Source organism: Prosthecobacter sp. (assembly GCF_034366625.1).
Classification (GTDB): Bacteria; Verrucomicrobiota; Verrucomicrobiia; order Verrucomicrobiales; family Verrucomicrobiaceae; genus Prosthecobacter.
In genome coordinates this window covers 518,399-576,069 of the sequence record NZ_JAXMIH010000008.1, presented here as the reverse complement: position 1 = coordinate 576,069, position 57,671 = coordinate 518,399, and the positions used below count along the sequence as shown (strand labels likewise).

Annotated in this window: 45 protein-coding genes (2 of these 45 running past the window's edge); 26 read left to right on the top strand and 19 right to left on the bottom strand. The window is 60.5% G+C overall.

All coding sequences use genetic code 11. From position 1 onward, the window contains the following. Positions 1–461, top strand: the end of a protein-coding gene (locus U1A53_RS10785) for a sialate O-acetylesterase (RefSeq protein WP_322280784.1). It extends 1,171 nt beyond the left edge of the window; only the last 461 of its 1,632 coding nucleotides appear in the window; its start codon lies beyond the left edge, outside the window; its stop codon occupies positions 459–461. 15 nt (positions 462–476) lie between these two features. Continuing rightward, a complete protein-coding gene (locus U1A53_RS10780) occupies positions 477–1,496 on the top strand; it encodes an SAM-dependent methyltransferase (RefSeq protein WP_322280782.1) in 1,020 nt (339 codons plus the stop codon). 78 nt (positions 1,497–1,574) lie between these two features. Here U1A53_RS10780 and U1A53_RS10775 read toward each other — a convergent pair whose 3' ends face one another. Together U1A53_RS10775 and U1A53_RS10770 are read right to left on the bottom strand one after the other, a co-directional pair. Beyond that, positions 1,575–3,548, bottom strand: coding sequence for an amidophosphoribosyltransferase (locus tag U1A53_RS10775; RefSeq protein WP_322280780.1), 1,974 nt, complete (start codon positions 3,546–3,548; stop codon positions 1,575–1,577). A 61-nt stretch (positions 3,549–3,609) separates the two neighbouring features. Continuing rightward, positions 3,610–4,197 (bottom strand): hypothetical protein, encoded by a 588-nt coding sequence (locus tag U1A53_RS10770; protein WP_322280778.1) that lies wholly within the window; start codon positions 4,195–4,197, stop codon positions 3,610–3,612. 80 nt (positions 4,198–4,277) lie between these two features. Between U1A53_RS10770 and U1A53_RS10765 the strand changes: the two genes are divergently transcribed. Next, on the top strand, positions 4,278–5,678 hold the full coding sequence (locus U1A53_RS10765) for a sulfatase (RefSeq protein WP_322280776.1): 1,401 nt from the start codon (positions 4,278–4,280) through the stop codon (positions 5,676–5,678). Here U1A53_RS10765 and U1A53_RS10760 read toward each other — a convergent pair whose 3' ends face one another. Continuing rightward, positions 5,679–7,082, bottom strand: coding sequence for a DUF1501 domain-containing protein (locus U1A53_RS10760; protein WP_322280774.1), 1,404 nt, complete (start codon positions 7,080–7,082; stop codon positions 5,679–5,681). It abuts the gene before it with no gap. A gap of 85 nt (positions 7,083–7,167) precedes the next feature. Between U1A53_RS10760 and U1A53_RS10755 the strand changes: the two genes are divergently transcribed. Together U1A53_RS10755 and U1A53_RS10750 are read left to right on the top strand one after the other, a co-directional pair. Further along, the gene (locus U1A53_RS10755; protein ID WP_322280772.1) at positions 7,168–9,768 is read left to right on the top strand and encodes a M1 family aminopeptidase; all 2,601 of its coding nucleotides are present in this window, start codon (positions 7,168–7,170) and stop codon (positions 9,766–9,768) included. Positions 9,769–9,771: 3 nt separating this feature from the next. Next, a complete protein-coding gene (locus tag U1A53_RS10750; protein ID WP_322280770.1) occupies positions 9,772–10,143 on the top strand; it encodes a metallopeptidase family protein in 372 nt (123 codons plus the stop codon). 6 nt (positions 10,144–10,149) lie between these two features. On the opposite strand, the gene U1A53_RS10745 is transcribed toward U1A53_RS10750, so the two are convergent. From U1A53_RS10745 to U1A53_RS10730, 4 genes are read right to left on the bottom strand one after another with little or no spacing between them, the layout of a single operon-like run. Then, complete coding sequence (locus U1A53_RS10745; protein ID WP_322280768.1) at positions 10,150–10,884, bottom strand: RDD family protein; 735 nt, start codon at positions 10,882–10,884, stop codon at positions 10,150–10,152. A 56-nt stretch (positions 10,885–10,940) separates the two neighbouring features. Continuing rightward, positions 10,941–11,564 carry a recombination mediator RecR gene (recR, locus tag U1A53_RS10740; RefSeq protein ID WP_322280766.1) on the bottom strand — a complete coding sequence of 208 codons (624 nt, stop codon included), beginning with the start codon at positions 11,562–11,564 and terminating at the stop codon, positions 10,941–10,943. 9 nt (positions 11,565–11,573) lie between these two features. Next, on the bottom strand, positions 11,574–12,860 hold the full coding sequence (locus tag U1A53_RS10735) for an adenylate/guanylate cyclase domain-containing protein (RefSeq protein WP_322280765.1): 1,287 nt from the start codon (positions 12,858–12,860) through the stop codon (positions 11,574–11,576). Further along, the gene (locus U1A53_RS10730) at positions 12,850–14,532 is read right to left on the bottom strand and encodes an AAA family ATPase (RefSeq protein WP_322280763.1); all 1,683 of its coding nucleotides are present in this window, start codon (positions 14,530–14,532) and stop codon (positions 12,850–12,852) included. Before U1A53_RS10730 ends, U1A53_RS10735 begins: the two co-directional genes overlap by 11 nt. Before the next feature lie 131 nt (positions 14,533–14,663). Here U1A53_RS10730 and argC point away from each other — a divergent pair, with 131 nt between their 5' ends. The 5 genes from argC to argF are packed head-to-tail and all read left to right on the top strand — an operon-like array spanning position 14,664 to position 20,084. Further along, on the top strand, positions 14,664–15,713 hold the full coding sequence (argC, locus tag U1A53_RS10725; RefSeq protein ID WP_322280761.1) for an N-acetyl-gamma-glutamyl-phosphate reductase: 1,050 nt from the start codon (positions 14,664–14,666) through the stop codon (positions 15,711–15,713). Between the two features lies 1 nt (position 15,714). Continuing rightward, a complete protein-coding gene (gene argJ / locus U1A53_RS10720) occupies positions 15,715–17,001 on the top strand; it encodes a bifunctional glutamate N-acetyltransferase/amino-acid acetyltransferase ArgJ (protein ID WP_322280759.1) in 1,287 nt (428 codons plus the stop codon). A gap of 27 nt (positions 17,002–17,028) precedes the next feature. Further along, positions 17,029–17,886 carry an acetylglutamate kinase gene (gene argB / locus U1A53_RS10715; protein ID WP_322280757.1) on the top strand — a complete coding sequence of 286 codons (858 nt, stop codon included), beginning with the start codon at positions 17,029–17,031 and terminating at the stop codon, positions 17,884–17,886. A gap of 33 nt (positions 17,887–17,919) precedes the next feature. After that, a complete protein-coding gene (locus U1A53_RS10710; protein WP_322280756.1) occupies positions 17,920–19,152 on the top strand; it encodes an acetylornithine/succinylornithine family transaminase in 1,233 nt (410 codons plus the stop codon). Between the two features lie 32 nt (positions 19,153–19,184). Continuing rightward, on the top strand, positions 19,185–20,084 hold the full coding sequence (gene argF, locus U1A53_RS10705; protein ID WP_322280754.1) for an ornithine carbamoyltransferase: 900 nt from the start codon (positions 19,185–19,187) through the stop codon (positions 20,082–20,084). 6 nt (positions 20,085–20,090) lie between these two features. Here argF and U1A53_RS10700 read toward each other — a convergent pair whose 3' ends face one another. Then, the gene (locus tag U1A53_RS10700; protein ID WP_322280752.1) at positions 20,091–20,852 is read right to left on the bottom strand and encodes a hypothetical protein; all 762 of its coding nucleotides are present in this window, start codon (positions 20,850–20,852) and stop codon (positions 20,091–20,093) included. A gap of 182 nt (positions 20,853–21,034) precedes the next feature. Between U1A53_RS10700 and U1A53_RS10695 the strand changes: the two genes are divergently transcribed. The 4 genes from U1A53_RS10695 to U1A53_RS10680 all read left to right on the top strand — a co-directional run bounded on the left by U1A53_RS10695 (position 21,035) and on the right by U1A53_RS10680 (position 24,627). Next, positions 21,035–21,850: a PEP-CTERM sorting domain-containing protein gene (locus U1A53_RS10695; protein WP_322280750.1), complete on the top strand. Its 816-nt coding sequence runs from the start codon at positions 21,035–21,037 to the stop codon at positions 21,848–21,850. Between the two features lie 59 nt (positions 21,851–21,909). After that, positions 21,910–22,653 (top strand): hypothetical protein, encoded by a 744-nt coding sequence (locus tag U1A53_RS10690; RefSeq protein WP_322280748.1) that lies wholly within the window; start codon positions 21,910–21,912, stop codon positions 22,651–22,653. Positions 22,654–22,772: 119 nt separating this feature from the next. After that, positions 22,773–23,699 carry a PEP-CTERM sorting domain-containing protein gene (locus U1A53_RS10685; protein ID WP_322280746.1) on the top strand — a complete coding sequence of 309 codons (927 nt, stop codon included), beginning with the start codon at positions 22,773–22,775 and terminating at the stop codon, positions 23,697–23,699. A gap of 61 nt (positions 23,700–23,760) precedes the next feature. Further along, a complete protein-coding gene (locus U1A53_RS10680; protein WP_322280744.1) occupies positions 23,761–24,627 on the top strand; it encodes a PEP-CTERM sorting domain-containing protein in 867 nt (288 codons plus the stop codon). A 28-nt stretch (positions 24,628–24,655) separates the two neighbouring features. Here the strand turns inward: U1A53_RS10680 and U1A53_RS10675 are convergent, their stop codons facing one another. Beyond that, positions 24,656–27,820, bottom strand: a complete 3,165-nt coding sequence (locus tag U1A53_RS10675) for a serine/threonine-protein kinase (protein WP_322280742.1) — start codon at positions 27,818–27,820, stop codon at positions 24,656–24,658. 116 nt (positions 27,821–27,936) lie between these two features. After that, entirely contained in the window at positions 27,937–29,415 is a 1,479-nt protein-coding gene (locus U1A53_RS10670) for a hypothetical protein (RefSeq protein ID WP_322280741.1), read from the bottom strand. 220 nt (positions 29,416–29,635) lie between these two features. On the opposite strand from U1A53_RS10670, the gene murI reads away from it, so the two are divergent. Together murI and U1A53_RS10660 are read left to right on the top strand one after the other, a co-directional pair. Then, entirely contained in the window at positions 29,636–30,448 is an 813-nt protein-coding gene (gene murI / locus U1A53_RS10665; RefSeq protein WP_322280739.1) for a glutamate racemase, read from the top strand. A 59-nt stretch (positions 30,449–30,507) separates the two neighbouring features. Next, positions 30,508–31,638 (top strand): LptF/LptG family permease, encoded by a 1,131-nt coding sequence (locus U1A53_RS10660; RefSeq protein WP_322280738.1) that lies wholly within the window; start codon positions 30,508–30,510, stop codon positions 31,636–31,638. Positions 31,639–31,651: 13 nt separating this feature from the next. Here the strand turns inward: U1A53_RS10660 and U1A53_RS10655 are convergent, their stop codons facing one another. Together U1A53_RS10655 and U1A53_RS10650 are read right to left on the bottom strand one after the other, a co-directional pair. Continuing rightward, positions 31,652–32,950, bottom strand: coding sequence for an amidohydrolase (locus U1A53_RS10655; RefSeq protein ID WP_322280736.1), 1,299 nt, complete (start codon positions 32,948–32,950; stop codon positions 31,652–31,654). A 45-nt stretch (positions 32,951–32,995) separates the two neighbouring features. Next, positions 32,996–33,826 (bottom strand): alpha/beta hydrolase, encoded by an 831-nt coding sequence (locus U1A53_RS10650; protein ID WP_322280735.1) that lies wholly within the window; start codon positions 33,824–33,826, stop codon positions 32,996–32,998. 60 nt (positions 33,827–33,886) lie between these two features. Between U1A53_RS10650 and U1A53_RS10645 the strand changes: the two genes are divergently transcribed. Continuing rightward, positions 33,887–35,341 (top strand): DUF1501 domain-containing protein, encoded by a 1,455-nt coding sequence (locus tag U1A53_RS10645; RefSeq protein WP_322280733.1) that lies wholly within the window; start codon positions 33,887–33,889, stop codon positions 35,339–35,341. Positions 35,342–35,391: 50 nt separating this feature from the next. Then, positions 35,392–36,336 carry a TraB/GumN family protein gene (locus tag U1A53_RS10640; RefSeq protein ID WP_322280731.1) on the top strand — a complete coding sequence of 315 codons (945 nt, stop codon included), beginning with the start codon at positions 35,392–35,394 and terminating at the stop codon, positions 36,334–36,336. 73 nt (positions 36,337–36,409) lie between these two features. On the opposite strand, the gene U1A53_RS10635 is transcribed toward U1A53_RS10640, so the two are convergent. Further along, positions 36,410–37,381, bottom strand: coding sequence for a KpsF/GutQ family sugar-phosphate isomerase (locus tag U1A53_RS10635; RefSeq protein WP_322280729.1), 972 nt, complete (start codon positions 37,379–37,381; stop codon positions 36,410–36,412). 104 nt (positions 37,382–37,485) lie between these two features. On the opposite strand from U1A53_RS10635, the gene U1A53_RS10630 reads away from it, so the two are divergent. After that, the gene (locus U1A53_RS10630; RefSeq protein ID WP_322280728.1) at positions 37,486–38,472 is read left to right on the top strand and encodes a hypothetical protein; all 987 of its coding nucleotides are present in this window, start codon (positions 37,486–37,488) and stop codon (positions 38,470–38,472) included. Positions 38,473–38,522: 50 nt separating this feature from the next. On the opposite strand, the gene U1A53_RS10625 is transcribed toward U1A53_RS10630, so the two are convergent. After that, positions 38,523–38,756, bottom strand: coding sequence for a ferredoxin (locus tag U1A53_RS10625; protein WP_322280727.1), 234 nt, complete (start codon positions 38,754–38,756; stop codon positions 38,523–38,525). A gap of 167 nt (positions 38,757–38,923) precedes the next feature. On the opposite strand from U1A53_RS10625, the gene U1A53_RS10620 reads away from it, so the two are divergent. Together U1A53_RS10620 and U1A53_RS10615 are read left to right on the top strand one after the other, a co-directional pair. Then, positions 38,924–45,508, top strand: coding sequence for a hypothetical protein (locus U1A53_RS10620; protein ID WP_322280725.1), 6,585 nt, complete (start codon positions 38,924–38,926; stop codon positions 45,506–45,508). A gap of 80 nt (positions 45,509–45,588) precedes the next feature. After that, on the top strand, positions 45,589–46,638 hold the full coding sequence (locus U1A53_RS10615; protein ID WP_322280724.1) for an MBL fold metallo-hydrolase: 1,050 nt from the start codon (positions 45,589–45,591) through the stop codon (positions 46,636–46,638). Position 46,639: 1 nt separating this feature from the next. Here the strand turns inward: U1A53_RS10615 and U1A53_RS10610 are convergent, their stop codons facing one another. The 4 genes from U1A53_RS10610 to U1A53_RS10595 form a co-directional block, all read right to left on the bottom strand. Next, positions 46,640–48,652, bottom strand: coding sequence for a S9 family peptidase (locus tag U1A53_RS10610; protein ID WP_322280722.1), 2,013 nt, complete (start codon positions 48,650–48,652; stop codon positions 46,640–46,642). Between the two features lie 36 nt (positions 48,653–48,688). Continuing rightward, on the bottom strand, positions 48,689–49,978 hold the full coding sequence (locus U1A53_RS10605; RefSeq protein ID WP_322280721.1) for a Gfo/Idh/MocA family oxidoreductase: 1,290 nt from the start codon (positions 49,976–49,978) through the stop codon (positions 48,689–48,691). Between the two features lie 70 nt (positions 49,979–50,048). Next, entirely contained in the window at positions 50,049–51,656 is a 1,608-nt protein-coding gene (locus U1A53_RS10600) for a GDSL-type esterase/lipase family protein (protein WP_322280719.1), read from the bottom strand. Positions 51,657–51,658: 2 nt separating this feature from the next. Continuing rightward, the gene (locus U1A53_RS10595; protein WP_322280718.1) at positions 51,659–52,981 is read right to left on the bottom strand and encodes a neutral/alkaline non-lysosomal ceramidase N-terminal domain-containing protein; all 1,323 of its coding nucleotides are present in this window, start codon (positions 52,979–52,981) and stop codon (positions 51,659–51,661) included. A gap of 52 nt (positions 52,982–53,033) precedes the next feature. Here U1A53_RS10595 and U1A53_RS10590 point away from each other — a divergent pair, with 52 nt between their 5' ends. The 5 genes from U1A53_RS10590 (at position 53,034) to U1A53_RS10570 (ending at position 57,514) form a co-directional block, all read left to right on the top strand. Continuing rightward, on the top strand, positions 53,034–53,984 hold the full coding sequence (locus U1A53_RS10590) for a mannonate dehydratase (protein ID WP_322280717.1): 951 nt from the start codon (positions 53,034–53,036) through the stop codon (positions 53,982–53,984). A gap of 73 nt (positions 53,985–54,057) precedes the next feature. Next, entirely contained in the window at positions 54,058–55,503 is a 1,446-nt protein-coding gene (locus U1A53_RS10585) for an Nramp family divalent metal transporter (protein WP_322280716.1), read from the top strand. Between the two features lie 8 nt (positions 55,504–55,511). After that, positions 55,512–56,738 (top strand): mandelate racemase/muconate lactonizing enzyme family protein, encoded by a 1,227-nt coding sequence (locus U1A53_RS10580; RefSeq protein WP_322280714.1) that lies wholly within the window; start codon positions 55,512–55,514, stop codon positions 56,736–56,738. Positions 56,739–56,813: 75 nt separating this feature from the next. Beyond that, positions 56,814–57,050, top strand: coding sequence for a UPF0175 family protein (locus tag U1A53_RS10575; protein ID WP_322280713.1), 237 nt, complete (start codon positions 56,814–56,816; stop codon positions 57,048–57,050). Continuing rightward, complete coding sequence (locus U1A53_RS10570) at positions 57,047–57,514, top strand: DUF3368 domain-containing protein (protein WP_322280711.1); 468 nt, start codon at positions 57,047–57,049, stop codon at positions 57,512–57,514. The genes U1A53_RS10575 and U1A53_RS10570 overlap by 4 nt, the downstream gene beginning before the upstream one ends. A gap of 4 nt (positions 57,515–57,518) precedes the next feature. Here U1A53_RS10570 and U1A53_RS10565 read toward each other — a convergent pair whose 3' ends face one another. Beyond that, a protein-coding gene (locus tag U1A53_RS10565; protein ID WP_322280710.1) for a hypothetical protein crosses the window boundary here: on the bottom strand, positions 57,519–57,671 show its 3' end. It continues 426 nt past the right edge of the window; the window shows 153 of its 579 coding nt (coding positions 427–579); its start codon lies beyond the right edge, outside the window; its stop codon occupies positions 57,519–57,521.

Here is a 57,671-nt window from a genome sequence, read left to right as displayed (position 1 = left end):
TCCACCCGAAGAACAAGCAGGAGGTCGGCCGCCGCCTCGCGCTCTGGGCTTTGGCGAAGGACTACGGCAAAAACGGCACCGAATACTGCGGCCCGCTGTATCTTTCCTCCGTCGTGCAGGACAGCAAGGTGCGCGTGCAGTTCACCCACACCGGCACCGGATTGAAAACCCGTGATGGCGGCGAACTGAAGCACTTCCAAATCGCCGGAGCCGATCAAAAGTGGGTGTGGGCCAAAGCAAAAATCGAAGGCAATGAAGTCGTCGTCTGGAGCGAATCCGTGCCCCAGCCCGTCGGCGTACGCTACGCATGGGCAAGCTGGCCTGAAGGCGCGAATCTCATCAATGCCGAAGGCCTCCCTGCCTCTTGCTTCCGCACGGATGACTTCCTGCCCTCCACGCTCGGTGTCGTGTCACCTTTTAAAGAGGCCACGCCCGCGAAACCGGCTCCTGCCAAACCGTGATCGTTCGAGCCGAGCGTGCACCTCTTCCTCACTGATCCCGACACGTCTTCGTTCCTCGCGGATGAACTGCGTCGTGCCGCCCCAGATTCGAGTTTGCGTGAGATTGAGGGGCTCGGCATCGCCGCAGATGTGAATCTCGACGGCCTGTTGCTCGCCTTCGCACGGCAAACGCTGCCCGATGCCATCGAAGTCCAGGCGGTTTCGATCAACGCGTGGGCAGATCGTATCATCGACGCCGTCGCCGGAGTGTTTCCCGACGACCAACCGTGGCGTCTCCATCTCTGGCCGCAGTATGGCGAAGGCAAAGCGGGCCGGCACCGCTGCGAATTGATCCTCGCCAGCCTCATGGAGCGTTTGAAAAAACGCCGCAGGCATCTGCTGCGTTCCTTGATCGACTCCGAGGCCGTTTTCGACGCGCAAACCTCCCTCGCGCAGTGTGTCCTCACCTCTCCCGAAACCGGCTGGCTCTCTGCAACATCCGCGCCGCGTGCTTATGCTCTGCGCAGTTTGATTTCGAGTTTCCCACGCGGCGAAGTGCCCCTCGCTGACGACAAAAGCGCTCCGTCACGTGCTTTCACCAAGCTCGTCGAGGCTGAACAGCGTCTAGGACGGCGCATCGAGCGCGGTGAAACCTGCGTTGATCTCGGTGCCTCGCCGGGAAGCTGGAGCTATGTCGCTTTGCATCGTGGCGCTCACGTCATCGCGGTGGACCGCTCCGAATTGCGCGAGGACTTGATGCGCAACCCGCGCCTGCGCTTCGAGGCCGCTGACGCCTTCAAATACCAGCCGCCTCAGACCGTGGACTGGCTTGTGTGCGATGTCATTGCCGCCCCGCAGCGCAGCATCGACCTCCTGCTCGAATGGTTGAGTGAGAAGCGCATGCGCAACTTCATCGTGACGATCAAATTCAAGGGCCATGACGAGTATTCGCTGCTCGACATGCTCAAACGTGATGCGCCGCCGTTGTGCGCCGAATTTCACCTCACGCTGCTGTGCGCGAACAAGAACGAGGTGTGTGCGTTCGGAGTGGCATAGTGGTCCGCACAGTCCCCTGTGCGGTGGAACGAGCGTTCCCTGATCCAGAACCGCACAGAGGACTGTGCGGACTACTTTTTACAACAGCGCCTCGTGCGCACGGCCATCCTTGGCCTCACAGTAGAGGATGAAGGACTGGTTCACGACGGAGTAACCGCCGGGTGTCGGGTAATCACCGCTGAAATACCAATCGCCATACTCGGAGCCCAAGGCTCGGTGCAGGTTTGGGATGTTTTGATAGATGACCTCGACGGTGCCGTGCCAAGGCGTTTCCTCGGGGCTGATCATCTGGGCTATCTTGGCGGAGATTTCATCGTCGGTGAACGGGGCGTAGATGGCCTTCACGGCGTTGCGCATTTCTTCCTTCGGCTTTTTCAGCTCGGCCTTGCAGGCAAGGTAGGTGTCGCGCACAACATGGGACATGCCGCGTGAGCGCAGCAGGCTGATGGCGGCCTGGAAGGCGATGAATTTGCCGAGTTCGGCCATGTCGATGCCGTAGCAGTCGGGATAGCGGATCTGCGGGGCGGTGGAGCAGACGATGATGCGGCGCGGATTGGTGCGCGCGAGGATGCGCAGCAGACTTTTCTTCAAGGTGGTGCCACGCACGATGGAGTCGTCGATGACAACGAGATTGTCCTGGGGCGTGACGACGCCGTAGGTGATGTCGTAGCTGCCGGAGACGAGCGCGTCACGCCCGGTCTCCTGGGCGATGAAGGTGCGCATCTTGATGTCTTTGAGCGCGATTTTTTCGGCCCGCGGCCAGTTGCGCAGCACGAGATCGTCGAGTTTGGCCTCGTCGAGTTCCCCACGTTTGAGCATGTCCATGAGCGCTTCTTTGACGACGACGCGACGGCTTTTGCGCAAACCGTCAAGGAAGCCGAAATAGGCGGTCTCAGCGGTGTTCGGAATGAAGCTGAGCACCGTGTGCTCGAAGTCGTTGTCGATGGCCTTCACGACCTGCGGCACGAGCTGCTCGCCAAGGGCCTTGCGCTGGCGGTAGATGGCGGAGTCGTTGCCACGTGAGAAATAAATGCACTCGAAGGAGCAGGGCTTGAACACGCGCGGCTCCGTGAACTTCTGGATGCTCATGCTGCCGTCGGCCTTGATCACGGCGACATGCGCGGGCGGAATTTCGCGAGTGTCGTCTTCCCCGATGCCGAACACGGACATCAGCGCGACACGTTCGGAGGCGATGGCGAAAATTTCATCGTTCTCGTAGTAGTGGCAGGGACGGATGCCGCTGGGGTCGCGCATGGCGAAGAGATCACCGTTGCCGATGACGCCGACGATGCTGTAGCCGCCATCCCAGCGCTTGGCGGATTCTTTGACGACCGCCGTCACATCAAGCTCCGCGCTGATGCGCGCGGGGATGTCCTGTCCCGGCATCCCGGAGTCACGCAGGACGTGATAGAGCTTGGTGTGCGCCTCGTCGAGCTGGAAGCCGATTTCTTCGAGCACGCTCTGCGTGTCAGTTCCAAAGACGGGATGCTGCCCGCGCTTCATCATGATCTCGTTAAGCTCGCGGGTGTTGGTGAGGTTGAAGTTCCCCATCACCATCAAAGTGCGCGTGGGCCAGGTGGTGCGGCGCATGTAGGGATGCAGCGCGCCTTTGCCAAAATCACCGCTGGTGCCATAGCGCAGGTGCCCGATGTAAATCTCCCCCGCCATCTCGAACTCGCGCTTGATGGCCTCGGGATCGTCTTCAAAAGAGATGAACTCCTTTCCCTCCTGGTCACGCTCGTCTTTGCGCTGCTTGTCGATGCGGCGGGCGATGCGCTTGTATTCTTTGCGCTCATCTTCAAAAACCTGGCCGATCCGCTCCACGCTCTCCGTGCTGCGGACGCGGAACATGTAGGGCAGGCCGGGGGGCATGCCGAGCTTGCTGCAGCCAATGCCAATGCCGTCCTGGCCACGGTTGCGTTGTTTGGTCATGAGCGCCTGCAGAGCGTCGAACCCATAGAGAGCATTGCCGTATTTTTGATAGAAGTATCCAAGCGGCTTTTTCAGCCGCACCACTGCTATGCCGCACTCGTGTCGGATTGGGTCGCTCATCAGGAAGGAGCACCCACCTTTGGCAGGTGGTGGAAGGAGTGCAACCGGTGGAAAAAGTTTCTCATTTCGGGCTGCGCTGCCACCATCCGAGCGCAAATCCTATTCCGGCTCCAAAACCCAGCCCGTGGAACAACCCCCAGCCCAGTTTGGCCACGATGGCGACCTGCGGCTTCGCCCAGCCTTCGATGCCCGAGGCCAGGATGCCATACATCCACTTCCCGCCGATGAAATAACCCGCCGTATGCAGCGCAAACAACACCAGAGCCGCGATCCAGAAGCCAGACGGCCTTTTCAGTGAGTTCCAGCACACCCAGGCAAAGAACAGCGTCCCCGCAGCCGCGCCGAGCCATTCACGCATCCGCCAGCCGGGGGGATCTTTGATGAGAAACCACGCCAGACTCCACAGCAGCGCGTAACCGAAAAAGGCCGGCAAAAACATGCGGTAAAACCGTCCCAGCCGATTTTCCCCGCTCAACAAGCCACACAGCGCCAGACCGGCCCCACCAAGGTAAACGAGAGCGATCAGCGCATACATGCCGATCTCGCTGCCCGCGATGCGTGGAACGAAAGCCCAGATCGAGTAGGCCGCCACGCTGACAGCGGCGAATCCGAAACTGCCATGCAGCGTGGAGCGGAGAAGGGACTTCATAGGTGCCCTTACAACGTCACATCTCCGCCTGATCTGCCACTCACTGCAAGACTCCAGGCCCTTCCTCGTTCAAGGCGGGCATGACTCGCTATTTCGCTCTTTTCCTGCTGCTTGGCGGCTTTGCCTTCGCTCAATCGAAGCCCGACGTTCTTTTCATCGCCGTTGATGATTTGAATGATTGGGTCAGCTACCTCGGTGGTCATCCGCAGACGAAGACGCCGAACATCGACCGCCTCGTGGCACGCGGCACGGCCTTCACAAATTCACATTGCGCCGCGCCGGCCTGCAATCCCTCGCGTGCGGCTTTGATGAGCGGCCTGCGTCCCTGGCAGACGGGTGTTTACACCAACAACGATCCAGCGCAGGGCGTGCTGAAAGACGTGAACACGATCAACCGCCATTTCCTCGCCAACGGCTACAACACACGCGGCGGCGGCAAGATTTATCATGGTTACGGCAGCGAAGGCCGCACAGATTCCTGGACCGAGTGGGCCGGGCTGTTCCCCAGCATCAAAGAACACGAGGAAAACATGAACGGCCTCAACCGCGGCCACTTCGACTGGGGTCCGGTGGAAGGTAAGCCCGCCGACATGGGTGACTACAAACTGACCGACTGGGCGATCAACCACCTCAAGACCGCGCCAACCGACAAACCACTCTTCCTCGGCGTCGGTTACGTGAAGCCGCACCTGCCCTGGTATGTGCCGCAAGAGTATTTCGACCGCTTCCCGCTGGCCGACATCAAGCTGCCCGTCACCAAGGAAAACGATCTCGATGATGTGCCTGCGGCTGGCAAAAGGATGGCTGGTGCCGAAGGCGATCACGCTTCTGTGCTCAAAGGTGACCAGTGGAAGAAGGCGGTGCAGGCCTACCTCGCCACGATCTCCTTCTTGGACGACCAAGTCGGCCGCCTGCTCGACGGCCTCGATCAAAGCCCGCGCAAGGACAAGACCATCATCGTGTGGTGGACCGATCACGGCTGGCATCTCGGTGAGAAGGAGCATTGGCGCAAATTCGCCCTCTGGGAGAAGGCCACACGCACCAGCATGGCCATCGTGGCTCCCGGCGTGTCAAAACCCGGCAGCAAGACCGATGCGCCCGTCGATTACACCAACCTCTACCCGACTCTCTGCGAACTCACCGGCCTGCCGCTGCCTGATCATGTCAAAGGAGCGAGCCTGATGCCGCTGCTCAAAGATCCCGCCGCGAAGTGGAATGACGTGGCTGTCTGCACGCATGGCAAGGGCAACCACGCCGTGCGCGACGCCCAATGGCGCTACATCCGCTACGCCGACGGCAGCGAGGAGCTCTACGATCACAGCAAAGACCCGTATGAATGGACGAACCTCGCCGGTGAAGTCGGCATGAGTGACCTCAAGGCGAAACTCGGCGCAGTCCTGCCCAAGGAAGAAGTCAAACCGACCTCCGGCGAGGCAAAAAAGAAGGAAGGCAAAGGGAAGAAGAAAAAAGCGGAGGAGTGATCACACCAGACCTCGAATCGGTTCGCCACGGGTCAACACGTTGAGCAAACTCGGTGGCAGGCCGTCCGTGATGCGGGCTTCACCGAGATCGACCAGCGTGTGCATGATGGTGGCAATCAAATCAGGAATCGTGATCGGCTCGGAGGCAGGCTCACCACCATTGCGGGCCGACTGACCGATGACCTGGCCCATTTTGAGGCCTCCGCCGTAGATCATGAGCGGAGCGAGACCACCCCAGTGATCGCGACCGCCTTTCGCGTTGAGTTTCGGCGAGCGCCCCATCTCGCCGCAGCAGACGAGCATGATCTTTTCGCTCAATCCGCGTGCTTCGATGTCCTCGATCAAGGCGGAGACGGCGTGATCGAACGGACGGCCAACATAGTCCATGCCAGTGCGGCAAGGGGCGTTGTTGTTGTCGGCGTGCATGTCCCACACAAAGCTCGTGGTGACGGTGACAAAGCCGCAGCCGTGCTCGCACAGGCGGCGGGCCATGAGCAGCAGCTTGCCGAGGGTGGCGGCGTTGTCAGCGTAGTGCTCGCGGTTGTTCCACTGCGTGCTGATGCGGTCCTTCGGCAGCAGTTTGGAAGTGTCGTAGCGCTCGATGAGGCGCGGATCTTCCTTGGAGAGATCAAACGCGTCCGATACGCCACGACGCAGCACATCGAAGGCGAGTGATTGAAACTCCGACATGCCGCCGACCGCCTCGCTGGCATCCATGCGGCGTTTCCATTGATCCAACGAGGTCAGGAGTGTGCGACGATCATCGAGCCGGCCTTGCGGCAGGCTCAACGTCATGTCCGCCTGCGCGCCGCTGCCTGCGCCGGGCACGAAGGGCTGGTAGGTGGCTCCAAACTCGCCGCTGGAGGTGAAATCGCCGAATTTCTTGATCACCGGCCCTGCGGCCGATGAAATGGCCTGCGGAAACAACGCCACGTTCGTCGGCATCGCGCTGCCTTTCCGCAGCGGCCCGGCGATGCGCGAGTAGAGCGAGCCCACATTCGCCTTCAGCGTGTCTTTGCCGACGATGGTCTTGATGTCGTGAATCGCATCGCCCGTGACGAAGGAGCGCACGATGCTGAACTTGTCCGCCAGCTTCGCCAGCCGCTCAAACGTGCCGCCAAACGTGACGCCGGGGAGCTTCGTCCTGATCTCGCCCGTCACACTGCGGATCTCCGACGGCGCATCCATCTTCGGATCAAACGTCTCGAACTGCGACGGGCCGCCGTGCATGAACAGGAAGATCACCGACTTGTCCTTGAGCAGCCGCTTCTGTGAAGCTCCAAGGGCCTTGAGAGCCATCATTTCACTCAAACCAAGCCCACCCAGCCCCAGCCCGCCAATGCGCAGAAAATCACGCCGCTGAAGGCGTGATGATCCCTGGCTGTGGTCGGAAAAAGTGAGCATGACGAGGCCAATACGAAGATGCACCGGCTCTCCTTCCGGTTTGTTCTTGCCATGCCAGCACGAGCCGGGGATGCTCGCCGCCGTCATGCGTCTCCATCACCTCTTTCTCGCCGCCGCATTGCTCGTTTCGAGCGCTTTTGCTGATTCCTTCGACTGCCGACATTGTGAGAAGCATCTGCTGCCGCAGCCGATCAAGCTCATCGCCGGTCGGAAGTATGCGCGGGATCGACGTGTCGATGTTTTGCATCTGAAGCTCGATGTGATGCCGGATTTCGCCAAACGCACCGTTTCCGGCACGGCGACGTTGCGGTTCAAGCCCATCGCGCTGCCGCTGGCGAAGCTGGAGCTCGACGCGGTGGATTTGAACATCGCCGAAGTGAAGGCCGAAGGCGCGAAGGTGGCCGAGCATGAGGTGACGAATGAAAAACTGATCGTCACTTTCGCCTCCGCCATCGCACCCGAGGCCGAAGTCACGCTGACCGTGAAGTATTCGGCGCAGCCCGAGCACGGGCTTTATTTCCGCACCCCGGAGATGGGTTACAAGGCAGGTGACACGCAAGTCTGGAGCCAGGGGGAGGCGGAGCTGCATCGCTTCTGGTTCCCGAGCTACGACTACCCGAACGAGCGCTTCACCAGCGAGGTCATCTGCCATGTGCCGAAGGGCATGCAGGTCGTTTCCAACGGCACGCTGCAAAGCGAGAAACCCGGCGGTCAGGACCTCGTCACGTTTCACTGGCTGCAAAACCAGCCGCATGTGAACTACCTCATCGCACTCGCGGCAGGTAATTTTCACAAGCTGGAGGACAAGGCGGGCAAACTGCCGCTGGCGATGCTCGTGCCGCCCTCGCATGCCGCGCAAGCAGCGAACGCATTCACCGACACGCGGAAGATCATCGAGTTTTACCAAAAGGAGATCGGCGTGCCTTTCGCGTGGGACAAATACTGGCAGGTCTATTGCCTCGATTTCCTGGCCGGTGGCATGGAGAACACGAGTTGCACCTTCGAAGCGTCCGACATGCTCTTCAACGCGGACACGGAGGAGCTGCGCACGCTGCATCGTCTCGACGCGCACGAGACCGCGCACCAGTGGTTCGGCGATCTCGTCACCTGCCGCGACTGGGCGCACCTGTGGCTGAACGAGGGCTTCGCCAGCTACTACACCATCCTTTACGAGGAGCAGAAACTCGGCGCCGACGCGATGAAATACTCGCTCTGGCTGGAGGCGCAGGAAGTTTTCGGCGCTAACGACACACGGCCCATCGTCTGGCGCGACTACGGCGACCCCATGCAGCAGTTCGACAATCGGGCGTATCCCAAGGGCGCGTGGGTGCTGCACATGCTGCGCAGCCAGCTTGGCCCCGATTTGTTCCGCAAGTGCATCAAAACCTATCTCGAACGCCATCACAGCGGCATCGTGAGCACGGATGATTTACAGGATGTCGTCGAGGAGGTCAGCGGCCTGTCATTCGACCAGTTCTTCGATCAATGGCTGCACCACGGCGGCGTGCCTGAACTGAAAATCGATCACAATTGGGATGCCGCCTCCAAACTGGCAAAAATCACCGTACGGCAGACGCAAAAACTCAGCGATCAGGTGCGCCTGTTCCGTGTGCCGCTGCCGGTGAGTTTCAAAGTGGCTGGGCAGAAAGAGCCGCTGCACTTCTTGATGGATGTCAGCAAAGAGGTCGAGGATTTCCACTTCACGCTGCCCGCGCAGCCGGAACTCGTGCGCATCGACCCGGATTTCACCGTGCTGGCAAAGATCAGCTTCACACAGCCCGGTCCGATGCTCGACAAACAGCTCGAATCCGACCTGATCGGCCGTCTTTTGGCCGTGCGGACGCTGGATCGCAAACACATCGCCAAACTCGGCAAAATCCTGCGCGAGGACAAATTTCATGCGGTGCGCAGCGAAGCCGCCAAAGTGCTCGCGAAGCTCGGTGAACCAGAAGCACGCGCTGAATTGATCACCAGCAGCGCGAATCAAAAACACGCCGCAACACGCAAAGCCGTCGTTCAAGCTCTCGCCAGCCTCCACACGCCTGAATCCCGCGAAACATTGTGGAAGATGGCCCAGAGCGAGCAAAATCCCGCCATTCTTGCCACCCTCATCGAGACCTGGAGCGCACGACCCGGCGAGCCGACGGTCAGCGAGGCTTTGAAGAAGCATCTCGCCGCCTCCAGCTATCAAAGCAGCCTCGAACTGGCTGCCATCAAAGCTCTGCGGGCGCAGGATGACGAATCATCGGTGCCTGCCATCCTCACACGACTGCAACAACCGCACGAGCTGCGCGGACGCGATGCCAGCACCGCCTTCGAAACGCTCGCCTTCCTCGCACGTCGCCCAACGAATCCGAATCGCGATGCGGTGCGCGATTTCCTCGCCGAGAAACTCAGCGACCCACGCCGCGACTGGCGCGTGGCCGCCGCAAAGGCGCTCGGCACGTTGCGTGATCCGAAAGCGCTCGGCCTGCTCGATCTCTTGCTCGCCATCAGCGGCGGTGACCGCATCGATCCCGTGCGTGAGGCCTCTGCCAAGGCCGCGCAAGACATCCGCGCCGGCCTCGAAAGTCCCGCCGACCTCAAAAACCTCTGGGACCGCGTGCAGCAGCTCCAGAAGAAGGCCGAGGATCAGCAGAAGGAGATCGAAACGCTCAAAAAGAAGCCGCAAACCGCGAAGAAGTGATCCATGCGCTACGAACGTCTCCAATCCATCGCCACCAGCGTGGTGAAGTCCGTCCTGCTCTCATTGCCTGAGCAGATTCGCACTGAAGCAGCCGACTGCCGTATCGAGTTCTGCGAGATGGATGCGCTGATCGACATCGACGAAGATCTCGATCCCGATCTGCTCGGTCTCTTTGAAGGCAATGCCCGCTGCGATCCCCTGCCCGCCGCGCCGGATGAAATGCCGCGCATCCGACTCTTCCTGGACAACCTGTGGGACGACTGCAATGGCGATCTGGCCACCTATCGCAGCGAAGTGCGCATCACTTTTCTCCACGAACTCGGACACTACCTCGGCCTGGATGAGGATGAGGTCGCGGCACTGGGACTGGCGTGAACAAACTCAAGCCTTGGGCGGATTGCCCTCGATGACCTGCGTGCCGGCGATCAAATCATGGATGCAGCGACGGTCGTCGCGAAACACAAAACACCCATCCACGATGGAATAGATGCCTCCGAGGCATGGCACCGCACCGATGAGACCGTTGACGAAAGCACGCAGCAACACCGCCCTCACAAAGCCCGGCAACTGGGCGTCCGGGTGGCTGACGATGCGGATGCCGAGCCACATCTTGCCAAGAGACTGCCCCCGGGTGGTGAGCAGCATAAGGTTGATGACCAGCAGCCCAAGACCTCCCAGCAGCAAACACACCAACGAGCCAATGGCTGTGGGAGTAAACTCGGGCTCCTGCCCACTTTTCCCTCCAGCACCCAGCTCCATCATGAGGATAAAATAAGGAACACCGATCACCACCATGCCCACCAAGGCATCCAGCAAAAATGCGCCGAGGCGTTTGCCCAGGGACGCAAGCTGGACATTCGCGGCGGCGGCGGGCAGCACATTCGCCTTCGGAGCAGCATAGGGGTTGTAGGCTGTAGAGTCGGTCACCGCCGGACTTTGCGGCAGTGCAACTACTGCGGCTTGGAAGCGCCCGCCCGCAGGCTCCCAGTCTGACATTCCCTCGGACCACAGCAGGTCATCGGACAGGAACTGACCGGTGGTCATGCCGGACCGGACTTCATCTTCGGAGAAAACGCCAAGCTGCTGGCCGTTGCGTGCGAGGTGGTATTGGACCATACGAGGATGGCTTATTACCCATCCGCCGTCTCTTGTCGAGATTGGATTTGACGTGTCTAACTCTTTGCTTCCCAGCCCATCTTCCGTCGCCCGTGCAAGGCCTGGTAAAGCGTGAGCTCATCCACATGATCGAGGCCGCCGCCTGCGGGCATGCCTTGGGCGAGCCTGGTGATGGCAATGCCGGCGGGTCGTAGCAGATCGGCGATGTAGCTGGCCGTGGCCTCCCCTTCGACATCGGAACCGAGGGCGATGATGACCTCCTCCGTGTGCAGATCACGAACACGATTCACGAGCGATTCCATGCGCAGGTCTTCAGGCGTGACGTTGTCGAGCGGCGAGAGCCGTCCGCCGAGCACATGATACAAACCTTGAAACGCGCCGCTGCGCTCCAACCGCAGCACGTCGGCGGCTTGCTCGACGACGCAAAGCAGCCGCTGCTGGCGACGGGGATCGTGGCAGAGCAGGCAGGCGCTGTCGTTTTCAATGAAAAAGCCGCAGTCGGAGCACGGAATGATGCGCTCCTTCGCCTCCATCAGCGTGTTTGAAAGCGAGGTGATGCGATCTTCGCGCATCTGCAGCAGCCAGAGCATCAGGCGCTCTGCGCTGCGCGGACCGAGGCCGGGCAACGACTTGAGCTGGGCGACGAGGCGCTGGATGGCAGGTGGATAGTCGATGCGCACGACGAGAAATCAGGTGGCGGCAAGTTTGCGCGCGTGCTTCGGCGTTTCTTTCTCAGGAACGGCCTTGTCCTTCAAGGCTGTCTCGACTCGCTCGATGAAGTATTTCAGCGGCGCATCCTCGCGGTCCTCAATGGTGGCGTTCTTGAAGCTTTCGAGCGACTGCTTCAGATCGCCTTTGCGATACTGCACCACGCCCTGCCAGAAGGCATCGCGGGCACGACCCTCCTGCTCGGTGAGCGTGCCTTTTTCAGCCAGCAGTTCATAAACTTCGCTCATCTGGCTGGAGCCGGAGACGCTGACCATCTCCATCGGACGCACCTCGGCATTGTCCTTCACCAGAGCGTAAGTGCGGGCGTTGAGCAGCACCTTGCTACCGTATTCGGAGTTCAAAATGCAGAGCCGGGTGGCGAAATCGATCACATCGCCCACGGCGCTGAAACTCTCAAAGTGGCTCACGCCATACAGCCCGCACACCGCCGGTCCGCTGCTGAATGCCACGCCTATTTGCGCCCGCTTGCCGAAGCGAAACTCAATCTCGCGACTCAGCGCGGCCAGATGCGTGCGCAGCACCGCGGCCACCTGCACGGCGTGCAGCGCGTGATGCTCGTCAGTGAGCGGAAAACCGAAGAACACGCGCACCTGACGGGCGTCGCAATCATCCAGATAAGCTCCACGGGCGATGAGGAACTCCGACACGCTGCGCTGGAAATGCGCGGCCATCTCCTCGAAGAACTTTGGCTCGATGCTGGTGGCGATCTCCACGTGATTGAGCAGGCGGCAGGTCAACACGGTGATCTCGCGGCGCTCCGTCATTTTTGTGGGATTGTTTTGATCCGCCAGCTCCTCGAAGAGCCGCGTGGAAAGCCTGCCGACGAAATACTCGCGCATCACATGACGGCGGTAGCCGTCCACCGAGCCGCTGACGGCGATGCCCGCGATTCCAGCAAACCACATCGCCAGCGAACCCGACACCGGCTCGAACAAAACGCCGCTCATCGCCATGATGCAGGAGAACGTGACGGTGAGAAAGGTTCCACCGAGCAGAAAGGCAAAGCGCCGCCACTGCGAGAGCATTTCGAGGCACACCCAGGCGCTGACGAACGCCATCAGCGTGTAGTAACCGTATTGCAGCCAGACGAGCTGCTTCAAACCGCCCTGCGGCAGGATGAAGCCGCGCGCATACAGCCCCGCGAACCAGTCCGCCGTGCTTTGGAAAAAGCCGAAGTGATACAGGGCCAGCAGCGGAATGCAGATGAGCACGCCGATGAACATGGCGGCGGCATGATTACGATTCATGGGCGGTGGAGTCGGGAGTGATGTCGATGATGTTGGAAGCAGGTGGCGGCTGCTGACGGCAGGCGCTGACGACGAGATCGCTGACAAACTTGTCGGGATTGGCTATCGCGTCGGCGGAGAGGGCAAAACTCGTCTCACCCGTGCTGCGGGTGACGAGCTTCAGGCCGAATGGGTAGTCTTTGAAGAGCTTCTCGCACATCACGTCAACATGCGCGCCTTCACGTTGCGCCCTGGCGGCAATCGCCGCGATCGCGGACGCGTCAAAATCGAGCGTGAAGCCGTGATCACGCTGAAAACGTTCGGCGAAGCCCTTGATCTCGTCCGCATGCGCCACGCCGAGCTCCACAGCAAAGGTGGCTGCCTGCGTGCGGCATTGGGCGAGCACTTGCTCGGGATTTTTGACCAACGCGCCATCAATGCGCAGTTCCGGAAGACCGAGGCTGGGCATTTCAAATTTGAAATCTCGCAGCACACGCTCCCAGACGGTCACGAGGCCGCGCGCGCCGGTTTTTTCATCCTCGGCGCGGCTGGCGATCTCACGCAACGCATCATCTTCAAAGACAGCCTTCACGCCGTAAGCGGCAAACTCCCGCTCATACTGGCGGATGAGGCTGCCCTCGGAGTTCTTCATGATCTGGAACATGTCATCCGCGCTGAGCGGATCACACACCACGCGCACCGGCAGGCGGCCGATGAACTCGGCCTCGAAACCGTAGTCGATGAAGTCCTTCGTGCGCGCCTCGCGGAACAGATGCTCGGCAGCGGTTGATTTTGAGTCACCAGCAGAGACGAAGCCGATGGATTTCCGGTTCGTACGCTTCTCGATGATCTTGTCGAGGCCGCTGAAAGCACCGCTGACAATGAACAGAATGTTGCGCGTGTTCACCACCTCACGGCCGGTGCGGCCTTTGCGCGTGTCGAACATCATCTGCATCTGGCTGCGGATGTCATTCGGCGCGTAGAGCGGCACCTCGGTCTCCTCCATGAGTTTCAGCAGCGTGGTTTGCACGCCGCGCCCGCTCACATCGCGGCCCAGTTTTTCCGGCCCGCTGCTCAGCTTGTCGATTTCATCCAGGTAGATGATGCCGTGCTCGGCCAGGTCGATGTCGCCGTTCGCTTTCGCCACGAGGTCACGCACCAGATCGTCCACATCCGCGCCGACGTAGCCGGTTTCGCTGAATTTTGTCGCGTCCGCCTTCACAAACGGCACGCCAATGAGATCAGCGATGTGTTTGACGAGGTAGGTCTTCCCCACGCCCGTGGGACCGATGATGATGACGTTCTGCTTGGAGAATTCGAGCCGTGGGCCGGTCGAGTCTGACTCACGGTCCTCACGCAGCATCTGCGCGTGGTGATAATGATCACAAACCGCCGTGGCTAGCACCTTCTTGGCCTCGTCCTGCCGGATTACGAAGCGGTCGAGATGCGCTTTGATGTCGGCGGGCTTGTAATGGAATTCAAAAGCTTCCTCGTTGTCTTCCTGAGGCTCCTCACCGGATTTTTCGCCGCTTTCCTGCTCACGCCGTGCGCCAGGCCCGTCCACACGCGTGAAGAGCACCTGGCCGCCCAGCGTGTTCTTGATGAAGTCCTCCAGCTTGCGCGTGATCTCCTCCGGCGTGGTGGGAGTCTTCGGCTGGTCGGCTTCGGGTGTTTCGGGCGTGGAGTCGCTCATGTGGGGGCGCAGATAGTGCGCGAGGCGAGGCCCGCTGACAAGCGGCACGATGCGTGCTGCGCAAGGCCCAGAAATGATCTTTTTCAGGGTTGCACGTATCTTGCGACCCCTCATACTCCGCCCCCCGCACTATGTCCGCACCCGTCAAAGTCGCCGTCGTTGGAGCCAGTGGTTACTCAGGAGCCGAGCTCCTGCGTCTCCTGCTGCGCCATCCGAACGCCGAGCTGGTGGCGGTGACTTCGCGGTCATTGGCCGGCAAGGCGCTGTCAAAAGAGTTTCCGCGCTTCCGTGGCGTCGGTCTGGCCGATTCACTCACTTTCACCGCGCCCGATGCGACCGCTTTGAAAGCTGCGGGAGCCGAGATCGCCTTCCTGGCGCTGCCGCATGGTGTTTCTGTCGAATATGCCAAACCGTTGCTCGAGCTCGGCCTGAAGGTGATCGACTTGAGCGCCGACTTCCGCCTTCGCAGCGCCGCGCTTTATGAGGAATTTTACGGTCATGCGCATCCCGCGCCTGAGTTGCTCGATGAGGCGGTTTATGCGCTTCCCGAGGTGCGTGCGGAGCAGATCAAGACCGCGCGGCTCATCGCGTGCCCCGGCTGCTATCCCACGAGCATCCTGCTGCCGCTCATTCCACTGCTCAAAGCCGGTCTGCTGGCCGATTCGCCGCTTTCCGTCGCCAGCATGAGCGGTGCGAGCGGCGCGGGTCGCAAAGAGAGCATCCCCCTGCTCTTCTGCGAAGTGCAAAACAGCGTGCGCAGCTACAGCGTGCCGCTGCATCGTCATTTGAGCGAAGTTGGCCAGGAACTCGCCCTCGCCGCCGGTCGCGAGGTGAAGCTCTCCTTTGTGCCGCATCTCATGCCCACGCACTCCGGCATCTGCACGACGATTTTTGCCCAGTTGCAGCCCGGTGTGACGATTGACCAAATCGGCGCGGCTTTGCATGCCGCGTATGACACGCAGCCGTTTGTGCGTTTGCTCGGCGTGAACCAATCTCCCGACACGAAGAACGTCACCGGCACGAATTTCGTGGACATCGGCTGGTCCTACGATGCCCGTGCAGGACAACTCATCTTGATGAGTGCAGAAGATAACATCGGCAAAGGCGCCTCGGGCCAGGCCGTGCAAAACATGAACCTGATCTGCGGCTTCGAGGCCACCGCAGGCCTTCTCAACATCTGATATGGCCGTCAAAGCTCATGACGAGCGCGAATGCCGCGTTCCATTCAAAATCGTCTCCGGTGGTGTCACTGCCGCCAAGGGCTTTCGTGCTGGTGCCGTGACCTGCGGCATCAAGAACCCCGATGCCACGCGTCTCGACCTCGCGCTCATCGTTTCCGACTCGCCGACCGTCACGGATGCCGTGTTCACGACGAACAAAGTCCGTGCCGCCTGCGTGCGCGTGTGCCAGCAGCACATCAAGGACAGCGACACGCGTGCCATCATCGCCAATAGCGGCAACGCGAACGCCTGCACCGGCGTGCAGGGCATTCAAGACGCCAAGGCGATGACCAAGGCCGTGGCGGAAGAACTGGGCGTGAAGATGCGCCAGGTGCTCGTCTGCTCGACGGGCATCATCGGCATGCCGATGCCGATTGAACGCATCATTCCCAAAGTGCCCGATGTGGTTGCCAAGCTAAACCCCAAAGGCTCCGAAGACGCGATGCGTGCCATCATGACGAGCGACACGCAGCCGAAGACCTTCGCCATCGAAGTGCCCTGCGGCAAAGGCAGCTTCCGCATCGGCGGCATCGCCAAAGGTGCCGGCATGATCTGTCCGAACATGGCCACGATGCTCTGCTTCATCACCACGGACGCGAAAGTCGCCAAGGATAAAATGCACCGTGCCATGCGCTACGCCGTGGAGAAGTCCTTCAACTGCATCACCATCGACGGTGACACCAGTACGAACGACACCGTCATCGTGATGAGCAATGGCGCCAGCGACGTGCCCTTGATCAAAAAGAACACGCCCGAAGGCGAGCTGTTCCGCTGCGCCCTGCACAAGGTAATGCTCGAACTTGCGAAGATGATCGTCTGCGACGGCGAGCGCGTGACCAAGTTCGTTGAAATTCGCGTGCGCAATGCCCGCACGCTCGGCGATGCCCGCAAGGCTGCTGAAGCGGTGGCCAAATCGCTGCTGGTGAAGTGCTCTTTCCATGGCTGCGACCCGAACTGGGGCCGCATCATTCACGCCGTCGGTTATTCTGGCGCGCGCATTCGTGAAGAACTCATCGACATCTACTTCGGCGGTTTGCAGGCCTGCAAAGGCGGCCTTGTGACCAAAACACCCGTCGCGGAGATGGAGAAGGTCGTCAAAGAGCCGAAGTTCACCGTCACCATCGACCTCAATCTCGGCACCAGCGGCTACACCGTCTATACAAGCGACCTCTCCGAGGAGTACGTCGATTTCAACAGCGCCGAATACTCCGCCGCCGTACATGCGAAGCGCCAGAAGGGCTTTGCTTGATCGCTGCACGCATTCATTCCCCTTTCGATGAATTCCCTCGATACCCAAATCACCAAATCCGCCGTACTTCTCGAAGCCCTGCCTTACATGCAGAGCTTTCGTGGCTGCACGTTTCTGATCAAGGTCGGCGGCAGCGCGATGGAAGACCCTGTACAAGTCGATAGCTTTCTGCGCGACGTTGTTTTCCTCGAAGCCGTGGGCATCAACCCCGTGATCGTGCACGGCGGAGGCAAGGCGATCTCCAAGGCGATGACCGAGTCCGGTCTTCAAGCCAAATTCATCAACGGCATGCGCGTAACCGACGACGAGACAATCAAGATCGTCGAGGAGACACTCGCCCGCGTGATCAACCCGGAGATCGTGAGCAAGATCAACGCTTTCGGCGGCAAGGCCGTGGGCATTCCCGGTACCGAAGTCTTCCTTGGCGAAAAAATGAAGGGTGATCTCGGCTGGGTCGGCGAGGTGAATGACTGCAAGCTCGGTTTGATCCAGGCGGCAGTCGCAGGTGAGTTCGTTCCCGTCGTTTCACCCGTGGCCCGCGAACTGGCCTCCGGCAGAACGCTCAACGTGAACGCCGATCTGGCCGCCTGTGGCCTCGCCAAACGGCTCAAGGCCACCAAGCTCATTTTCCTGAGCGATGTGCGCGGCGTGATGCGCGATCCGAAGGACGACACGACACTCATTCCGAGCCTCGACGAGGCCTCCATCGCCAAACTGAAGGCGGAGAACATCATCAGCGGCGGAATGATTCCGAAGGTCGATTCATCGCTCGACTCGCTGCGTGGTGGCGTGGGCAAGGTGCATCTCATTGATGGCCGTCTGCCGCATGCGCTGATTCTCGAAATCTTCACCGATGGCGGGATTGGCACGGAGATTCATTTGTGAAGTGGCAGAGCGATTTTAGACACGAAGAACGAGATGAGAACGAGTGATCAACTGATGCAGGAGTTTGTTTTGCCGAACTATGGCCGCTACAACGTGTGGCCGGTGCGTGGCGAGGGTGCCTATGTGTGGGATCGCGATGGGAAGAAGTATCTCGACTTCGCAGGCGGTGTGGCCGTGTGCCCGCTCGGTCATTGCCCCCCACCGGTCGTGAAAGCGCTCACGGAGCAAGCGAACACGCTCATCCATGTCTCAAATTGGTACTGCATCGACAAGCAGGGCGAGTTGGCGCGGATTTTGGTCGAAGAGTGCGTCGGCATTGCCGGAAAGTGCTTCTTCTGCAACAGCGGCGCGGAGGCGAATGAAGGCCTGCTCAAGCTCGCCCGCAAATACGGCCAGCAGACCGGCGGACGCTACGAAATCATCACCTTCACCGGTTCCTTCCATGGCCGTACGTTCGGTGCGATGAGCGCCACGGCGCAGGAGAAGATTCACGGTGGCTTTGGTCCGCTGCCACCGGGCTTTGTTTATGCACCGTTCAACGATGTGCAGGCCCTCGAAGCAGCGATCACGGACAAAACCGTCGCCATTCTGCTGGAGCCGATTCAGGGCGAAAGCGGTGTAAATGCCGTCACGCCGGAGTTTCTGCGTGCGGCTCAACGTTTGTGCCGCGAGAAGGATATTCTGCTGCTTTTGGATGAAGTGCAGTGCGGCTTTGGCCGCGCTGGCGAAATGGCCGGCTGGCGCAGCATCATCCCTGGCGATGAAATTCAACCCGACGGCATCAGTTGGGCCAAAGCCATCGGCAGCGGCTTTCCGCTCGGCTCGTTCTGGGTGAATGATCGCCGCGATTTGAGCAGGGTGCTCGGCCCGGGCACGCACGGCACGACGTATGGCGGCTCACCGCTCGCCTGCGCCGTCGGCATCGCCACGCTGCGCACGATTTTGGATGAGAAGCTCTGCGACAATGCCAAAACACGCGGCGCGGCCATCGCGACATCTGCACGCGGCTGGAATCATTCTCTCATCAAGGAAGTGCGGCAGTTGGGCCTGTTCATCGGTTTTGAACTCAACGCCGAGGCGATCTCGGCAAAATCCGGCGGCAAGCTGCCGTCCATCTTCCTTGCGCAAAAGCTGCTGGATGCCGGGATGATGGTCACGCCCGCCGGCCCGAACGTCGTCCGCTGGCTCTCACCGCTGAACATCACGGCGCAGCACGCGGCGGAAGGTCTGTCGATCTTCAAAGCCGCCCTCGATCAGTTGCTCTGACCCTACGCTCTTAGCCCTTTGCCCTTAGCTTTATGAAACACCTCCTTTCCATCGAAGAACTCAGCGGCGCGCAGATCGAGAAGCTCGTCGATCTGGCCTGCGTGCTGAAAAAAGACCGCACCGCATCGCCACAAGTGCTCAACGGGCAGCAATGGGCGCTGATCTTCACCAAGTCATCGACACGCACCCGCGTGAGCTTTGAAGTCGGCATTCGTGAACTGGGCGGCTCGGTGATGTTTCTTTCCGGCGCGGACATTCAACTTGGCCGCGGCGAACCGATCAAAGACACCGCCCGCGTCATGGGCCGCATGATTCATGGCGCGGTCATCCGCACCTTCGCGCAGCAGGACGTGGTGGATTTCGCGCAGTTCAGCGGCATTCCCACGATCAACGCTTTGACCGATGACGAGCATCCCTGCCAGATCCTGGCCGATTTGCAGACCATCCAGGAACGTTTGGGTGGCTGGAAGGACAAACGCGTTTGTTTCCTCGGCGATGGCGACTGCAACGTGGCCCGCTCGTGGATCTGGGCGTCCGCGAGACTCGGCTTTGAACTCGTCATTGGTGCGCCAAAGGCCTTCCAACCGCAGGAGACCTTCATGCAGCGCGTTCCCACTGGCACCATCCGCGTTGTCGATGATCCGGCCGAGGCTGTGAAAGGTTGCGACGTGCTCTACACCGACGTGTGGGTCAGCATGGGCAAGGAGGCCGAAAGCGCCGACCGCATCGAGATTTTGAAGCCCTGGCAGATCAACTCCGACCTCCTGAAGCACGCCAAACCGAACGCCATCGTCATGCACTGCCTGCCCGCGTATCGCGGCAAGGAAATCACGGACGAAGTCATGGAAGCCCACGCTGATGTGATCTTCGACCAGGCCGAGAACCGTCTGCACGCGCAGAAAGCGGTGATCGTGGAGATCACGCGGAAATAGAACTGCTCAGCCGCCCCGCAGCACTTTGGAGAGCCAGTCGAGCTCTTCTTCGAGTTCGGCAGGAGTTTCGACCGTCTCGGCGACCTCCTCCCGAAGCATTTTGCCGAAACGGCGGCGCAGGCGGAAGACCTGGAGGCGCATGGCGGTCTCGCTGGCATTGAACTGCCGGGCAAGGTCAAGGTAGGGCGTGGCGTCCTCATCCATGCCAAGGCAGGGATGCAGGGCCTCAAATATGTCCCCACGTCTGGTGCGTTCATAATGCACCCGGAGTTTTGCACGCACACGCTCGATCAATTCGCGCGCCCAGGCCGCCAGGTAAATCGTTTCGGGATCACGGTGCTCGATGAGTTCCCGTTCGTAGCGTTCCTCAGAGTTCTGGCATTCCAAGGGCAGCACGATGGCACGCCCACCGCGCTTCTCGGCATTCTCATGGCGCAGGTGATCGGCAAGGTGGCGGCCCAGCCCGCCCAGCAGGTAGCTGCGCAGCCGTCCGCGTGATGGATCGGCGTTTTGAATGAAGCCCCCCGTCACGATCTTCAGAAAAAAGCCCTGCGTGATGTCCTGCGCGTCCGGCCGTGAGAAGCCACGACAGCGCAGGTAGGCGTAGATCGGATACCAGTAGCGGCGGCAGATCTCGTTCACGGCCCGGCCGGCTTCGGCCCCGTCCTTTTGGGCGCTCAAGACGAGGCTCCAGCGCGTGGTGGGAAACGCCACGCCCAGCAGCGTGTCACGGCTGCGGCGATCATCGCGAAACAGGGCGGGATTCATGACGGCGGAGAGTTCTGGCAGAGTCCGGGAGATTTCTTCCCCGGCAAGCGAAACAAGACGAGGCGGATTCCGAGACGTTCTGTGCAGCCCTGTGGTGAAAGCCACCAGGGCGCGGCAGAATAATTCATCCTCATCAGAAAATAATCTTGAACAACGACGCCCAATTTCAGATCATCCGCCCCATGAAGACAAGTCGTGTGCTTCTGATGGCTGCTGCGGGCCTGTTCCTGCTGGCGCAGCCACAGATGATGCATGCCGCGAGTGTGCTGGTGGATTTTAGCGCATCCTACAATGATGTGACAGCGCCGCCGTTTCCCTTCACCGACAACACCGACCCGGCGGCCGTGACGCAGGCCACAGGGCCGTTGAATGGATCGCTCACCCACTACTCCACGTCTTCGACCGCCACGGCAAACTTTGGCAGCCTGCTGGTCAACACGGCGGCGAGCGGCGTCAGTGATGAGAACGTGAACTCTCATTCAAAGGCAGGCTGGGTGGACTCTCTCACGATTCTGGGCTCCGGCCAAGGGACTCTGAAGCTGTACTTCACACTCTCAGGCTCGCTGGCTGCTGCGGATGGAGGAGGCTCGTCCGTAGCCACAGGCACTTACGCCGTCAACGGCGATGTGAACGGGAACTTCTTCGCCCGCGTCGGAACCGAACACTCCAATATTGGCCTCATCGGTTTCGCGCTGACCGATTTCAGCGTCACCACCGGCGACTTCACCTTTGGCACGCCGTTCAGCTTCAATATCAGCCTGGAAGGCTCCGCCGGCTATGGCGGCGACACCGGCGCGACCAGCGACTCCGCCAGCGCCAGCAATGTCCAGCTCACGCTCGTCGGCATTGAGGTCTATGACTTTCCTTCCAACACGCTCGTCAGCTCGCCCAGCATCAGCAGTGCTTCCGGCGTCGTCTATGCCGTGCCGGAGCCTTCGCGGGCGGTGCTGCTCCTTCTGGGAGCGGGAGCGCTGCTTTGCCGTCGCCGTAAATCGTGAATCACGTCGCGCTCTTAAAATTTATGACCCCACCTTTCCGCCACCATCTGTTCGCCGCCATGCTGCTGTTAGCCGGCACATCTGCAACCCCAGTCTGCGCCACTGCATTCTTCACGGAAGATTTTAGCGGCAGCCTGAACGCGAACCTTCAGGATCCCCTCAGTGCTTACACAATCTCCGGTGGCACGATCCACAAAACGACCTCGTCTGGCGCGGCCGACCGGGCCTACATCAGCACGATTTCGGGTGACTACATCAATGCGGACTTCGTTTTTGAAATCACTCTCAATTCACCCAATGATTCGAGTTCCATGATGTTCGTCGGACTGGGTTCCGGACTGGGGAATTCCGGCTATGGCAACGAGCCGCAAGACTCGCTCTACCTGCGCATTCACAGCCCGGATTTCGTCGGCGGTCTTGACGACAACAGAGGACGCGTGGATGCGGCCACGCTGACTGGCAGCGGTCCCGCCACAATACTCCAGCAAAATTTCTACGCTCTGGGCACCAGCCCCGGCACACACCGCATCCGGCTGACCAAGGCCAATGATGCGCTCACTTTTGATCTCGACAGGGATTACACTGGATTATTCAGCTCGGACATGACCTACACCGTCGCCGATATTTCCACCACGGCCCCGTTCATCAATGGCACGAACAGCCATTTGTTTTTTGGTGGTGCCAAGACTACCGCGTCCTGGGATGATTTGAGCATCACCGGCAGTGTCCCAGAGCCTTCACGCACGCTGCTCGCCGCGCTGGCGTTCGCCAGCCTCATCCTGCGCCGCAGACGCTTTGCATGACATCTTTTTTGCAAAGCCTGCCAAACCTCTTTCACCACAAGCTCAAGACCTGATTCAACCACCAGTCGATTTTTCTCCGACCCGCCCGGGAGGATGAAACTAGGACCACCACTGCCAATATGAAAACAGCATCCACCACCAGGTTCGCCCTTGCGGCGGCCGCCCTGCTCACACTGTCCGCCCAGGACGGTCATGCCGCGATTGTCATCCAGGAATCCTTCGATTACGGCGGTTCCAACAGCAGCCTCGCAGGCCTGGGCACTGCGGGATCAGGCTGGGGTGGTTCTTGGGCCACTCAAGGTGTCACGTACACCGGCTCGCCCACGTTTAACGAAGCCTATCAGTCCACAGGTCTGACATTCAGTACGCTCGGCGTCAGCGGTGGCAGTGCCATGCTATCCGCCAACGGTGACGGCTTCATCAACGCTGGCCGTGCACACACTGCGGCCATCACCGGCACCCTTTACGGCAGCTACCTCTTCAAAACCTCCAGCCCCAGTTTCACCGGGCTGTATTCGGTGTTCGAGGGCACCAGCATGGGACTGGCCAGCGCCAGCGCACAATATGCCATCGAGCCGGATGGCTACGCCAGCAGCAATGGAGGCGTGATCACCGGGGGTGCCTACACTTATGCATCCGGCACCCCCATTTCTGCGAACGAAACCTACCTTGCGCTCTACAAAGTCACCAACCTTGGGGGCTCATCCGTGAGCCAGGATGCCACCATGTGGTTGCTGCGAGAAAGCCAGTATGACAGTTTCATCACGGGCGGCCTCACTGAGGCCGAATTGAACTCCGCCTCGCTCGGCTCCGGTGCCACGGATGTGCTTCAGCGCGCCACCCGGACCATCACCGGCAGCGCAGCCTTCGCCAACGGCGGGCTGATGATGATGCAGAGCTACTTCGCCACCAACGGGCAGTTCGACGAACTGCGTGTTTCGGACACCAGCTTGGACGAACTGGTGCTCGGCAGCGTGCCCGAACCCTCGCGTGCACTGCTCGCCGCTCTGGGAATTGTCGGCCTCATCCTGCGCCGCAGACGCTGATCCTCACCTGAAAACAGAACCCTTTTCTCCTGTCAGTTCATCATTCAACCCCTCACAAATCATGCAAACACTCCACCACACCCCACGCATCGGCGCAGGCGCGCTGGCGGCTGCCTTCTCACTGTTCGGCCCGCTGGCGAGCCTGCCTCTGAACGCGGCTGTCACCATCACGGATTCCTTCACCAGAAGCGGCCCGCTCAATGGCGATACGGCCGAATTCGCCAGCAGCGGCAGCTATGCCTGGACGGCGTCAGGCCCGAACGGCGGCGGCTACTATGCCAATGGCAGCACAATCCTGGCCGGCCCTGCTGGCGATGACGTCAATGCACCTACAACGCGCCTGGCCTGGGTGGATCAAACGCTCGGGGCAAGTGAGCGGGCGGTTCTCTCGCTGGATGTCAGTCTGGTCAATAATCTGACCACAGATCTGGCCTGGTCATCCATCAGCTTCTTGAACAATCCCTACTTCTTTGATTCGGCTGAGTGGAACTCGGGGCAGATGACCCTGCGGCTGATGAACACCGGCGAATGGTGGGTTCTGGGTCATCACTACGGTTTCAACTCCCAGGACATCCTGGCTCATGGAGTGGCGGGTTCCGCCCCAGGGTTTGTGGCCGGTGGCTTGAACAACCTGAAGCTGGACTACGACAACGCTACAAACCTGCTGAGTGCCTACATCAACAACACCCAGGTGATGGCAGCATTGAACCCGTTTGAAACCCCTGGCGTTTCTCCAAACAGCCCGGGTTTCGAGCCCACGATCACCGCCTCCGGTTTCCACATGTACGCCGGCGACACCCAGGGCTCCGCCGCCGACAATTTCAGCCTCGTGATCACCACCTCGGGGGTGCCGGAACCCAGCCGTCTGCTGCTGCTTGCCAGCGGTGGAATCACCCTGATTTTCCGCCGACGTCGGACAGCGGCTTGATCTTATTCCACTTCACGGCACTGTCCGCCTACTTCAACTGCCCGCGTAAAATCCCACGCAGGCGTTTCAGCTCGGCGGGCAGCTTCGCATCTTCCGCAGCGTCGGGCAGCGGCGCGTTGTTCTTCAAGCGTGCAAGTTCGGCTTCAAACGCGGGCTTGTCAGCGGGCGCGGCTGCTGACAGGCCATTCGTGATCGCCTTCGTGTAGTTTTGCAGCAGCGCGATAAGTTTGGGATCGGCTGATGGGGCGGGCGGTGGTGCCGCTGGAGGAACCACCGGGGTGGCAAGAACTGTGGCGGTGGATTCCTTGGACCCACTTGGTGGGAATGCCACAGACAGCACAGGCAGCTCGCGATATTCGATCTTCTCGACCCAAGCACTTGAGGGGATCACGACGCACTTGCCGGAGGTGAGGGTGGCGTCTTTGACCGAGCCGGTCACCTGCCCGTCCACCAGCATCGTCAGCACATCGCCCTGAGCGCGGAATTCCAGGGCGTGGCTCTCTCCGGCCTTGAAGCCCGCTGGCGGCTTCGCTCCAGGGTGTTCGGTAATCTTCTTGTCCGCAGTCACCAGAATTTTTGCCGCGCCGCTGTCCCACAGGGTAGCTCCATAGACATCGCCTGTGGTTTGACCACGCAAGTTGATGCTCAAGGCCGTGGCATCCCGCCAGGTGGTGCGCACGGCCACGTTCGCCATGGCTCTGCCGGGCCGGTTGGTGCTGATCTCAATGCTCGCGCCCTTCTCCACGCGCCAACCGGTGCCTTCGGTTTTCAATTTGCCGCTGCTCGCGTTGCCGGGATTGGCCATCCATTCGGCGATGGCATCCGACCACGGCCCGCCGCCATCTGCGGGCGCGGGGGAGCCGCTGAGTTTCGGCATGGCCTTGTATTCAAATTTTTCGATGAGGCCGCCGACGGAGCCGTCGAACGAGGGAGATCGTCCGCCGGTCAGCGTGCTGTCGCGCACGGAGCCGAGTTTCACGTCGTCGAGGATGAAGGTGAGTTCATCACCGATGGCGCGGAACTCCAGCGTGTGACGCGCGGCGTAGTCGAATCCGGCCGGGAGCTTGAAGCTCTGCAATTCCTTGCTGCCGCCTCCAGTCGGCATGTGCAAACGCAGCTCGGCCGTGCCTTTGGGGTTGATACGCGCACCGTATCCCTTGCCCTGCCCATGACTCAGCAGCGCGCCCCAATACGGCGGGTGTCCTTCATTCCCGCCCCGCGCGGTGACGCGGAGGCTCATGTCGGTGAAAAACTGCCTGCTGCCGGTGAAGCCCGTGCCGCCATTCGCCATCACCCGCGCACCACCAACCTCCTGCACGAGCCGCCCGTCCGTCGTCGTCTTCGCAAAGTACTCCGCCAAAGCGTCCGCCCAGACACCGCCATCAACGGCTTGTGAGGATGAGACCACCGCAGTCACGGCAGGCGCACTGCCGAGATCGCGGTATTCGATCTTCTCGATCAACAAGCCTAGACCGGAGATCGAGATCCCACCCGAGGCGAAAGTGGCGTCTTTGACAGAGCCTGTCGTCTGCCCGTCCAAGGTGGTCGTCAGCACATCACCCTCCGCACGGAACTCCATGACGTGACGGGGGCCGGCAACGAAACCGGCGGGAACCTGAAAGTTGCCCAATGCAGTCCGCTTCGCCCCTGGCATTTCGAGGAAGATGTCGGAGCGCCCCGAACTCCCAAACCCTGCTTGATACCCGCCTTTTGCCGAGCCTTGACCACGCAGGTGGATGGCGAAGTTTTTGTTGCTCATATCGCGGATCGTGATGCGCACCGCCACGTTCGCCAAAAAACGACCGGGCGTTTTCGGACCAAACCTGACGCTTTCCCCCTTCACGATGCGCCACGCTCCCGCCTCCTCCTTCATGATTCCACCTTGCACATTCCCCGGCACCGCCACCCATTCGGCGAGGCCGTCGGTCCAGCCTGCCGAGTTCGTTTGAGCGCCAGCGGCAGGTTTCGGCGCTGGAGTTGAGGCCGGTGGCGCAGGTTTGGGCTTCGGCGGCTCCGGGGTTTTGGGAGTTGTCGGAGCGGCAGCGGGTGCCGAGGCGGTGACAGGCTTCGGCTTGCCACCGCTGGTGAAAAAGATGACCCCGCCGATGACGATGACCGCTGCGGCGGCAATCCCGATCCAGAGGCCGGTGTTTGATTTCGCCTTTCCAATCTCTGCTTTCTGATTTGGCGGTGCCTCCTGCGGCGGCTTCGGCCCCTTCACCGCCGGTTTGGCTGCGACAGCGGAGCGTTTGCCTGGCGTCTCGGCCACGGCCTGCTGCGGCACAGCGGCGACAGATTGAGAAGCGTCCTGCTTGATGTGCGGCGTAGTGAGGATCACGTCGAGTGCGCGGCGCAGCTCGGAGGCGGTCTGATAGCGCGACTCGCGGTCGGTCTGCATCGCCTTGCTGATGATAGCGTCGAAGCGCGGGTCCGTCTCCCCCTTGGTGCGGATGTTCGGCATTTGGAACAAGCCGCGCGGGATTTCACCCGTGAGCATCTGGTACAGCATGACACCGATGGCATAGAGATCGGCACGACCATCAATGCTGCTGCCCATGATCAGCGCCTCGGGCGAGACGTAGTCCGGTGTGCCCATGGCGTAGCCGGTTTTCGTCAATCCGCTGCTCTGGGCAGGATCATCGGCCTTCGCCAGGCCAAAGTCGGCCACCTTGATCTGACCCTGCATGTTGACGAGGATGTTCGCGGGCTTGATGTCGCGGTGCACGACGCCAAACCCGTGCGCGTAGGCCAGCGCATCGCAAACATGGGCCGTGATGGCCAGCGCGTAGTCCTGCGGCAGCTTGCCGCTGCTTTGAATCATCTTTGCCACGTCCGTGCCATCCACATACTCCATCACAAAATAGAGCTGGCCCTCCGCCGTCTCGCCAAAGTCGAACACAGCCACGATGCCGGGGTGCATCAGCTTCGCCATCGTGCGCGCCTCATTTTGGAAACGCTCCACAAACTTCGCATCGCTGTTCTCCAGCCCCGGCGGCAAAATTTTGATGGCCACCACGCGATCCAGCGACTTCTGCCTTCCTTTGTACACCGCGCCCATGCCGCCGTGGCCCAGCATGGAGACGATCTCATACTGCGGCAGCAGCACCTGGAGTTGCTCCACGGTGGGAGGAGTCCACCCACCGCCGGGTTGCGAACCTGCGTGAGAGGAGGCGGGGCGGGAATCAGTGCTCATGCGCGGGTATTCCTTGTCGTGAAAATCCTAGCGCAAAACCCACGCCGCTGGCGATGGAAATCTGCGTGGGGGTGGTGTGTGTGTGCTTCATACTTCGGCAGGTTGTACAATGAGCTTCATCTGGAGGATCCGAGCCTGCGGGCGAGTTCCTGACTCTCCTCAGCCAGCTTGACGAGGGGGATCTTGAGAGACTGCCCTTCCCTGACCAGCAGCACATCCTCACCCTCCAGGCGGACGAATCGAGCCTCGATCTCCCGGCCATCGGTGCTTTTCCAACGCTGTGCTGGTGTGGGTCCAGGCGCGGAGAAGCGCAGTCCTGCGGCTCCCCATTTGTCCAGTTTCAGCACCAAGGTGCCTGTGCTGCTTTCCTGAGTGCTCTCATCAAAGACAGATGCGATCTCGCAGCCCTTGGGGAAACCCTTGATCTCAATGATGAGCGGGCTGGCGGTGTCATTCGTGAGGAAAAGGTAGCGCGCGGTGCCGTAGGCCAGCTCGGCACTGGAGAAGGCGGGGAATTTCTCCGTCAACTTGCGGCGGTCGCTGGCGGAGATGTCGGTGGCCTCCTCGCCGCGGGCCTTGCCGAGCAGAAGCTCCACGGTGGCCGGGCCGGCTGTTTGCGTGAGCGCCAGCGACTTCCTCGGTTCTCCAAAGAGGAAAACCTGGCCCAGAGCCTTCGGGCCGGTGAGTTCCTTCGCCACGCTGGCGTAGGCAGTCATCCAGGCCTCATGCGTCTTCGTCACCTCGGGCCGTTTGAAGAGCGACCAGATCGCCACGCCTTTGCAGCCGTGAATGAGGCCTGCATAGACATCATGCCGCGCCCAGACCGGAATGAGCGGCTCATCCGCAGGCTCGGGATCGGCGGCGAGTTCGGGCATGACGAGGGCGAGGCCGTTTTTGCGGCCGAGTTTTTTCAATGCGTCCATTTCCTGCTCCGCCGACCAGCGAATCCACACGCGGTCGTCCTTGAAGCCGGCGTAGTTCGTGTAGAACCCTTTTCCCATGATGTCCTGATGCCTGCCGGTGAGTGCGAGAGCCGCCGCGTCGCGGCTGTTGGGTTCATACATCCACATCGGGCGCTTCTGCGGGTCGGTGGCGAGCGCCTTTCTAGCCGCTTCGAGATACTCTATCTCAGCAGGAACCCAGTAGCGCAGTTCCTCCGGAGTCACATACCACCAGCACACCGCCGGGTCGGTCATGGCAGCAGCAGCCTGCTTTGAGATGGCCAGGCGCACATCCTCGGCCTTCATCGCCACAGGCTGTCCGCCGCCTTTGCCGAGAAAATTCATCTCCAGTCCGACTCTGAAGATAAATGGCAGCCCGGCGGCCTTCGCTTCTGCCAGTGCCTCCATTTGGCTGGCCTCATCTCCATACACGGGGCCGAAGACGGTGTAGCCATTGTCCTTCTGCCACTGCGCCTTGCCGGAGAAGCCGATGAAGGGAAAGATGCGTCCACGCGGAAAAATCTGATCCGCCGGCAGGGCTTCTGGTGGAGGTGCCGACGGCGCGAAAAAAGCCTGCGCATGCAAGAACGACGCACTGGCCAAGCAGGTCAAGATGGTGGCGAGCACCCAGGTCTGTCGTGAATTCGCACTCATGCGTTGGCTCTCCTTGGCAGCGAACTTTTACCGCATGCCCCCTGCCGGTGGCGAAGAATATTTTGGGGAAGGCTCAGCATGGAGATCATTGATGGGGCGTGCATGAGAAGGCGTGGCTGCCATTTGTTTCGCGTTCAAGACGGTTTCGTTTCACCCTGGAGTGAAAAAAGCCGCTTGGCAGCCTCGGCACACACAGGCATTCATGCCCCACTTCCAACTCATGAGCACTCCCGTCACCGCCAACAGCCCGCTGGGCGTCTTTGATTCGGGTGTGGGCGGTTTGACCGTGGTGCGCGCGTTACGGGATCTCCTGCCGAATGAGTCGATCATCTATCTCGGCGATACGGCCCGTGTGCCGTATGGGTCGAAGTCACCGGACACAATCCGCCGCTTCTCGATGGAGGACACGCAGTTCCTCGTTTCGCACGGGGTAAAAGCCGTGGTGGTGGCGTGCAACACGGCCACGGCACACGCGCTGCCGATTTTGCAGGCAACGTTTCGCGTGCCGGTGATCGGCGTTCTCGGCCCAGGGGTCGAGGCGACGCTGGCGGACGCCCACTGCGAGCGTGTGGGCATCATCGGCACCGCAGGAACAATCCGCAGCCACGCGTATCAGCATGAGATCGCCATGCGACGACCGGACATCATGATCGAGGCACGGGCGACGCCGCTGCTGGTGCCATTCGTCGAGGAGGGTTGGATCGACCACCCGGCGCTCAAATCCGTGCTGCGGGAGTATTTGAAGCCGCTGCTCGACAAGGGCATCGACACGCTCGTGCTCGGCTGCACGCACTATCCGCTGCTCATTCCGGTGCTGAAACGCATGCTGGGCCAGAAAGTGCGCCTCGTGGACTCCGCCAGCACCTGCGCGGCGCATGTGAAGGCAAAACTGGAGCAGGACGGTCTGCTGCGGACAGTGAAATCAAAGCCCACGCTCGAAATCTTCCTCACCGACCACTCCGAACAGGCGGAAAACATGGCGAAGCGCTTCCTCGGCACGGATTTCGGCAAGGTGAAGAAAGCGGTGGTTTGATTCACCCGCAGCCAATCTCGAATTGCCCGGCAGGGACATCTCGCTAGCCTCGCGCCCACATGTTTCCGCGCATTTTTGACCGCTACATCGGCCGCCAGGTGGGATCAGCCACGCTGATCGGCGTGGCGCTGCTCAGCGGCGTCATGGTGCTGGGGAATGTTTACAAGAAGCTCGACGAGTTGCTGGGGAACACGGAGCTGCCGATCTCGGTGATCCTGGAGTTCGTGGCGATGGTGATCCCGTTCTCGCTGATCTTCACCATTCCGTGGGCGTTTCTGACGGCGATCCTGCTCGTGTTTGGACGCCTCTCCGCCGACAACGAGCTGGTCTCGCTGCGCATGACAGGCATGTCGATGGCACGCATCTGCGCGCCGGTCTTTGTGCTGGCGCTGCTGCTGAGCGGGATCTGCCTGTGGGTGAATGTGAGCCTGGCCCCGGCGGCGAAGGACCGCATGAAGCGCCTGTTTTACGAGGTGGCGGTGAAGCAACCCGAAACGCTGTTTCAAGAGGGGCAGGTGCTGGAGCGCGTGCCCGGTTACCGCATCTACACGGGGAAACGCGATGAGAAGACATTGGGTGATCTGCACATCATCAAGATGGACAAAAACGCGAACGCCGGAAGCTACATCCGCGCGAAAAACGGGCAGATCCAGACCGTGGCAGGCAAGCTGGACTTCACCATGCTGCTCAAGGACGTGAGCATCGAGCATCTTCAGGCCACCACCGGGCAGCCCGCCGTGCCAAAACCGCTCGGACTGACCGAGTTCCCCCTCGAGTTTCCACTTTCCGACATGCAGAAGGATGCTGTGCGTGTGAACGCAAGCATGAAGACGACGGACGCGCTGGCAGAGGAGGTGCGGACATGGAAGGACACGTTCACGGGCGAAGAACTCACAGATGTGACGCGCTCACTCTCACGCACCGAGCTCAACAAGCGCTACAGCTTCTCGCTGGCCTGCTTCACGTTTGCCTTGGTGGGTATTCCGTTGGGTGTCACGGCACAACGACGTGAAACGTCGTCGGGATTCGCGCTGAGTCTGATCACGGCCACGGTTTACATCGTGTTCATCATTCTGGCGGACACCTTGAATGACAAACCGGCGGCGATGCCGCATCTCATCATGTGGCTGCCGAATGTGATCTTCCTCAGCATCGGCGGCTGGTTGTTTTACAAGCTAAGCCGGAAGTAAGCCGGGACGGCGTTTATTGCTTCATCAAACCGATCACGGCCGATGTCATGGCCTTCACGCCGGTTTCGATGCTCGGCTCGGGCACGGGTTTGAAATACGGTGAATGCAAGGATGGCAGCGTGGTGCCCTTCGCTTTAGCCTCGGCGACCACCTCAGGCGGCTGCGTGCCGAGCCAGAACATGCACAGCGGCACTTTCTCCTTGGTGAGGCCGTATTCGGCGAAGTCTTCGGCCCCCATGACCGGTTCACGCGTGAGGACGTTGTCCTCGCCAATCGTTTTGCCGATGTGCTGCCTCACTTCAGCGCAAAGCGCAGGCTGATTGTAAAGCGCGGCGACTTGATCGTCTGAGACGATGACCTCCGGCATCTTGTCAGCAGGCATGTTGGCGGACTCAGCCTGGGCTTTGACAATGCGTTTGATGGAATCGATGAGATGCTGGCGCGTTTCGGTCTTGTAACTGCGCAAGGTGAGTTGGAGGCGGACCTCGTCGGAGATGATGTTGCTCTTCGTGCCACCATGAATGCTGCCGACGGTCACCACCGCCGGATCGCCCGGCTTCACCTCACGGCTGACGATGGTTTGCAACGCCAGCACGATCTGCGCGGCGAGCACGATGGGGTCTTTGCTCAAATGCGGCATCGAACCATGCCCGCCAACGCCTTTCACGACGACCTCGACCGTATCGACATTCGCCAGCGCGAAACCTTCAACGATGCCAACCTTGCCGTGCGCCATGTCGGATGAGCAATGCAGCGCGATGGCCTTGTCCGGCTTCGGAAACTTGGAAAACAGTCCCGCGCGCAGCATCAGCCGCGCGCCAAGCACGCGCTCCTCCGCCGGCTGGCCGATCATGACGACCGTGCCCTTCCATTGATCGCGCAGCTTCACCAACGCCCGCGCCGTGCCGACGAAGCTCGCCATGTGGATGTCGTGGCCGCAGGCATGCATCACATTCACTTCACGCCCCAGATCATCCTTCGCCACCTTCGTGCTCGCATAAGGCGCACCCGTCTGCTCCTTCACCGGCAGCGCATCCAAATCCGTGCGTACCAGGATCACCGGCCCGTCACCATTCTTCAACACACCGACAATGCCATGACCACCGACCTTCTCCGAGACCTCCAAACCAGCCTCCCGCAGCTCCTTGGCAATGCGGGCCGCTGTTTCGACCTCGTGCATCGACAGCTCGGGATTCGCGTGCAGTTCTTGGTAGAGCGCAACGAGCGAGGGCAGCTCCTGTTTCGCCACGGAGGCAACATCGGCGGCGAAAAGAGACGAAGAGACAAGGAGAGACAAGAAAAGCGACTTCATGCGCTCATCTAAGCCGACAACATGGCTGTCTTGCAAGCCCTGAGACTATTTAGGCAGCCAACCCAGCGATCCCATCCATTCCGCGCAGCGTTGCGGCCAGGCGTTGATCGGTTGCTTGTTGTCGCGCATGCCAAAGCCGTGACCGCCTTTCGCAAACAGGTGCAGCTCGGCCGGGATCTTGTGCTTCTTGTATTCAAGATAGAGGACCGTGGATGCGATGGGATTCTGTCCGTCGTCGTGGGCACAGGCGATGAACATGGGCGGTGCATCGGCGGGAACGGTGAAGCCGTCTTTGAGCTTCGTCGGCTCTTTGAAATCCACGAAGCCACCGCCATAGATCATGACGCAGAAGTTCGGCAGCTCAGTCTTCGTCACGCGATCACAGGCGATGTGCGCGAGCAGATTCCCACCGGCGCTGAAACCGAGCAGGCCGACGCGATTGGGATCGAGATTCCATTCCTTGGCGTGTTCACGGACGAGAGCGATGGCTTTGGCGGCATCCTGAACGGGTTTTTCGTGCGGGGAGGCTTCGTCGCGAGTCGGAGTGCGGTATTTGAGGAGGATGCCAGTGACGCCGACTGTGTTCAGCCATTCGCAAACCTGCGTGCCCTCATGAACGGCGGAGAGGAAGATGTAAGCGCCACCGGGAGCGACAATGACACTGGTACCGTTGGGCTTCTCGGGACGATAGACCGTAATGGTCGGATCAATGATGTCAGTGATCGTGCTTTTGCCGGCCTTGGTGCGGATGAAGTCTTCCGTGGCCTTGGAATGAGGCTGCATCTTGCCGGGCGGGCCATCAGGCCAGAGCTTAAGCGTGAGCGGCTCGACGGCGTGCAGACTTGTGGTGAGGAGAATGAAAAGCGGCAGTTTCATGGATGGCTACGGGATGATGATGGAAAGGCGTGGCTTTGTCACTCGTAGAGATCAGCGCGCATGAATCCGCTCGATGCCAATCGTCTCCACCTGACCCGCCGTTCCCTGTTTGGGAAAACGGCGCTGGGTGTTGGTGGTGCGGCGCTGGGATCGCTGCTGACGCGGGAAGGATTCGCGGCGCAAATGGCGGATGCGATGGCTCCGGCGCTGCCGCACTTCGCACCGAAGGCGAAGCGGGTGATTTACCTGCTGCAAAACGGGGCACCGTCGCATGTGGACCTGTTTGATCACAAGCCGATGCTGAAAAAGATGCATGGCACGCAGATTCCCGACAGCATCGTGGGCGGGAAGCGCTTCAGCACGATGACGGGCGGCCAGACGGCACGACCGGTGCTCGGCGAGATCTCGAATTTCTCACGCCACGGCCACAGTGGGGCGACGGTGAGCGATTTCATGCCGCACACAGCGGCGATTGCGGATGATCTGTGCTTCATCAAGTCGATGCACACGACGCAGGTGAATCATGCGCCGGCGATCACGTTTTTCATGACGGGCAGCGAGCAGGCGGGGCGTCCGGCGATCGGCTCGTGGCTCAGCTACGGCCTGGGTAGCGACGCGGAGGACATGCCGGCCTTCGTGGTGATGACCTCGCGCGACAAGGAGGCGAGCTGCGGCCAGATTTTTTATGACTTCTACTGGGGCAGCGGCTTTCTGCCGTCGAAGTATCAGGGCGTGAAGTTTCGCGGCAGTGGCGATCCGGTGTTGTATCTGAGCAACCCTGACGGCATGAGCCGCGAGGTGAAGCGCACGATTCTCGACGGTATCGCGGGCCTGAACGAGATGAAGCTGCGTGACTTTGGCGATCCCGAGATCGCCACGCGCATCGCCCAATACGAGATGTCCTACAAGATGCAGACGAGCGTGCCGGAGCTGACCGACTTTTCCGACGAGCCGAAGCACATCCTCGACATGTACGGCCCGGACGTGATGCGCCAGGGCAGCTTCGCCTACAACTGCCTCATGGCGCGTCGCCTCGCCGAGCGTGGTGTGCGTTTCGTGCAGCTCATGCACGCGGGCTGGGACCAGCATCGCAATCTGAACACGCAGCTCAAGATTCAAGCCACCGACACCGACGCACCGAGCGCGGCATTGGTGAAGGATCTCAAACAACGCGGGCTGCTGGAGGACACGCTGGTCATCTGGGGTGGCGAGTTTGGCCGCACGCCATTTTTGCAAGGCAAGATCGAGGACACCAAGCAGTGGGGGCGCGATCACCATCCGTATGTGTTCACGATCTGGATGGCCGGTGGCGGCGTGAAACCCGGCATGACCTACGGCGAGAGCGATGAGTTCGGCTTCAACGTGGGGAAGGACGGTGTTCACGTTCACGATTTCCAGGCCACGCTGATGCACCTGCTCGGCATCGACCACGAACGCTTCACCTTCCGCTTCCAGGGCCGCCAGTTCCGGCTGACGGATGTCCATGGGCATGTGGTGAGGCCGGTGCTGGCTTAAAGCCCAGATGGCGGTTGCATCCCGTTGCCGCCACGTGTTTGAGTCGTCCAATGCTGATTCCCCGTCTTGTTCTCGCACTCGCACTGATCGTGTGCGCTGTGGCATGCGAGCGTGAGGAGAAAAAGGCGGATGGAAAACCGGATTCAGCGGCCTTTGTCTCTGATGGTGCCGGTGATGGCAGCGTGTGGGTGGTGGACGGGCCGAACGGCGGCCGGCTGTTTTTGTGCGGGACGATTCACATCCTGCGTGAGAAGGACTACCCGCTGGCCCCGGCCTACGAGGCGGCTTACATGTATTCGAACAAGCTGGTGCTGGAACTGCCGCCCGGCGCAGCGTCCGGGCCGGAGCTGACCAGCCGGATGTCACAACTCGGCTTGTACTCGGCGGACACTTCGCTGGAGGCGAATGTGAGCAAGGAAACGTGGGAGGGCGTGAAAAAGTGGACGGCGAAGCGCGGACTGGAGGTTTCCTCGATGAACCGCTTCCGCCCGTGGTTCGTGGCACTGCTGATGACCAATGTCGAATACGCCAACCTGGGGGCCAAGGCCGAAATGGGTGTGGACACGCACTTTGAGCAACGGGCGAAGAAGGATGGCAAGCCTGCGGAAGGACTCGAAACGGTGGAGTTCCAAATCCAGCTCTTTGCATCCCTCAGCGACAAACAGCAGCGCGAGTTGCTGGAGCAGACGCTGATCGAGGTCAGCCATGTGGCCGAGGAGTATGAAAAAATCGTCCGGGCATGGAAACAGGGTGATCTGGCGGCCCTGAGCGAGATGATGCTGCAGGAGGCGGAGCGCTATGCCGACCTGAACGAGCTGTTCGTCACAGCCCGCAACCTGTCATGGATGGACCGGCTGGAGCAGATGCTCAAGAACGGCGAAAAAGTCATGGTGCTGACCGGTACGCTGCACTTCATCTCGGACACCGGCTTGATCGAGCTGATGCGCAAACGCGGCCACCGCGTGCGGCACTATCGTGAGGTGACTGATTTCTGAGGATATTGTTAGAAGTGATGCGTTACGGGTTATGAGTTCTTCAAATGGCTCCTCTCATAACCGCCTTCCCTCCTCACACCAGCCGCAGTCGCGTGAGATCCTGCGTATCGACCATGCCGACAGGTTTGCCCGTGGAATCGACGACGACAATGTCATCGACGCGGTTCTTCTCCAGTGTGGCGAGCACCTCGGCGGCGAGTTTGTCGGCCTGGATGCTGACGGGGCGTGGCGTCATGAAGTCGCGCACGGGCTTGAAGGCGATGGCGTTGTCCTTCTGGAAGGCGCGAACGAAATCGCCATGCGTGAAGACGCCGGCGAGCATGCCGTCCGCATTCGTGACGATGGCGGCGCCGCTGCGGGCGCGTGTCATGGCCTGGAGCGCCTCGCGGACAGGAGTCTCCGGCGTGATGATCGCGAGCTGCTCGCCGCTGCGCATGACATCGCTCACGCGGGTGAGCAGCGCACGGCCCAGCGAGCCGCCGGGATGCAGCCGGGCAAAGTCCTCGGATTGAAAACCGCGTGCTTCGAGCAGCGCCATCGCCAGCGCGTCACAGAGCACGAGCATCGTGGTGGTGCTGGAGGTGGGTGCCAGGTTCAGCGGGCAGGCCTCCTGCGTGACATGCACATCGAGCACAACGTCCGCATTTTTTGCCAGCGTGGATTGCAGCGCACCCGTGATGGCGATGATCGGAATGCCAAAACGCTTCACATGCGGCAGCAAGTCCAGTAGTTCGGAGGTTTCTCCGCTGTAGCTGAGCATGATCGCCAGATCGCCCGGATCGGCAACGCCGAGATCGCCGTGCAGCGCATCACCGACATTCAGCAGCACGGTGGTGGCCCCGGTGCTGTTGAGCGTTGCGGCGAGCTTGCGGCCGATGTTGCCGCTTTTGCCCACACCGCAGACGATGAGCTTGCCACGATTGCGAACGCACGGCAGCAGCAGTTCGATGGCACGGGAGAAATTTTCGTCGATGCGTGCATGCAGCCGCTGCAGTTCATCGATCTCGATCTGGATGACGCGCCGGGCCTTTTCAGGGTAATTCATGGGTCGAAAACTGTAGGCGGGGACTGAGATGCGGCAACCAAGTGCTTGAGCCTGAGAGATTTCCCCGCCATTATCAGATGACTGTTCCATCTGACTTACTGCCAATGACTTCCGGTTCCATCGGTTCCCACCGCGCCTTCATGGGTGTCAGCATCACCCTGTGCGTCTGTCTGGCGCTGACTCTCTTCGTGGGATGGAAGTGGTATTTTGAGAGCCTCTCCAGCCGCAACACCCTGATCGAGCTGGCAAAAAAGGCGGAGACACGCGTTCGTGAGCTGGAAAACCTGGGGCTTTCCGTCGAGGCCGCGAAAACCGAAATAGCGCCGCCTTCAGTGCTTCCCAAGATTTCAGTCGCGGAGGCGGCTCCCAATCCGTCCTCCAACGCTCAGGGTGCCCTATATCCCGAGGCATCCAAAATCAAGGAACTGCCACTGGGAGAAACCAATGACGATGTGGTTCAGGCGCTGGCGCTCCTGGACCAGTATTGGAAGACCGAAGCGTGGAAGGACCGCGTGCCGCTGGTGGTCAATTCCGACCGTGTCGCCGCCTCGATGCAGGACTTCTATGAAACCCAGGGCGCCAAAGACCCGGTGCCCGGTGGTCTGGTCAGCAAGGCCCGTTACCTGATCGATGACACCGAAATTCTCTACTTCAGCTACACCAGCAGCCGCCCCACCGGATCGCTGGAGGTTGCCATGCTGCGCGGCCCACAGGGAAAGTTCCTGATCGACTGGGAAAGTCTCACCGGCTATGGCGCGATGTCCTTTCAGGACTTCCGCACAAAGCGCCCCACCAAGCCGGTGAGCCTGCGCGCCTATGTGCGCCTGTTTGAATACTTCAACTTCGAGTTCTCCGATTCTAAAAAATACCTCTGCGTGAAGCTGACTTCGGAGAACGGTGAAAGTTCTGTTTACGCCTACAGCGAGCGCGGCACGGAACTGGCCCGCTGGCTCGAATCCGACCTCGCCTCCACGGGGCCTTCCGGCTTCAAGGGCTACACGATGCAGGTCTCTTTCCCGCCGGACGCCCAATCGAACCAGTGCGTGAATTTGGACAAGGTCGTGACTGCCCGCTGGCTGGTGCTGCAGTGAGGGTCCGCCGCCATTAGTGTCGGCAGGCGGTGAACCAAAACTGAAGCCTTTTACTCTCCGTCTCGGCCAATGGCCTCCACCGGGCAGCCGGTGAGTGCTTCCTCGCAGAGATTGCGCTCGTCGTCGTTTTCAGGCTGCTTGTAGAGGAAAGAATGGCCGCCGTCATCGTCACGCTTGAAGTTCGCCGGGGCCGTTTCACGGCAAAGGTCGCAGTCGATGCACTGGTCATCGACATAGTAGGCACCGGGGGCGTTTTGGGCGTATTTGTTTGCAGCGTCGGCCATGGGGTCTGGGAGGTAGGGGCCGCGATAGTAGTTCCCGGCCCCTTGGTTTCAAACGGTTTTTTGCCCTGCTGTCCCTACCCTTGGTCCCTGATTGACAGACTCTTTACAATAAAAGCTCGCCTCAGCCGTGATGCTCGCCGCATCATTGCCCCAACCCGCCCACGACCATGAAAACGCCCTTCCGCAGCTTTCTTCTGCCCCTGCTCTTGTCAGCCATAACCTTGGCGAAGGTGAACGCCGAAAACGAAATCGGCTTCATCGAGCGCTTCGCCCTCGCCGCCGACCGCGAAAAAGCCCTCGGTGAACTCGTTCCCGGTTCCGAAGAGTATTACTTCTTCCACGCCCTCCATTATCAAAACATCCGCGACACCGCGAAGCTCAACGACATCCTCAACCAGTGGCGCAAGCGCACACCCGACGAAAACGAGCAGCGCCGCATCATCGAAAACCGCGAAGCCATCCTCAACTACGAGCGAGATCCACAAGGCACGCTCAAATACCTCATCGAGCGCCTCGGCATCCGCCACGACCACCAGCAGGAGGTCCGCGACCAAAAGCCCGACCTCCCCACCAGCCTCGACCAGACCAAAATCTCCCGCGAGGTCTTCCTCCGTGATGCGCTCAACAACGACCGCGCCCTGCAATCCCTCACCCAGGACGCTCTCGCGGCCTTGATTCGCGATCAGGTGCCGCTCACTCCTGACCAGCGCCGCAGCGTGCTGCAAAAGCTCCAGCGCCCCGATGTGCCCAATCTCGTCGCCGCGCTGAATGCGGACTTCAAAGCGGAACCGAACATCGGTTTCGGCGATTTGCCCATTCATCGCCAGCTTTTGCTGCCACAGCTCGATGAGCTGAAAAGCGAGCACTTCGGCAGCACCAACTTCATTTACACCTACCTGCGCAAACTCGCCCCGAGCGCCGATGTCAGCCTCGAATACGACGAAGCCGAGCGCGAAGCCTGGCTCGACCGCGTGTGGGTCTTCGCTCAAGGCGTCACATCGCACAAAACTCTCAAAGTCCGCATCCTCTACCTCCGCCTCGACCATGACCGCAAAAAAGGTGTCTATGACCGCGAACGCTTCCTCGCCTACCTCAAACTCCCCCGCCGGATGCCCTACATCAACGAGGAGTTCCTGCGCACCTATAACTCCGACTGGAGCGACCTCGACGCCGACCTCAGCGAGCCGCTGCTGCATTCCCCGCCCATCGGCAACGATGAGGCGCTCGTCCGCGACTACTTCCTCCACCTCTTCGCCACCGCCAAAGCCGATGCCACCGCGCCACAGCTCCTCTCCCCTTGGACCGACCATGTGAGCGATACATGGCTCAAGCCCATCCTCGCCGAGGCGCTGATCACCAACGGCATCGGCAATCCCGAGCGCTGGGCCTCGCTCATCACGCCCACCGAGTTCCAGCAGCTCAAAGAGCGCGTGGACATCGAATTCCCCGCCACCAACGCCCCACAGTTCCTGCCCGGCGACGACATCGCGTTCGACGTCATCGTCAAAAACACGCCGAAGCTCATCGTGAAGATCTTCGAGCTCAACACGCTCAACTTCTTCCAAACCCAGCAGCGCCAGCTCAATACCGACCTCAATCTCGATGGCCTCGTCGCCAACAGCGAGCAGACGCACGCCTTCGACGGCGGCCCGTTCAACCGCACGCGGCAGAAATTCCAGTTCCCCGACCTCAAAGGCAAACGCGGTGCCTGGATCATCGAATTCATCGGTGGCGGCCGCAGCAGCCGCGCCCTCATCCGCGCCGGCCAATACCACACGCTTCAACAAACCGGCCCCGCAGGAGATTTGATCCTCGTGCTCGACGAAAAGAACCAGCCCGTCAAAGACGCCGCCGCGTGGTTTGAAGGCCGCAGGCTCACCGTCGATGAAAAACTCGGCCGCATCGCCATTCCGTTCACCAACCAGCCCGGCCCCGGCACGAAAAACCTCATCATCGGCGACGCCGCAGGCACCTTCGCCACTCTCACGCAATTCACCCATCACACGGAGGATTATCGCCTCGACGCCCAATTCCACATCGAGCGCGAGCAGCTCCTCGCCCGTCGAGAAGCCACGCTCGCCGTCCGCACCGCCTTGATGCTCGGCGAGACCCATCTCGCCCCCGAACTGCTCACCGAGCCGAAACTCACCATCACCAGCACCACCCACGACGGTATCTCGACCACCCGCGAAGTCAAAGACCTCAAACTCAGCGCCGGCAGTGTCCTCACGCACAAGCTCACCGTCCCCGAGCGCCTCGCATCACTCACCGTGGCCTTCAGCGCCAAAGTCGATGTCCTCAGTGCCGGTGGCACCAAGAAAGACCTCACCGCCAGCCACACCTGGACCCTCAACGGCATCGACAAGACCGAAGCCGTCAACGATGGACACCTCAGCACCTTCGACGGCCAGCGCACCTTCGAACTCCTCGGCAAAAACGGCGAACCCGTTGCCGACCAGCAAGTCATCTTCACCTTCAAGCACCGCGACTTCAACCGTGTGCAGACCGTCGCCTTGAGCACTGATGACAAGGGCCGCGTGGCGCTCGGCAAACTCGAAAACATCGCCCTAGTCACCGCCAAAATCCCCAACGGCCGCAGCAGCATGTGGCCGCTCGAAGACGCCGACACCACCCTTACAACAACGATCCACACCACTGAAGGCGAAACGATTCGCATCCCAAAGAGTAGTCTCGGGGTTCGCTTCGCGGCTTCGCAACAGCCCGTCTCGCTTCTCTCACTGTCAGCGGGAACTTTTACCACAGATCACGCCGCAGCGATCAAAACGGAGGCAGGCTTCGTCACGCTGAACGGCCTAAAGGCCGGGGACTACTCTCTGCGGCTCAGTGACCAACTCATCACCATCAAAGTCACCCAAGGCGATGTCATCGGCGGCTGGGCGCTCGGCAAGCACCGCCAGCTCGAACTCAAAGGCAATGTGCCGCTGCAAATCGCCAGCGTCGAGAACGACAAAGACTTCATCACCGTCAAACTCGCTCACAGCAACCCCTTTGCGCGAGTCCACGTCGCCGCATCTCGCTTCGATCCCGGCAGCGGTCTTTTTGGCGGTCTCGGCGGCTTCACGCGCTTCGGTGCGGCCTCCGGCACGCCCGCGAGACATCCGAACCTCTACTCCGCCGGACGCGAGATCGGCGATGAATACCGCTACATCCTCGAACGCCGCTACGCGAAGCTCTTCCCCGGCAACATGCTCACGCGCCCAGGCCTGCTGCTCAATCCGTGGGAGATTCGCAACACCGATCTCGAAGAATTGAGGCAGCAAGCCGGCGAAGGAGCCGCGATGACTCGCGGCGGAGCCGCAGGCGGCATGGCACCCGCCACGGCGATGCCCGCGAAGAAAATGAAAGCTCAAGCCGGCCCGCAAGGCGGCACGAACCTCGACTTCCTCGCCAACGCCGCACCGGTCATCTATAATCTCGTTCCTGACAAAGATGGCGTCGTGCGCATCGAGCGCAAAGCGCTCGGTGATCGCCAGCACGTCCAAATCTATGCCGAAGATCTGCACAACGCCTCCTGGCGCACGCTCACACTGCCGGAAGTGCCGACGAAATTCGCCGATCAGCGACTCGCGCGAAACCTCGATCCCGTGAAGCCCTTCACGCAGAAGAAAGAGATCACCGTGCTCGAAACCGGCAAGACGCTCACGCTCTCCGACATCCTCACCAGCGAGTTGGAGACCTACGACACCCTCGGCGGCATCCACAGCCTCTTCACCACACTCAGCGGCAACGGCCATCTGACAGAATTCGCCTTCATCCTGAACTGGCCGAACCTCAAGGACGACGAAAAACGCGCCAAATACGGCGAGTTCGCCTGCCACGAGCTGAGCTTCTTCCTCTCCCGCAAAGACAAGCCGTTCTTTGATCAGGTCATCAAGCCCTATCTCGCCAACAAGAAGGACAAAACCTTCATGGACGAGTTCCTCCTCGGCCTCGATCTCCAAACTTATCTCCAACCTTGGGCCTACGCCCGCCTCAACATCGTCGAGCGTATCCTGCTGGCCCAGCGCATCGAAAACGAAGCGCCCAATGCCGCGCGTCATGTGCGCGAGTTGTGGGAAATGATTCCGCCGAATCCCGAGCAAGCCGATCATCTCTTTGAAACTGCCTTGCGGGGCCGAGCGATGGAGTTCGGTGACTCAGGTGCCGGAGTTGCTTTCGATAAGGCCAAATCAGAGATGGCCGCGAATGCTCCACCGCCACCACCCATGTTGCCCGCACCATCACCTGCGGCACTCATGGACAATTTTGCCGCCGAACCCGCTGCTGGCGGTGGTTTTGGCAAAGGCATGGGAATGGGTGGCGTTCCAGGCGCTCTTCGACGCTCCATGACCGCCGAAGAACTGCGGGCACTGCCTCAATTAAAAGCCGCCGATGGAGATCGCATGGCGGGCCGCAAAGAGCTCGAAACGCTCGTCGCAGAACGCGAGGTGGCTCTTGGGCAAACTTTGGTTCTCAGCGGGAGTTCCACCTCAGGGGCCACTGCCATCAACGGCGGCACATTGGCCTATTTTGGCGCGGCTGACGCTCAGAACGCTCGTGGACTCGTCCGCGCCTTCTTCCGAGCGCTCGGCCCAACAAAGGAATGGGCGGAGAACAACTACTACAAGCTGCGCATCGACGAGCAGGCTGCCGAACTCGTCACCGTGAACGCCTTCTGGCGCGATTACGCGGCCTGGGTGGCCGCAGGGTCGAAGAACGGCTTCGTTTCGTCGAATGTGGCCGAAGCCAGCCGTAACTTCACGGAGATGATGCTCGCGCTCGCAGTGCTCGACCTGCCGTTTGAGGCGGCGAAACACACCACGAAGGCCGACAACGGCCAGTTCACCTTCACGGCGGGCGGACCGGTCATTTTGTATCACAAGGAGATCAAACCCGCCGCTGGCGAAAACAACGCGCAGGGCCAGCTTCTCGTGTCACAGAGCTTCTTCCGCCACGGCGACCGCTATCGTCAGGAAGGGAACGAAAAGTTCGAAAAATACGTCACCACCGAGTTCCTCACCGGCGCGACGTATGGCGCGAACATCGTCGTCACCAATCCCACCAGCAGTCCGGCGAAGGCCGTGGTGCTGCTGCAAATCCCGCAGGGCGCTCTCCCTGTGCTCGGCAGCAAGGCCACCAACAGCCGCCAAGTGCGCCTGGAGCCTTACACGACGCAGACCTTTGAGTATCACTTCTACTTCCCGCTCGTTCCCGCTAAGGCCGGACTGAAATTCGCGCACTTCCCAGTCAATGTCGCCACTGCCACCGGTTCAGCCGCCGCGAAACCGTTTGAGTTCAACGCTGTCGCCAAACTCACTGAGGTGGACAAGGCTTCATGGGATTATGTCTCGCAATATGGCAGCGACGCTGAGGTGTTCAGCTTCCTCGACCAGAACAACCTCGAAGGACTCAACCTGGAGCGCATCGCCTGGCGCTGCCGCAAGAGCAGCGACTTCTACCAGAAGCTCATCGTCTTCATGAATCAGCATCATGTCGCGGACGATGCCGTTTTCAGTTACGCCTTCCTCCACAACGACGCCGCGACGCTCGGACAGATGTTGAAGGACGACGAAAGCTACGGCCCCTGGCTCGCCAGCAAGCTGCTGACCATCGAGCCCATCGAACTTCGCAGCTACGAGCACCTCGAATACTCCCCGCTCGTCAATCAACGCGCCCACCGCGTCGGCAGCGATTGGCGGATCGCGAATCCGGCGGTGCTGGAGGAATATACGAAGCTCCTCGGCATCCTGGCCTTCAAACCGCAGCTCGATGCCATGGACAGCATGAGCGTGACCTACTTCCTCTTCCTGCAAGACCGCGTCGAGGAGGCGCTGGCCCGCTTCAAGGCCATCGACGCCGCCAAGCTGCCCACACGGCTCCAACACGACTACTTCCAGTGCTACGCCGCCTTTTATGAGGGCGATCTCGCTTCCGCACGCGGTCTCGCCGCCAAATACGCCGGCCATCCAGTCCCACGCTGGAAGACACTCTTTGCGGATGTGACCACGCAGCTCGATGAAATCGAAGGCAAGGCCAGCAAGACTGAAAAGGGAGACAAACCCGACCGCGAGAAGCAGCAGGCCGAACTCGCCGCCACAGAGCCGACGTTTGAGTTCAAGGTGGAGAACAAAACCATCGGTCTGAGCTGGAAAAACCTCTCCGAAGTCACGCTGAACTACTACCTGATGGACCCCGAGTTCAGCTTCAGCAGCAATCCGTTTGTGAGCCAGGATTCCGGCCGCTTCAGCATCATCAAGCCAAACAAAACCGCCACGCAGACGCTGCCGAAGGATCAAACGACACTTGATGTGGCCCTGCCCGCAGAGTTCACCAAAGCAAACGTGCTTGTGGAGGTCATCGGTGCCGGACAGCGCAAGACTCAGGCCTACCACGCCAACACGCTGAAGCTCACGCTGACTGAAAACTACGGCCGCCTCGAAACCCGCGACAGCACCACCGACAAGGCCCTGCCGAAGGCCTATGTAAAAGTTTATGCCAAGCTCAACAACGGTACCGTCCGCTTCTTCAAAGACGGCTACACCGATCTGCGCGGTCGCTTTGACTACGCCAGCCTCAATGGCCCTGAAAACACATCGCCGCAGCCTGTTCCCGCCGACGCGCCACCCGCCAACGGCCTCGACTACCAGATGCTCAAGCCCGCCGAGCTCAACAACGTCGAAAGACTCTCCCTTCTCATCCTCAGCGACACGCATGGAGCCACCGTGAAGGAAGTGAATCCGCCAGGGCGGTGATTGGCAGTTTGTTGTTCACGCTTCAGTGTGTTTGTGAGAGAAGAGGACACGCTAAAGCGTGAACAACATACCAACCTGCCATGAACCGAACGCTCTTCCTCCTGCTTGCCTTCGCCATCACCGCCGTCGCCCGCGACAAGACACTCGACATCTACTGGATTGACTCCGAAGGCGGCGGATCAACGCTGATTGTCACGCCGGAAGGTGAATCAGTGCTCATCGACACGGGAAATCCGGGCGGACGTGATCCGCAGCGGATCAAGAAGGTTGCGACCGAGATTGCGGGTCTCACGCGCATCGACCACGTCGTCATCACACACTTCCATGTCGATCACTTCGGTGGCCTGGCCGAACTCGCGGCGCTGATGCCGATTGGAACGCTTTATGACAAGGGAATCACCGAGGGCAGCCCTGATGACAAGGCGCAGGACATGCGCTGGACCTTGATGAGCCGGCCGTATCGCGATGCGAAGGTGGAAAAACGCGTCAAGTTGACCGCAGGGAGCCTGATTCCCCTCAAGCAGCCTGCGGACGGTCCCAAGCTCCAACTGCGCTGCCTCGGCGCGAATCAGCAATTCATCCCGCCTTATCCTGATCAGCCGGAAAACCCGCTCAAAGGCTCGGTGCCGCCGAAAGCACCCGATCCCAGCGACAATGCCAACAGCGTCGTGCTCGTGCTCGACTTCGGCGGCTTCCGCTTCTTCGATGGCGGCGATTTGAGCTGGAACATCGAGGAGAAACTCGTCTCGCCCTTCAATCTCGTCGGCACCGTCGATTTGTATCAGGTGAACCACCACGGCCTCGACAGCAGCAACAACCCGATCTTGATCCGCAGCCTCCAGCCGACGGTTTCCGTGATGAACAACGGCCCGCGTAAAGGCACCAGCAAGTCAGCCATGGATGCGCTCAAGTCCACGCCGACAATTCAGGCCATGTATCAGGTGCATGAGAACGTCCGAGACGATCACGAGAATACCGCCGACAAAAGCATGATCGCGAATCACGGCGACCTGGCCGAGACCTGCGCTGGTCATCACATCCACTGCACAATCAGCGCGGAAGCGAAGAGCTACACGATTGAGGTGCCGTCGCAGAAGCACTCGCGCACGTTCCAGACGAAGGAGAAGTGAATCACTTCGGCTTGTCGTGTTGCTCAAACCAGTCGAGCACACGGGTGAGCACATCTTCACGATGCGGCAGTTGTTTGATCGGGTGGCCCTCGTCGGGATAGAGGACCATCTGGGTTTCGACGCCGTTCTCTTTGAGGGCACGATGGAACATCTTCCCCATCGCCACAGGGCAACGGCGGTCATTGGTGGCGTGAAGGATGAGCGTGGGCGTGCGAACTTTGTTGGCGTAGGTGAGCGGACTGTGCTGACGCATGCGTTCGGCAACGTCCCACGGCATGCCGCTCATGTCGTGCTCGGTCCAGCTTTGCAGATCGCTGAGGTGCCACATGACGTTGAGATCGGTGACGGCGTTCTGGGCCACGGCGGCGCGGAACTGGGTCGTCTGACCGACAAGCCAGGAGGTCATGTAGCCGCCATAGCTCACGCCATAGACGAACTGCCGGTCGCGATCTGCGATGCCCTCCTTCACGAGGAAATCGATGCCGGTAAGGATGTCCTTCATGTCACCGCCGCCGAAGTCGTTGTGATCGGCATCAAGGAACTTCAAACCATAGCCGGTGGAGCCGCGGAAGTTCGGCTGGAACACGGCGTAGCCGCGCGTGGCGAAGAACTGCGTGTCGAATCCGGCACCGCTTGTAGCGCGGTGATGCGGGCCGCCATGCGGCATGACGAGGAGCTTGAACGGCGGCTTGGCGATGGAAGCAGGCGGTTTGGTGAGCACGCCCTCGATCTCCAGGCCATCGAAGCTCTTCCAGTGGATGATTTCATCCTCGGCGCGCAGGCGCTTGCCGATCTCTGGACTGCTGCGCGGGATCAACGGACTGCGTGCGGGCGGTGGTGGCGGCGGCGTGTCTTCGATGGCCTGTGGGCCGGCGTCTAGGTTTACTGCCTGTGTCCGGCTTTTCACGCCGCTGATGGCATTGAACCACACGCGCTGGTTGTCACGCCAGCAGTTGTCGGGCAGTGGAGTCGTTGGGGCGAGATACGGCGGCTTGTCCATGCCTTTACCGTGATGATCAAAAACAACATGCGATGATGCGGCCTGCGAATCAAGATCCACGACCAGCAGATTGAAGACATCGATGTGCGGACCTTTGAACCGTGGCGAACTCAGGCACACGAGCCGCTTGCCATCCGGCGCGATGCGCGGTGAAAACTCAGGGCCTGGTCCTGTCGTGAGCTGCTCGATGCTCTGGTCGGCAAGCGTGATCTTCCACAGGTCGTAGTTGTGATTGATGCTGTAGCGCGCGGACTCCTGCTCGGCGTTGCGGTTGGCATGGCAGACGATGAACGAGCCATCGGGTGACCACTGCGGGTCGCCATACCAGAAGTCGCCGGGTGTGAGTTTCGTGATCTTTGCGGCGGCAGCATCATCGGGCGCCTCCTTCAAATCGGCCACCCACACCTGCGTGGGACCATAGCCTTCGTAGCCCTCGCCCTGATCATCTCGCACGATGAGGACGTTGTTCCTTTTTTCGGCTTCGGTGCGCAGATCGCGACCTTCATCGGCGACGAACAGCAGTTTCTTGCCATCCGGCGAGAATGCGACGCGGCCATAGAACTTGTCGGTGATCACGCGGCCATACGGCTTCGCTTTGCCGCCGAGCGGGATTGCCTTGCCACCGGCAACGGACATCAGCCAGATGTCGGCGGCGGGATCGGAATACGGCGGCACAGGTTGGAAAGCGGGCGTGCCATCGGCAAACGCACGCGTGGAAAGAAACACGATCCACTTGCCATCTGGCGACAGCATGGGACTGGAAGCATCCGGTTCGCCCTCTTCGACAGCGGCAGCTTTGCCTGTGTCATCCACCTGCCAGAGTGACTGCTTCAACGTGCGTGAGGCCTGATCGACGCGCTGCCGGACATAGAGTGCGGTTTTGCCATCGCTGAGCGTGATCACATCCGTCGCGGCATCGGTCTTGTAGATGTCTTCAATCTGCGGCGGTGGCGGTTCTTCGGCGAGAGCAGGACTCAGGAGGACAATCAGGACAAGACTTGGAATGAGGCGCATGGCAGCTATACGCCGCGAAACCAGTTCTTCATTGCCTCAACCCGCACGCTTCCAATCTTCCCGGCTCGTGCGCTGACGCAGATCATTGGCCTTGGCATCATCGAAGGCCTCGGTCTTCGGATCCCAGCGCAGCGGCTTGTCGAGTTCCATCGCAATCGCGCCGATGTGCATGACGGTGCTGAGACGATGCAGCCCCTCGGCGGTGTAGGTCGGCGGCGTGCCATTCCTGATCGAATCGAGGAAGTTGCGATGCTCGCGCGGCGGACGCGGCCAGATCTTGTTGGTGACAGGATCGTAGGTCTTGCGGAAGAGGTCCATGTCGCTGGCCTCAAGCGGTCCGGTCCAGCCGTTGATGGCGACCCAGCCATCACTGCCTTCAAAGCGAATGGAGGCGGCGCTCGCCTGCACCTCCATCGTCACGCCGTTCGCGTAGGTGTACTTGAGTTCGTAATCACGCGGCACGGTGTTGATCGAGTTCGGCGGAATGACGCCTTTGCCGCTGACCGCCACCGGCGCGGAATTTTCCGCAAAGTTGCCGACCTGCGCGGTGTCGATGAGATGCGCACCCCAGTCGGTGAGCGAGCCGCCTGAAAAATCGCGAATCTGCCGCCACACCTGGTCGTTGGTGAGGCTCGGCGTGTAAGGCCGGTGCGGTGCCGGACCGAGCCACAGTTCGTAGTTCAGATCATCCGGCACAGGCACCGGATCTTCCTTGGGGAAAATGGGCTTGGCCGGCAGGCCGACCTTGATGCGTTCGAGTTTGCCGATTCCGCCATTGCGCACGACTTCCGCGAGCTTGTGATAGTGGATCACCGCACGATCTTCGAGGCCCGTGGCGAACACAGCCTTTTGTTTGGCGACGGTGTCGGCAAGTGTGCGGCCCTCGGCGATGGTGAGCGTGGGTTTCTCGCAAAACACCTGCTTCCCGGCGGCCAGTGCCATCAACGCCATCGTCACATGCCAGTGATCCGGCGTGGAGATGACCACCGCGTCGATGTCGGGTCGTGCGAGGAGCGCACGGAAGTCGGCGAACTCGGCGCAGTCCTCGTTGCCATACTTTTTGTTCACCACCTCACGCGCATGTGCGCGCCGGCTCTTGAACACATCGCAGACAGCGATGATCCGGCAGTCATCCTCCTGAAGGAATGAGTTGAGATTCACTCCCAAGCCATGCTTGCCGACACCGATGCAGCCGAGGGTGATCTTTTTCGATGGAGCATCCGCCGCGAGCAGACGGGACGAAACGAATTGTGGAGCGATCCCGGCAGCCACAATACCAGCCATGCCGGACTTCAAGAACGAGCGACGCGAGGATGATGAATTCATGGAGGGGAGTTTGAGATGAAATAACTCCGATGACAAGACATTGAAGGCCCGCCACGAGAAGAGACGCGTTTCATTTCTTCGCAGAGCGGATGACCGGCGCGAGCCACTTCGCGGTCTCATCGGCGATGACGTTGTATCCAGCGAGGTTCGGGTGGCGGTCACCGGCCCAACCGGGAAGGTGACCTAAAATGCCGTCGAGGCGGTTGTCGAGGACGACGACCGTTGGGTCGGTGCCAGGCTGAATGTAAGGCGTGGCGAAGGCGCGGAGGTTCTCGGGAATCTTGGAGAGAGAGTAGCGGCGATAGTTGAGCATGTCGGGGCCTTTCTTCAGTTCGGCCGTGTAGCGTGGAGCGATGTCGAAGAGCGTGAGTTTTTCCTCAGCGGCAACCTGTTTGATGAGCGCGTTGATGTCCTCATGCAGGTTGTTGAGCGCATAAGGGATGGCAGTCATCGGGATGAGCATCGCGTTCGGGTGGTCTTTGCGCAGGCGGGAAAGCAGTTCTTTGAAATCTTTGGGGAAGACGGTTTTGAAGTCTTTGACACGCGCCTGATCGTTCAGGCCGTAGCGGATGAAGATGTAATCGGCCTGCGGCTTGGTCTTCACGGCTTTGTCATAGCGTGTGTCGAGCAGACGGCGGATGTATTCGCCGCTGACACCTTCGTTGTACACATCGCAGGGCGGCAGATCGGGATTGGCGGCGAGCAGAATGCGGAGCGTGTCCTCGATCTGAGGTTCATCCGGCGCGAGTTTCTTTGGAATGCTGGCCTCCGTGGTGCTGTCGCCGAGCAGGATGATTTGCAGGCGCTTTTTTCCTGCGGTGGCCGCGCTGAAAGCAAAAGACTGGCCGCCGATGAGCTGGTCTGAGGTGATGGTGGGGCAGATGCGCTTCTCGACATGCTGGATGAACAGCTCCGTGCCGCGCACATGACTGACGAAGGGCCAGCGCGCGGGATTGTACATCGTGTCGGTCATGTCGCGCATGAGGACAACGTGCTTGCCGTTCTTCGCCATCTGCCGCAGCCCAAACGGTCGGCCGGCGACGCACATGTTGGTGTGGACGCCCATGAGGATGACGTTGTCGATGTTGCGTGCCTCAAGCAGGTTCCAAATCTCCACGCCGCTGTCGCTGATGGCGTCCTTGTCTTGATCGATGCGCAGCGTGTCGATCTGCTTCGTCCACGGTGCTTTCGGATTGAGGCCCTTGGCTTCAAGTTCCTTGGCCCAGGCAGCATGCTCGGCGGGATCGTCGTCTTCACCGCCGTCGGTTTGATCGAGCGGATACACGGCCATTTCCTCGGCGGGGATTTGTTTGCACCACTCGGCGATCTTGTCGGGCAGGCGAGCGGCGGCAGGTGCGGACTTCGTGCGCTCGCGTGCGGGAGTGCCTTCGTAGGGCTTCATGCAGGAACTCGGCGCGTGGATGATGAGCACGCCGTCCTTGCGGGCCTTTTCGAGCACTTCATTGAAACGCGGCGCCATCTCGCCCTCGCGTATCACGGCATTCTTGCAGTGATGCAGGTCCCACATGTCACACACGATGATGGCCGTGCGTGACGGGAGCCACGATTCTTTGACGAGCGTCGCTTTACCCGCTGGCGAGCGGGATTGCAGCGTGAGGGTGAGGTCTGCTGAGAAAGCAGACAGCGTGAGGGCGAGGAGGAGTGCGAGTGTCTTCATAACTATTTCGAGAGCTTCTTGTGCAGTTCGTGAACTTTGGTGGCGATGCGGTCTTCCACATCTTCCGCCCAGCCCGCTGCAGCTTCGTAGCCGCCTTCCTTGAGGACGCGGAGACTGGGGACGTAGCCGGTGTAGTCGTTCGAGTATCCGGCGACCCACACGCCGGCCTCGCCAGCGAACTCGCGCTTGAAGCGCAGCGAGTAATCGACCACCACCTCACTGCCGAGCGTGATGAAGGTGAGGTCGTTGCCGATCTTGATGACTTGCACGGGATACGGATGCGATTCGCGGCCCGGTTTGGCGTAATCGAGGACGATCTCCTCATATGCGGCACGGATTGGGCCTGCGACGGACCGTGGATTCACCGTGAGGGCCATTTCGACGGCATTGGAGAGCGAGCGGCCATGCTGCATCGACAATTCGAGGTCGGTGACACCGGGAACAACATCGCTGCGGCGCGGATACGGATTCTGATCGGCACCACAACCCATCAAGAACAGCGCGGTGAAGCCTGGTCGATGCTCTTGAAGATACTCCTGCGCGAAGCCGGCGTAGTCGCCACACCAGTTGTAGAAGCCGAGGCTGGTGTTGTGGCAGGCGTAGCCGAACAACGTGGCCCGCAGCATGCCATCAGGTGCTTCGACACGCAGCGCGGGAACCTCGTGATCCACGGGACCGTTCGGATTTGGCGCTTTGTTAGCGTTGGGATGATCGGGCGGCAGTGTGTAATCGCGCCGGCGGTTCATGGCGAAGCCGCAGCGTGCCTTGTTCCAGGTAAGCCGCGCGGGCTGCACATCGGCGAGCGCTTTGCCGATGATGCCGACGATGTCGTCTTGCAGCTTCTGCGTGTAGTCCCAGGCGTCTTTGGCCTTCGGGTTGTCCTTGTCCTTCTCGGTCAGCGGCGTCGTCCTCAACGACGGTCCGCTATGTGTGTGCGAGGCGTTCATGACCAGATTCGCCTGCGGCAGCTTGAACTCTTTCTCTGCACGCTCCGCCACGGCGTGACGCAGCAGTTGCGGCACACCGATGAGATCGAGCGTTACAAACACGAGCTTGTTCCCCTGCTCATCCTGCAAAGCGAGCGCCTTGGCGAAAAGATCCTGCACCTTACCCTCCGCAGGCTTGTTACGCGAGGCGTAGCCCGCCATGAAGAGCATCTTCTGTGGCGTCACTTTGGCGACGGCCACGCCAACCTTCCAGTTCGCCGGAACCTGCGGCGCGACGGACTTCGGCGGTGTTGGCGGCGACAGCGGCGTGGCTCCTGGTGGTGCGGCGATGACGCTGGTGGTGAACAGAACGGCGGTGAGAATTCCTCGGAGTGACATGCGCAAACTACGCTGCCATCCGCGTTGTTTGTTCACTCTCACCCATCACCGCATGCGCCTCGCCTCTGTTCTCACGCCGCTCGATGACCATCATCTGAAACTCGCGGCACAGTGTGGAGTGGAGGAAATCACCGTGAGATATCCTGGGACGAAGCTGGCGGATTTGCTGCACACAAAGGCTCAAATCGAGCGCCACGGCCTGAAACTCGGCATCATCGAAGGCTATCTGCCCATCGAGAAACTCAAGCTCGGGAAAGACGATGGCAGCGACATGGCGTCGATGAAGTTGCTGCTTCAGCACATGAACGAGGCTGAAATCCCGCTGCTCTGCTACAACTTCATGGCCGGCACTGACTGGGTGCGCACCAAGGTCGATGCAAAAGAACGCGGCGGAGCCTTGGTGACAGCTTTTGACCTCAAAGAAGCGGAAAAGGCGATGTCTTTGAGCGCGACGGCGAATCAGATCGGCAGCGAAACGATCACCGCCGAAGCCTTGTGGACGAACCTGGAGCGCATGCTGACCGAGTTGCTGCCCGTGGCCGAGAAATGCGGTGTCACTCTCGTCATGCATCCCGATGACCCGCCACTGGCTGAGTTTGCAGGCAAGGCACGCATCATGAACAGCGTGGAGAACTTCGAGCGGCTCATGCGCATCTCAGCGAGCAGGCACAACGCGATCTGCTTCTGCCAGGGCACTTTTGCGGCAATGGGTGTCGATATTCCAGCCACCATCCGCCGACTTGGGCCTTACATCCGCTACGTTCACTTTCGCGACGTGCGCGGCAGCGCCGAGATCTTTGCGGAGACGTTTCATGACAATGGTCCCACCGACATGGTGGCTGCCATGCGTGCGTATCGTGACATCGGCTTCACCGGTCCCATGCGGCCCGATCATGTGCCGCAGCTCGATGGCGAGGAAGACGGTGAGCCCGGCTACACCATGATGGGACGGTTGTTTGCGTATGGCTATATGCGCGGGCTGATGCAGGCGGCACAACAATGACGAAACCAGAATGCGGAATGACGAATGAATGCCCAAGCCACAACTGTCGAACCGTTCGTCATTCCTCCACACCATGAAACCTGAAACTCCTCCCAACCCTCCCCACGGCTGCCTCCCGCCCTGGAAGGTGGAGGAACTGCCAGCGCCGCTGCCGTTCAGCTTACGCAATGCACTGCGCACCATCGGGCCGGGGGCAATTTTGCTCGTGGGGGCGATTGGGATGGGGGAGTGGATCGCGGGGCCGTTGTTTGTGGTGCAGCATGGGCGCAGTGTGCTGTGGATCGCGACGCTGGCGTTTGTGCTGCAATCGCTCTTAAACCTCGAAGCGGTGCGCTACACACTCTACACGGGCGAACCGGTGCTCACGGGTTTCATGCGGATGAGGCCGGGATCGCGGGTGTGGGGCGTGTTTTATGCGCTGGCAGGTTTTGCACAGCTCGGCATGCCTGCGGCGGCAGCGGGATGCGCGGGTGTGGCGTTTGCGATGCTGCAAGGCCGTGCGCCGACGGATGGTGATGCGTCGATGGTGACATGGATCACGGTGGCAATCGTGTTGATCTCGGCGGTGGTGCTGGCGTCAGGAAAAAAAGTCGAGCGGCTGCTGGAACGGCTGTCGTGGATGATGATCCTTTTCATCTTCAGCTTTCTGCTGTGGGTGAATTTCACCTTTGTGCCGCTGAAGGACTGGATCAGCACGTCAGCGGGCTTTTTGTCCTTCGGCTCGATTCCTGAGAACGTCGATTTTGTGATGCTGGCGGTGTTTGCGGCCCTCGCAGGCAGCGGCGGCATCGGCAATCTCGCCATCGCGAACTGGTTTCGCGACAAGGGTTTCGGAATGGGTTCAAAAACCGGCAACATGGGCGGCGTGTGGAGCACGGAGCAGACGCTGGCTCCCGTGGGCAGCGTGTTTCCGATCAATGCGGAAAACTTGAAGCGCTGGCGCGACTGGTGGCGTTACGCGATCATTGATCAATCCGGCTTGTGGATGCTTGGCTGCATCGTGGGCATGTTTTTGATGGTGAATCTGGCCTCGTCGCTGTTTCAGGCGGGCATGCAGGTCTCCGGTGTCGCCGCAGGCGTTTTCCAAGCGGCGGAGATGCGCAAGCTATGGGATGGCTTTTGGTTTCTCGCGCTGATGAACGGCTTCTGGATTTTGTTTTCGACAACGCTGACGAATGTGGATGTGCTCGCCCGTGTGGTGGCCGACATGGCCTGGGCGGGTGGTGCGGTGCCGAAGAAAATGCCCGTGGGCCGGCTCTACGGCCTGCTGCTGCTCGGATTCACCGTCATCGCCTGCTTCGGCGCGTTCCTGGGCGATGCGAAACTGCTGCTCATGATTCTCGGCGCCACCGCCGCGCCGATCACGGCCTTCTCCGCGCTGCAAATCCTGCGGCTGAACACCACGCTGCTGCCGCGTGAGCTTCGTCCGCCGCTGTGGCGCAAGATTGCGCTCGTTTTGACCGCCTTGTTTTACGGAGCAATTTCGTTCGCCATGTTCCACCAGATTTTCTCCCATTGATCCACGCCATGTCACGCATCACCACCATCGAAACCGCCATTCCGTCCGGCATCATGCCGAACCTGCTGCTCGTCCGCATTCACACCGAGGATGGTTTTGTCGGCTGTGGTGAGACGTATTACACGCCTCATGCCATCGCGGCGTTGATTCATGACTGGATGGCAGAACGCCTGCTCGGCGCGGATGCGCTCGCCATCGAAGCGCACTGGCGCTTTATTTATGAGCGCTGCACGCCGTTTGGGCATCCAGGCGCGGAGATGCGGGCGTTGTCGGCCATTGATCTCGCGCTTTGGGATATTCTCGGCCAAGCCTGCAATCAGCCAGTGTATCGACTGCTCGGCGGGCCGGTGCGTGATGCGATTCCGGTCTATAACACGAGCGGCGGACCGAGCTACGGTGCGCTGGCGGGGACGAGCGATGTGCCACGTCATCCGGGCTGGCCGGGTTATGGCGACATCGGCAGCAAAGGCCCGCTACAGGACAACTGGGCATCTCATTTCGCCGCCGGTGATCTGGCGGAGGAACTGCTCGCCGAAGGCATCACGGCGATGAAGCTCTGGCCGTTTGATCGTGCGGCGCATCGTAATGGCGGCCTGCACATTTCGTGGACCGATGTCGAGGAGGCGATGAAGCCGCTGCGCGAGATTCGCGAGCGTGTGGGCATGAAAATGGACATCGCTATCGAAGGCCACGCCTTTTTCCAGCTTCCAGCGGCGGAGCGGATCGCGGAGGCACTGCGTGAGATCAAGCCGCTGTGGCTCGAAGACGTGCTGCGTGTCGATAACGCCGCCACGCTGGCCGATTTCCGCCGGAGAAGCGGGCTGCCCATCGCCGCGAGCGAGATGCTGCTTGGCCGGAAGGAGTACCTCGCCGTGCTGCAAGCACAGGCATGTGATTACTGCATGGTCGATCCCACCTGGAACGGCGGCATCAGCGAAACACGGCGCGTGATCGACATGGCGCAGACTTTCAACGTCCCCGCCACGATTCACGACTGCACCGGTCCGCTCACGCTGTTCAGTGGCCTGCATCTCGCCGCTTCATCGGCCAATGTCGTCTTCCAGGAGACGGTGCGGGCGCACATTCGCTCGTTCTATGACAAGCTGGTCGATACGCTGCCGGTGATCGCGAATGGCAAGGCGCAGTTGCCGACGGGAACAGGCTTGGGAACGAAGTTGAAGGATGAGTTGTTCCGCGAAGGGGTGAATGGGTGGAGACGGAGTGTGGTGAAATAGCGGGGTGCTGCGGGCTCGGAGACCCGCGCTCCGCTGGGAGCTTGCGCATCGAATGTCGAGTGATAGGCTTTCCCCATGCAAGTCACCCTGCCAACTCCTATCGAAGCTGCCCTGACTGCCGAAGACGTCAGGCTTGGTCTCGCGCTTGGTCTGTACGTCAGCGGGAAACTCGGATTTGGCCGAGCTTCCGAGGTTGCCGGACTTTCACGCCTGCAGTTTCAGCAGGCGATGGCGGGAAGACGTCTGGCGATGGACTACTCGCTTGATGATCTGGCGGAAGATGTGGCTGCAATCCACGCAAAGGCGGCATGATCGTCGTTTCGGACACCACGGCGATCTCGAACCTGCTCACGATTGGGCGGACAGATTTGCTGATCACATTGTTTGAGCGCGTGATCATCCCACCGGCAGTATGGACGGAACTTCTGGCTTTTCATCCTGAGGTGCCTGACTGGTTGGAAGTAGTGACCGTTTCGCAAGGGCAACGCGTACGCGACTATCAGCGTCTTGTTCACGCAGGAGAAGCCGAAGCCATCGCCCTGGCACTCGAAGTTCATCCTGACTGGTTGCTGATTGATGACTCGGATGGACGCCGTCTCGCCAAGCAAGAAGGTACGCCGGTCATTGGCCTCATGGGCGTGCTGCTCCTCGCCAAAGAGCAAGGTCTGCTGCCAAGCGTGAAACCGTTGATCGATGCCCTCGAGTCTCTGGCAGGCTTTTATCTCTCAGGCGCTGTTCGAGACGAGGTGCTTCGTCTCGCCGGAGAAGGTCACTAATCACTCAGCTCACTTCATCACTCCAGACTTCTTCAAACTTGAGGCCGGTAAAGCCCAAGGCGTGGTATTGCGCGTAGAACTCGTTTTCGGGATCATCGCGGCCAACGAGTGCAAACAGACCCACTCGTTTCATCTCAGGGATCTTGAACAGGTTGCA

What these genes read in the sequence shown, in the direction of transcription:
- U1A53_RS10700 (WP_322280752.1), bottom strand. Translation starts at nt 20,852, where the DNA reads ATGAATCCCGCCCTGTTTCGCGATGATCGCCGCAGCCGTGACACGCTG.
- U1A53_RS10690 (WP_322280748.1), top strand. Translation starts at nt 21,910, where the DNA reads ATGCTGCTGTTAGCCGGCACATCTGCAACCCCAGTCTGCGCCACTGCA.
- argJ (WP_322280759.1), top strand. Translation starts at nt 15,715, where the DNA reads ATGGCCGTCAAAGCTCATGACGAGCGCGAATGCCGCGTTCCATTCAAA.
- U1A53_RS10650 (WP_322280735.1), bottom strand. Translation starts at nt 33,826, where the DNA reads ATGAAACTGCCGCTTTTCATTCTCCTCACCACAAGTCTGCACGCCGTC.
- U1A53_RS10745 (WP_322280768.1), bottom strand. Translation starts at nt 10,884, where the DNA reads ATGGTCCAATACCACCTCGCACGCAACGGCCAGCAGCTTGGCGTTTTC.
- U1A53_RS10670 (WP_322280741.1), bottom strand. Translation starts at nt 29,415, where the DNA reads ATGAGTGCGAATTCACGACAGACCTGGGTGCTCGCCACCATCTTGACC.
- U1A53_RS10660 (WP_322280738.1), top strand. Translation starts at nt 30,508, where the DNA reads ATGTTTCCGCGCATTTTTGACCGCTACATCGGCCGCCAGGTGGGATCA.
- U1A53_RS10620 (WP_322280725.1), top strand. Translation starts at nt 38,924, where the DNA reads ATGAAAACGCCCTTCCGCAGCTTTCTTCTGCCCCTGCTCTTGTCAGCC.
- U1A53_RS10695 (WP_322280750.1), top strand. Translation starts at nt 21,035, where the DNA reads ATGAAGACAAGTCGTGTGCTTCTGATGGCTGCTGCGGGCCTGTTCCTG.
- U1A53_RS10600 (WP_322280719.1), bottom strand. Translation starts at nt 51,656, where the DNA reads ATGAAGACACTCGCACTCCTCCTCGCCCTCACGCTGTCTGCTTTCTCA.
- U1A53_RS10735 (WP_322280765.1), bottom strand. Translation starts at nt 12,860, where the DNA reads ATGAATCGTAATCATGCCGCCGCCATGTTCATCGGCGTGCTCATCTGC.
- U1A53_RS10630 (WP_322280728.1), top strand. Translation starts at nt 37,486, where the DNA reads ATGACTTCCGGTTCCATCGGTTCCCACCGCGCCTTCATGGGTGTCAGC.
- U1A53_RS10580 (WP_322280714.1), top strand. Translation starts at nt 55,512, where the DNA reads ATGTCACGCATCACCACCATCGAAACCGCCATTCCGTCCGGCATCATG.
- U1A53_RS10625 (WP_322280727.1), bottom strand. Translation starts at nt 38,756, where the DNA reads ATGGCCGACGCTGCAAACAAATACGCCCAAAACGCCCCCGGTGCCTAC.
- U1A53_RS10590 (WP_322280717.1), top strand. Translation starts at nt 53,034, where the DNA reads ATGCGCCTCGCCTCTGTTCTCACGCCGCTCGATGACCATCATCTGAAA.
- U1A53_RS10640 (WP_322280731.1), top strand. Translation starts at nt 35,392, where the DNA reads ATGCTGATTCCCCGTCTTGTTCTCGCACTCGCACTGATCGTGTGCGCT.
- argC (WP_322280761.1), top strand. Translation starts at nt 14,664, where the DNA reads ATGTCCGCACCCGTCAAAGTCGCCGTCGTTGGAGCCAGTGGTTACTCA.
- U1A53_RS10585 (WP_322280716.1), top strand. Translation starts at nt 54,058, where the DNA reads ATGAAACCTGAAACTCCTCCCAACCCTCCCCACGGCTGCCTCCCGCCC.
- U1A53_RS10595 (WP_322280718.1), bottom strand. Translation starts at nt 52,981, where the DNA reads ATGTCACTCCGAGGAATTCTCACCGCCGTTCTGTTCACCACCAGCGTC.
- U1A53_RS10760 (WP_322280774.1), bottom strand. Translation starts at nt 7,082, where the DNA reads ATGCTCACTTTTTCCGACCACAGCCAGGGATCATCACGCCTTCAGCGG.
- U1A53_RS10655 (WP_322280736.1), bottom strand. Translation starts at nt 32,950, where the DNA reads ATGAAGTCGCTTTTCTTGTCTCTCCTTGTCTCTTCGTCTCTTTTCGCC.
- U1A53_RS10615 (WP_322280724.1), top strand. Translation starts at nt 45,589, where the DNA reads ATGAACCGAACGCTCTTCCTCCTGCTTGCCTTCGCCATCACCGCCGTC.
- U1A53_RS10730 (WP_322280763.1), bottom strand. Translation starts at nt 14,532, where the DNA reads ATGAGCGACTCCACGCCCGAAACACCCGAAGCCGACCAGCCGAAGACT.
- U1A53_RS10710 (WP_322280756.1), top strand. Translation starts at nt 17,920, where the DNA reads ATGAGAACGAGTGATCAACTGATGCAGGAGTTTGTTTTGCCGAACTAT.
- U1A53_RS10575 (WP_322280713.1), top strand. Translation starts at nt 56,814, where the DNA reads ATGCAAGTCACCCTGCCAACTCCTATCGAAGCTGCCCTGACTGCCGAA.
- U1A53_RS10610 (WP_322280722.1), bottom strand. Translation starts at nt 48,652, where the DNA reads ATGCGCCTCATTCCAAGTCTTGTCCTGATTGTCCTCCTGAGTCCTGCT.
- argB (WP_322280757.1), top strand. Translation starts at nt 17,029, where the DNA reads ATGAATTCCCTCGATACCCAAATCACCAAATCCGCCGTACTTCTCGAA.
- U1A53_RS10680 (WP_322280744.1), top strand. Translation starts at nt 23,761, where the DNA reads ATGCAAACACTCCACCACACCCCACGCATCGGCGCAGGCGCGCTGGCG.
- U1A53_RS10685 (WP_322280746.1), top strand. Translation starts at nt 22,773, where the DNA reads ATGAAAACAGCATCCACCACCAGGTTCGCCCTTGCGGCGGCCGCCCTG.
- U1A53_RS10570 (WP_322280711.1), top strand. Translation starts at nt 57,047, where the DNA reads ATGATCGTCGTTTCGGACACCACGGCGATCTCGAACCTGCTCACGATT.
- U1A53_RS10750 (WP_322280770.1), top strand. Translation starts at nt 9,772, where the DNA reads ATGCGCTACGAACGTCTCCAATCCATCGCCACCAGCGTGGTGAAGTCC.
- U1A53_RS10770 (WP_322280778.1), bottom strand. Translation starts at nt 4,197, where the DNA reads ATGAAGTCCCTTCTCCGCTCCACGCTGCATGGCAGTTTCGGATTCGCC.
- U1A53_RS10755 (WP_322280772.1), top strand. Translation starts at nt 7,168, where the DNA reads ATGCGTCTCCATCACCTCTTTCTCGCCGCCGCATTGCTCGTTTCGAGC.
- U1A53_RS10635 (WP_322280729.1), bottom strand. Translation starts at nt 37,381, where the DNA reads ATGAATTACCCTGAAAAGGCCCGGCGCGTCATCCAGATCGAGATCGAT.
- U1A53_RS10765 (WP_322280776.1), top strand. Translation starts at nt 4,278, where the DNA reads ATGACTCGCTATTTCGCTCTTTTCCTGCTGCTTGGCGGCTTTGCCTTC.
- U1A53_RS10775 (WP_322280780.1), bottom strand. Translation starts at nt 3,548, where the DNA reads ATGAGCGACCCAATCCGACACGAGTGCGGCATAGCAGTGGTGCGGCTG.
- murI (WP_322280739.1), top strand. Translation starts at nt 29,636, where the DNA reads ATGAGCACTCCCGTCACCGCCAACAGCCCGCTGGGCGTCTTTGATTCG.
- argF (WP_322280754.1), top strand. Translation starts at nt 19,185, where the DNA reads ATGAAACACCTCCTTTCCATCGAAGAACTCAGCGGCGCGCAGATCGAG.
- U1A53_RS10675 (WP_322280742.1), bottom strand. Translation starts at nt 27,820, where the DNA reads ATGAGCACTGATTCCCGCCCCGCCTCCTCTCACGCAGGTTCGCAACCC.
- U1A53_RS10605 (WP_322280721.1), bottom strand. Translation starts at nt 49,978, where the DNA reads ATGAATTCATCATCCTCGCGTCGCTCGTTCTTGAAGTCCGGCATGGCT.
- U1A53_RS10645 (WP_322280733.1), top strand. Translation starts at nt 33,887, where the DNA reads ATGAATCCGCTCGATGCCAATCGTCTCCACCTGACCCGCCGTTCCCTG.